This window comes from Micromonospora sp. WMMD712, from assembly GCF_029581295.1.
In the GTDB taxonomy this organism is placed as follows: Bacteria; Actinomycetota; Actinomycetes; order Mycobacteriales; family Micromonosporaceae; genus Micromonospora; species Micromonospora carbonacea.
This window is the reverse complement of sequence record NZ_CP120743.1, coordinates 823,402-880,671: the sequence shown is the minus strand read 5'-3', so window position 1 is coordinate 880,671 and position 57,270 is coordinate 823,402. Positions and strand designations below refer to the sequence as shown.

Annotated in this window: 49 protein-coding genes (1 of these 49 only partly in view); 23 read left to right on the top strand and 26 right to left on the bottom strand. The window is 74.1% G+C overall.

All coding sequences use genetic code 11. The annotated features are described in order from the left end of the window. Both O7633_RS03540 and O7633_RS03535 read left to right on the top strand, forming a co-directional pair. Positions 1-313 carry the final stretch of a HAMP domain-containing sensor histidine kinase gene (locus O7633_RS03540; RefSeq protein ID WP_282325987.1) on the top strand. It extends 1,067 nt beyond the left edge of the window, so 313 of the gene's 1,380 nt are visible here — the last part of the coding sequence; the start codon falls outside the window, past its left edge; its stop codon occupies positions 311-313. Further along, positions 310-888, top strand: a complete 579-nt coding sequence (locus tag O7633_RS03535; RefSeq protein WP_278135449.1) for a GerMN domain-containing protein — start codon at positions 310-312, stop codon at positions 886-888. The genes O7633_RS03540 and O7633_RS03535 overlap by 4 nt, the downstream gene beginning before the upstream one ends. Positions 889-1,199: 311 nt before the next feature. Here the strand turns inward: O7633_RS03535 and O7633_RS03530 are convergent, their stop codons facing one another. The 4 genes from O7633_RS03530 to O7633_RS03515 form a co-directional block, all read right to left on the bottom strand. Beyond that, the gene (locus O7633_RS03530; RefSeq protein WP_282325985.1) at positions 1,200-3,458 is read right to left on the bottom strand and encodes a glycoside hydrolase N-terminal domain-containing protein; all 2,259 of its coding nucleotides are present in this window, start codon (positions 3,456-3,458) and stop codon (positions 1,200-1,202) included. After that, entirely contained in the window at positions 3,455-4,537 is a 1,083-nt protein-coding gene (locus O7633_RS03525) for a LacI family DNA-binding transcriptional regulator (protein ID WP_282325984.1), read from the bottom strand. The genes O7633_RS03530 and O7633_RS03525 overlap by 4 nt, the downstream gene beginning before the upstream one ends. Further along, complete coding sequence (locus O7633_RS03520) at positions 4,518-7,001, bottom strand: glycoside hydrolase family 3 C-terminal domain-containing protein (protein ID WP_282325982.1); 2,484 nt, start codon at positions 6,999-7,001, stop codon at positions 4,518-4,520. The genes O7633_RS03525 and O7633_RS03520 overlap by 20 nt, the downstream gene beginning before the upstream one ends. A gap of 242 nt (positions 7,002-7,243) precedes the next feature. Further along, positions 7,244-8,455: an ROK family transcriptional regulator gene (locus tag O7633_RS03515; protein ID WP_256095729.1), complete on the bottom strand. Its 1,212-nt coding sequence runs from the start codon at positions 8,453-8,455 to the stop codon at positions 7,244-7,246. 238 nt (positions 8,456-8,693) lie between these two features. Here O7633_RS03515 and O7633_RS03510 point away from each other — a divergent pair, with 238 nt between their 5' ends. The 8 genes from O7633_RS03510 (at position 8,694) to O7633_RS03475 (ending at position 19,625) form a co-directional block, all read left to right on the top strand. Continuing rightward, a complete protein-coding gene (locus O7633_RS03510) occupies positions 8,694-10,355 on the top strand; it encodes an extracellular solute-binding protein (protein WP_282325980.1) in 1,662 nt (553 codons plus the stop codon). After that, on the top strand, positions 10,352-11,383 hold the full coding sequence (locus O7633_RS03505) for an ABC transporter permease subunit (protein ID WP_278135437.1): 1,032 nt from the start codon (positions 10,352-10,354) through the stop codon (positions 11,381-11,383). The genes O7633_RS03510 and O7633_RS03505 overlap by 4 nt, the downstream gene beginning before the upstream one ends. Next, positions 11,380-12,354, top strand: a complete 975-nt coding sequence (locus tag O7633_RS03500) for a carbohydrate ABC transporter permease (RefSeq protein WP_282325977.1) — start codon at positions 11,380-11,382, stop codon at positions 12,352-12,354. Before O7633_RS03505 ends, O7633_RS03500 begins: the two co-directional genes overlap by 4 nt. 86 nt (positions 12,355-12,440) lie before the next feature. Then, entirely contained in the window at positions 12,441-14,498 is a 2,058-nt protein-coding gene (locus tag O7633_RS03495) for a beta-galactosidase (protein WP_282325975.1), read from the top strand. A 110-nt stretch (positions 14,499-14,608) separates the two neighbouring features. Next, on the top strand, positions 14,609-15,358 hold the full coding sequence (locus tag O7633_RS03490) for a DUF2993 domain-containing protein (protein ID WP_282325974.1): 750 nt from the start codon (positions 14,609-14,611) through the stop codon (positions 15,356-15,358). Next, entirely contained in the window at positions 15,358-17,541 is a 2,184-nt protein-coding gene (locus O7633_RS03485; RefSeq protein WP_282325973.1) for an MMPL family transporter, read from the top strand. The genes O7633_RS03490 and O7633_RS03485 overlap by 1 nt, the downstream gene beginning before the upstream one ends. A 9-nt stretch (positions 17,542-17,550) precedes the next feature. After that, on the top strand, positions 17,551-18,246 hold the full coding sequence (locus tag O7633_RS03480) for a response regulator transcription factor (protein ID WP_074476296.1): 696 nt from the start codon (positions 17,551-17,553) through the stop codon (positions 18,244-18,246). Continuing rightward, complete coding sequence (locus tag O7633_RS03475; protein WP_282325972.1) at positions 18,243-19,625, top strand: HAMP domain-containing sensor histidine kinase; 1,383 nt, start codon at positions 18,243-18,245, stop codon at positions 19,623-19,625. Before O7633_RS03480 ends, O7633_RS03475 begins: the two co-directional genes overlap by 4 nt. Here the strand turns inward: O7633_RS03475 and kynU are convergent. Next, positions 19,618-20,877 (bottom strand): kynureninase, encoded by a 1,260-nt coding sequence (gene kynU / locus O7633_RS03470; RefSeq protein ID WP_282325971.1) that lies wholly within the window; start codon positions 20,875-20,877, stop codon positions 19,618-19,620. The two genes, O7633_RS03475 and kynU, sit on opposite strands and share 8 nt — an antisense overlap. Positions 20,878-21,084: 207 nt before the next feature. Here kynU and O7633_RS03465 point away from each other — a divergent pair, with 207 nt between their 5' ends. Next, positions 21,085-22,083 carry a helix-turn-helix transcriptional regulator gene (locus tag O7633_RS03465; protein WP_278135421.1) on the top strand — a complete coding sequence of 333 codons (999 nt, stop codon included), beginning with the start codon at positions 21,085-21,087 and terminating at the stop codon, positions 22,081-22,083. A gap of 45 nt (positions 22,084-22,128) precedes the next feature. Here the strand turns inward: O7633_RS03465 and O7633_RS03460 are convergent, their stop codons facing one another. Genes O7633_RS03460 through O7633_RS03435 form a run of 6 tightly spaced genes read right to left on the bottom strand, consistent with a single transcriptional unit; the run spans position 22,129 to position 28,154 of the window. Then, positions 22,129-23,034: an STM4011 family radical SAM protein gene (locus O7633_RS03460; protein WP_282325968.1), complete on the bottom strand. Its 906-nt coding sequence runs from the start codon at positions 23,032-23,034 to the stop codon at positions 22,129-22,131. Further along, positions 23,031-24,356, bottom strand: a complete 1,326-nt coding sequence (locus O7633_RS03455) for an STM4012 family radical SAM protein (RefSeq protein ID WP_282325967.1) — start codon at positions 24,354-24,356, stop codon at positions 23,031-23,033. The genes O7633_RS03460 and O7633_RS03455 overlap by 4 nt, the downstream gene beginning before the upstream one ends. Continuing rightward, on the bottom strand, positions 24,353-25,156 hold the full coding sequence (locus O7633_RS03450) for an STM4013/SEN3800 family hydrolase (protein ID WP_282325965.1): 804 nt from the start codon (positions 25,154-25,156) through the stop codon (positions 24,353-24,355). The genes O7633_RS03455 and O7633_RS03450 overlap by 4 nt, the downstream gene beginning before the upstream one ends. Continuing rightward, the gene (locus O7633_RS03445; protein WP_282325964.1) at positions 25,144-26,265 is read right to left on the bottom strand and encodes an STM4014 family protein; all 1,122 of its coding nucleotides are present in this window, start codon (positions 26,263-26,265) and stop codon (positions 25,144-25,146) included. The genes O7633_RS03450 and O7633_RS03445 overlap by 13 nt, the downstream gene beginning before the upstream one ends. A gap of 1 nt (position 26,266) precedes the next feature. Then, the gene (locus tag O7633_RS03440) at positions 26,267-27,214 is read right to left on the bottom strand and encodes an STM4015 family protein (protein ID WP_282325963.1); all 948 of its coding nucleotides are present in this window, start codon (positions 27,212-27,214) and stop codon (positions 26,267-26,269) included. Positions 27,215-27,221: 7 nt separating this feature from the next. Beyond that, on the bottom strand, positions 27,222-28,154 hold the full coding sequence (locus tag O7633_RS03435) for an STM4015 family protein (protein WP_282325962.1): 933 nt from the start codon (positions 28,152-28,154) through the stop codon (positions 27,222-27,224). 186 nt (positions 28,155-28,340) lie between these two features. Between O7633_RS03435 and O7633_RS03430 the strand changes: the two genes are divergently transcribed. Beyond that, positions 28,341-28,844, top strand: a complete 504-nt coding sequence (locus tag O7633_RS03430) for a hypothetical protein (RefSeq protein WP_178065346.1) — start codon at positions 28,341-28,343, stop codon at positions 28,842-28,844. Between the two features lie 75 nt (positions 28,845-28,919). Here O7633_RS03430 and O7633_RS03425 read toward each other — a convergent pair whose 3' ends face one another. From O7633_RS03425 to O7633_RS03405, 5 genes are all read right to left on the bottom strand, one after another. Next, positions 28,920-30,221: a VCBS repeat-containing protein gene (locus tag O7633_RS03425; protein WP_282325960.1), complete on the bottom strand. Its 1,302-nt coding sequence runs from the start codon at positions 30,219-30,221 to the stop codon at positions 28,920-28,922. A 529-nt stretch (positions 30,222-30,750) separates the two neighbouring features. Next, positions 30,751-32,127 carry a hypothetical protein gene (locus O7633_RS03420; protein ID WP_282325959.1) on the bottom strand — a complete coding sequence of 459 codons (1,377 nt, stop codon included), beginning with the start codon at positions 32,125-32,127 and terminating at the stop codon, positions 30,751-30,753. Positions 32,128-32,629: 502 nt separating this feature from the next. Further along, entirely contained in the window at positions 32,630-33,586 is a 957-nt protein-coding gene (locus O7633_RS03415) for a cyclase family protein (RefSeq protein WP_282325958.1), read from the bottom strand. Positions 33,587-33,744: 158 nt separating this feature from the next. Then, the gene (locus O7633_RS03410; RefSeq protein WP_282325956.1) at positions 33,745-33,939 is read right to left on the bottom strand and encodes a DUF397 domain-containing protein; all 195 of its coding nucleotides are present in this window, start codon (positions 33,937-33,939) and stop codon (positions 33,745-33,747) included. After that, positions 33,932-34,813, bottom strand: a complete 882-nt coding sequence (locus O7633_RS03405) for a helix-turn-helix transcriptional regulator (protein ID WP_282325954.1) — start codon at positions 34,811-34,813, stop codon at positions 33,932-33,934. Before O7633_RS03405 ends, O7633_RS03410 begins: the two co-directional genes overlap by 8 nt. A gap of 325 nt (positions 34,814-35,138) precedes the next feature. On the opposite strand from O7633_RS03405, the gene O7633_RS03400 reads away from it, so the two are divergent. Then, the gene (locus tag O7633_RS03400; RefSeq protein WP_282325952.1) at positions 35,139-36,116 is read left to right on the top strand and encodes a hypothetical protein; all 978 of its coding nucleotides are present in this window, start codon (positions 35,139-35,141) and stop codon (positions 36,114-36,116) included. 65 nt (positions 36,117-36,181) lie between these two features. Here the strand turns inward: O7633_RS03400 and O7633_RS03395 are convergent, their stop codons facing one another. Together O7633_RS03395 and O7633_RS03390 are read right to left on the bottom strand one after the other, a co-directional pair. Next, positions 36,182-36,958 carry a cellulose-binding domain-containing protein gene (locus O7633_RS03395; protein WP_282325951.1) on the bottom strand — a complete coding sequence of 259 codons (777 nt, stop codon included), beginning with the start codon at positions 36,956-36,958 and terminating at the stop codon, positions 36,182-36,184. A 61-nt stretch (positions 36,959-37,019) separates the two neighbouring features. Then, positions 37,020-37,436, bottom strand: a complete 417-nt coding sequence (locus O7633_RS03390) for a DUF1232 domain-containing protein (protein ID WP_348776333.1) — start codon at positions 37,434-37,436, stop codon at positions 37,020-37,022. A gap of 225 nt (positions 37,437-37,661) precedes the next feature. Here O7633_RS03390 and O7633_RS03385 point away from each other — a divergent pair, with 225 nt between their 5' ends. Beyond that, positions 37,662-38,567 carry a bile acid:sodium symporter family protein gene (locus O7633_RS03385; RefSeq protein WP_282325948.1) on the top strand — a complete coding sequence of 302 codons (906 nt, stop codon included), beginning with the start codon at positions 37,662-37,664 and terminating at the stop codon, positions 38,565-38,567. Between the two features lie 90 nt (positions 38,568-38,657). Here the strand turns inward: O7633_RS03385 and O7633_RS03380 are convergent, their stop codons facing one another. Next, positions 38,658-40,379 (bottom strand): aminotransferase class V-fold PLP-dependent enzyme, encoded by a 1,722-nt coding sequence (locus O7633_RS03380; protein ID WP_282325947.1) that lies wholly within the window; start codon positions 40,377-40,379, stop codon positions 38,658-38,660. Positions 40,380-40,575: 196 nt separating this feature from the next. Between O7633_RS03380 and O7633_RS03375 the strand changes: the two genes are divergently transcribed. Next, positions 40,576-41,358 carry an inositol monophosphatase family protein gene (locus O7633_RS03375; protein ID WP_282325945.1) on the top strand — a complete coding sequence of 261 codons (783 nt, stop codon included), beginning with the start codon at positions 40,576-40,578 and terminating at the stop codon, positions 41,356-41,358. Positions 41,359-41,490: 132 nt separating this feature from the next. Here the strand turns inward: O7633_RS03375 and O7633_RS03370 are convergent, their stop codons facing one another. Continuing rightward, on the bottom strand, positions 41,491-42,675 hold the full coding sequence (locus O7633_RS03370; protein WP_178065352.1) for an acyl-CoA dehydrogenase family protein: 1,185 nt from the start codon (positions 42,673-42,675) through the stop codon (positions 41,491-41,493). Between the two features lie 235 nt (positions 42,676-42,910). On the opposite strand from O7633_RS03370, the gene O7633_RS03365 reads away from it, so the two are divergent. After that, a complete protein-coding gene (locus O7633_RS03365; RefSeq protein WP_178065353.1) occupies positions 42,911-43,660 on the top strand; it encodes a DUF899 domain-containing protein in 750 nt (249 codons plus the stop codon). 141 nt (positions 43,661-43,801) lie between these two features. Here O7633_RS03365 and O7633_RS03360 read toward each other — a convergent pair whose 3' ends face one another. After that, on the bottom strand, positions 43,802-44,671 hold the full coding sequence (locus O7633_RS03360; protein ID WP_282325944.1) for a helix-turn-helix transcriptional regulator: 870 nt from the start codon (positions 44,669-44,671) through the stop codon (positions 43,802-43,804). 129 nt (positions 44,672-44,800) lie between these two features. Further along, entirely contained in the window at positions 44,801-45,685 is an 885-nt protein-coding gene (locus tag O7633_RS03355) for an alpha/beta hydrolase (protein ID WP_074476316.1), read from the bottom strand. A gap of 110 nt (positions 45,686-45,795) precedes the next feature. Here O7633_RS03355 and O7633_RS03350 point away from each other — a divergent pair, with 110 nt between their 5' ends. The 4 genes from O7633_RS03350 (at position 45,796) to O7633_RS03335 (ending at position 49,959) form a co-directional block, all read left to right on the top strand. Next, positions 45,796-46,134 carry a YciI family protein gene (locus O7633_RS03350; RefSeq protein ID WP_074476317.1) on the top strand — a complete coding sequence of 113 codons (339 nt, stop codon included), beginning with the start codon at positions 45,796-45,798 and terminating at the stop codon, positions 46,132-46,134. Then, positions 46,131-47,372, top strand: coding sequence for a sigma-70 family RNA polymerase sigma factor (locus O7633_RS03345; RefSeq protein WP_348776316.1), 1,242 nt, complete (start codon positions 46,131-46,133; stop codon positions 47,370-47,372). The genes O7633_RS03350 and O7633_RS03345 overlap by 4 nt, the downstream gene beginning before the upstream one ends. A gap of 112 nt (positions 47,373-47,484) precedes the next feature. Continuing rightward, entirely contained in the window at positions 47,485-48,285 is an 801-nt protein-coding gene (locus O7633_RS03340; protein WP_074476319.1) for an SDR family oxidoreductase, read from the top strand. 204 nt (positions 48,286-48,489) lie between these two features. Further along, entirely contained in the window at positions 48,490-49,959 is a 1,470-nt protein-coding gene (locus tag O7633_RS03335; protein WP_282325943.1) for an MFS transporter, read from the top strand. Between the two features lie 586 nt (positions 49,960-50,545). Here O7633_RS03335 and O7633_RS03330 read toward each other — a convergent pair. Then, positions 50,546-52,084: a GMC family oxidoreductase N-terminal domain-containing protein gene (locus O7633_RS03330; RefSeq protein ID WP_282325942.1), complete on the bottom strand. Its 1,539-nt coding sequence runs from the start codon at positions 52,082-52,084 to the stop codon at positions 50,546-50,548. Positions 52,085-52,295: 211 nt separating this feature from the next. Then, positions 52,296-52,946: a TetR-like C-terminal domain-containing protein gene (locus tag O7633_RS03325; protein ID WP_074476322.1), complete on the bottom strand. Its 651-nt coding sequence runs from the start codon at positions 52,944-52,946 to the stop codon at positions 52,296-52,298. A 96-nt stretch (positions 52,947-53,042) separates the two neighbouring features. On the opposite strand from O7633_RS03325, the gene O7633_RS03320 reads away from it, so the two are divergent. From O7633_RS03320 to O7633_RS03310, 3 genes are all read left to right on the top strand, one after another. Further along, complete coding sequence (locus O7633_RS03320; protein ID WP_282325941.1) at positions 53,043-54,389, top strand: carotenoid oxygenase family protein; 1,347 nt, start codon at positions 53,043-53,045, stop codon at positions 54,387-54,389. A 170-nt stretch (positions 54,390-54,559) separates the two neighbouring features. Continuing rightward, complete coding sequence (locus tag O7633_RS03315; RefSeq protein WP_043969043.1) at positions 54,560-55,153, top strand: hypothetical protein; 594 nt, start codon at positions 54,560-54,562, stop codon at positions 55,151-55,153. After that, a complete protein-coding gene (locus tag O7633_RS03310; protein ID WP_282325939.1) occupies positions 55,143-55,748 on the top strand; it encodes a copper resistance CopC family protein in 606 nt (201 codons plus the stop codon). The genes O7633_RS03315 and O7633_RS03310 overlap by 11 nt, the downstream gene beginning before the upstream one ends. Before the next feature lie 79 nt (positions 55,749-55,827). Here O7633_RS03310 and O7633_RS03305 read toward each other — a convergent pair whose 3' ends face one another. Next, a complete protein-coding gene (locus tag O7633_RS03305; RefSeq protein WP_178065361.1) occupies positions 55,828-56,703 on the bottom strand; it encodes an SDR family NAD(P)-dependent oxidoreductase in 876 nt (291 codons plus the stop codon). A gap of 25 nt (positions 56,704-56,728) precedes the next feature. Further along, positions 56,729-57,202 (bottom strand): carboxymuconolactone decarboxylase family protein, encoded by a 474-nt coding sequence (locus O7633_RS03300; RefSeq protein ID WP_282328459.1) that lies wholly within the window; start codon positions 57,200-57,202, stop codon positions 56,729-56,731. Positions 57,203-57,270 lie beyond the last annotated feature (68 nt).

The window sequence follows — 57,270 nt, the reverse complement described above, 5'->3', positions numbered from 1 at the left end:
GGCCAACCTCCTCGACAACGCGGTGCGCTACGGTGCGGGCCCGGTGGCGGTGCGGCTGTCGCGCGACGGCGACACCGCTGTCATCGAGGTGGACGACGACGGCCCCGGCGTGCCGGTCGAGGACCGGGCCGCCATCTTCGACCGCTTCGTCCGGGGCCGGGCCGCCCACGCCCGGGGCACCGGTGACGGGACCGGCCTCGGCCTGGCGCTGGTCGCCCAGCACGCCGCCGCGCACGGTGGCACGGCCGACGTCGGCGACCGCCCCGGCGGGGGAGCGCGGTTCCGGGTGGCCCTGCCGGGGAGCCTGGCATGAGCCGCCGGTTCGCCGCGCGGGCGCTGCTGGCCGCCCTCGTGGCGGCCTGCACGGTGGCGGGCTGCGGGGTGCCGGCCGAGGACACCCCCCGGGCCGTCGAGGCCCCGCCCGGGCCGTTCCCGTCGTCCGCGACCGTCGACGGCCCCGCGACGGTCGGCCCGGTCACCATGACGCTGTGCTTCGTGCAGGACGACCGGCTGGTCCCGGTGGACCGGCGGGTGAGCCGCTCCCTCGACGCCGAGGCCCAGCTGCGGGACCTGCTCGCCGGCCCGAGCGCCGTCGAGCGGGACAGCGGACTGACCAGCGCGTTGCCGGGGGCGATCGGCGCCGCCGTGGTGGGCGTCGCCGACGGTCAGGCGCGCGTCCGGGTCGACGGGACCGGCGACGACACCGGCCGCAGCGACGAGGTGCTCGCGTTCGGTCAGATCGTCTGCACGCTGGCCGCCCGCGACGACGTCGACGCCGTGGCGTTCCTGCGCGACGGCCGCCCGCTCGGGGTGCCGCGCGCGGACGGCTCGCTGTCCGTCCAGCCGCTGACCCCCGCCGACTACGCCGCGCTGACCGCGACCCGCTGACCGCGACCCGCCGGGGCGGTGCTCAGGTCTGTGCCCGTGCGGTCGATCGCGTTCCGTGACGGTGGCGGGGTTGGTCGGGAGGAACGGTCGATGTTGCTCTGGGTGACGAATTGCCGACCCCAGCGCACCGCTTGTCGACCCTTTGCTCTGCACCCACCCGCGCAACACCGCGCCCGAGCTGCTCCTACCGGTGGTGGAGCGAGGCGCGGGGCGCGGCGTTGGGTTGCGCTGCGTGAAGCGTTGCTTCCGTGGGTGCAGAGCAAAGGAGGGGGTGGGAGTGGTGGGAGTCGGTCCGGCGCAACTGCGTTGCGTCACCCGCCGTCGGTGCGGGGACCGAATACCAGTTCCACCGGCCGGCCGGCGGGCAGGTCGACCGCCGCGTCCCCGTACGGGCTGGCCACCGTGATCCGCTGGTCGACGGGGGAGAGCAGCCGGGCCCGCACCGACGAGGCGTCCCAGGCCAGCTCCTCGACGGTGACCCGGCCCCGGCAGGCGGCCCCGCGCAGCATCCCCCGGCCGAGGCCGGGCAGCGGGGCCGGCAGCAGCCGCACGAGGCCGGGCCGGGAGTGCACCAGCGACTCGATCAGCACGCCGGGCAGGGCGTGCGCGGCGTCGGCGTTGTAGGTCTCCCGGCCGGGGTTGTGCGAGCTCATCAGCGACCGGAAGAACATGTCGTTGCCGAGGATCTTGGCCACGTTCTCCCCGGCCAGCGCGCCGTCGCGCAGGCGTGTCGCGGCGAGGGCCCGGTGCAGGCTGCCGTGGGCGGAGAGGTTCTCGTCGCCGCGCAGCACCAGCGCGCGACGTGCGGCGGCGGCCAGCTCGGGGGTGTCGTCCGGATTGATCTCGTCCAACGGCCACACGGGGTAGAGGTGGCTGACGTGCCGGTGGTCCTCGTCGCTGCGGTAGCCCGGCCAGGCCCACTCCGCCAGCGCGCCGCGCTCGTCGACCCGGTACGCCGGCAGCCGCTCCCGCAGCGCCGCCCACCGGTCGGTGCCGGTGACGGCGTCGGCGGTGGCCAGGGCGTGCCGGGCGGCGGCGATGTCCATCGTGGCGTTGACCGCCAGGTGCACCGGTCGGCCGTCGTCGTCCAGCGGGCCGGTCTCGGCCGAGTACGACGGCACCACGACCACCGTGCCGTCGGCGGCGGAGACGGTGAGCACGTCGGCGAAGAACTCGGCGGCCTCCGTCAGCCAGCCGGCCAGCTCACCGAGCGGCTCCCCGGTCACCAGGTGGTGCTCGTACAACGGAAAGAGCAGCCAGTCCGCGCCGGGCAGCCAGGCGGCGAACGGCCAGTCGTCGTGCATGTGGAACAGGTGCCCGTGCTCCCCGTCGGTGCGGCTGGGCGCGAGCAGGCCCGGTGCGCCGTAGATCGCCTCGGCGTTGCGCCGCCAGTCGTCGACCTGCGACCCGACCAGCCGTGCGTGCGCCGCGCTCACCTCGGGCAGGGCCCCGATGGCGGCCCCCGCCAGTTGCAGGTTCAGGTTGGCGTCGGTGGTGAAGTCCCCCGCCCAGGCCGCGTCCCAGGAGCCCAGCCACAGCCCGGTCAGCCGGGGCGGCAGGACGCCGCTGGCGCTCAGCAGCAGGTACCGTCCCGCGTGGAACAGCCGCTCCACCAGCGCCGGGTAGGGCCGCTGCGGGTCGGCGGCCTGCCGGGCGAGCAGTGCGCCGACGGGCAGCTCCCGCTCGGCGGCCGGCACGGCCAGGTCGAGGCTCGCCCGGTCGTAGGCGGGGGAGTGCCGGGCCGCGTGCCGGGCGCGCAGGCCGGCGTACCCGGCGATGCAGCGGGCGCGCAGCGTCTCCTCCCGCTCGGCGGTGCGCCACGGCGGCGTGCCGGGCCGGTCGAGCACCATGGTGAGCAGGGTCGGCCCGCGCACCGCCACCCGGTCGCCGAGCACCCGCACGTCGCCGGTGAGCAGGGCCAGGCCCTCGAAGCCGTACGCGCCGCCGACCGGCGGGTAGTGGCCGCGTATCCGCAGGAAGACGTCCTCGCCACGCCGGTACGCCGCGGTCTCGTAGCGGACGTCCGCCGGGCGGCCGGGCAGGTCGCCGGTGAACCCGACCACGCAGTCGCCCATGTCCAGCCGCAGCGCCACGAGGCCGTCGGCGCGGGAGACGAAACAGCGCCGCTCGCCGCCGGCCCACTCGACGACGACCTCCCCGGTGCGGAAGTCGGTGCTCCGCCGGTAGCCGGCCGGCAGCGCCGTCGCGCCCGGCCCCACCGCGTCGACCGGCCCCACCGCGTCGATCGTCAGCGCGAAGCCGGGGTGGAACGACTGGGTCCAGCGCAGCTCCCGGCCACCGCCGAGCAGCCGGCTCGCCTCGGCCCGCCGGCCGGCGAGCACCAGCTCGCGCACCCGGGGCAGCAGGTGGGCCAGCCGGGGCGGCCGGGCGTCGTGGGTGCCGTTGGGCAGCACGAACCGGTGGTGGTTGACGACGATCCGCTCGGCGTACGGCGCGCCGGTCACCATGATCCCGTACTCGCCGTTGCCGGACAGGAAGGCGTCCTCCCAGCCGGCGGCGGGGGAGTCGTCCCAGATCCGGTGCGCGGACGCGGGCAGCCCGGCCGTCACCTGCCGTCCCCGGGGGCGGCGGCCGTGCTGTCCCGGATCGTCAACCTGGGTTCGAGCAGCGTCGCGTCGGGCACCGGCTCGTCGTGCACCTTGCGCATGAGCAGCGACACCGCCTGCTGGCCGACCTCCTCGGCCGGCAGGGGCACCGAGGTGAGCCGGGGGCTGGCCTGCTCGGCGAACTGGTCGGGGCAGATGCCGACCACCGACACGTCCTCCGGCACGCGCCGGCCGAGGGTGGGCAGCGTCGCCAGCACGGGCCCGACGGCCGACTCGTTCTGCACGATCAGGCCCGACAGGTCCGGCCACCGGTCCAGCAGCTCCACCAGCTCGCGGCGGACGGCCGCCGTGCCCTCCTCGCACGGCCGGACCACGGTGTCGACGCCGAGCCGCGCGGCGGCGTCGAGGATGCCGTTGCGGGTGCGGTGCGCGAAGCCGGTGCCCCGGTCGTAGACGGCGGCGGGCGCGCCGAGCAGGGCGATCCGCCGGTGGCCGAGCCCGGCCAGGTGCTCGACGCAGACCGCCCCGGCCCGGTGGAAGTCCAGGTCGACGCAGGTCAGTCCGGTGGGGTCGGCGGGAAATCCGATCAGCACGCTGGGCCGCCCCAGCTCCCGCAGCAGCGGCACCCGCGAGTCGTGCATCTCCACGTCCATCAGCAGCAGGCCGTCCACCATGGCGCTGGCCGCGATGCGGCGCAGCCCCGCCGGCCCCTCGTCGGAGGTGACCAGCAGCACGTCGTGCTCGACGGTGCGGGCGGTGGTGACCACCGCCATCGCGAACTGCATCACCACCGGCACCTGCATCCCGGAGCGCAGCGGCAGCACCAGCGCGATCACGTTGGCCCGTCGGCTGGCCAGGGCGCGCGCGCCGGCGTTCGGGTGGTAGCCGAGCATCCGGATGCTGGCCAGCACCCGGTTGCGGGTCACCTCGGAGATCGCCCGCTTGCCGCTGAGCACGTACGACACGGTGCTGACGGCGACCCCGGCGTGCCGGGCGACGTCGGAGATGGTGACCAGGTCGGGTGACTTCGGCCGCGCCGCCGGGGGCAGGCGCGGGCCGTGGTCACCGGGACCGGCCGGCACCCGTGGCCTCCCGCGCCGGGGCGTCGGCGGCGGACGCCGCCCGGACGCCGAGCGTGCCGACGAGCCGGATGTCGGTGGCGGACCGGCCGACCAGCACGGTGTGCGTGGCGTCCTCCACGACCCGGGCGCCCCGGGTCTCGTCCCACCAGCCCAGGTCGGCGGCGCGCAGCCGCAGCCGGACCACCCGGCGCTCGCCGGGGGCGAGGGCGACCCGCGCGTAGCCCCGCAGCTGGCGCAGGGGCTGCTTGACCCGGGACCGCCGCTGCCGGGTGTAGAGCTGCACGACGTCCTCCCCCGGCCGGTCGCCGCCGTTGGTGACCTCGACGCGCACCTCGACCTCCCCGTCGGCGGCCACCGACGGCGCGCTGAGTCGCAGGTCAGCGTAGTCGAAGCGGGTGTAGCCGAGCCCGTGGCCGAGCGGGTACAGGGGATCGCCCCGGTGGTAGAGATAGGTGGCGTCGGCGTCGATGATGTCGTAGTCGAGCAGGTCGGGCAGCTCGGCGGCGTCGGCGTACCAGGTCTGGGTGAGCCGGCCGCCCGGCTCGGCGTCGCCGAACAGCACCGCGGCCAGCGCCGCGCCGTGCTCCTGGCCGCCGTGCGCCGACCACAGCACCGCCGGCAGGTGGGCGTCGGCCCACCCGATCGCGTACGGGTAGCTGCTGGTCAGCGCGAGGACGGTGCGGGGGTTGGCGGCGTGGGCGGCGCGCAGCAGCGCCTCCTGCCCGGCCGGCAGCGCCAGGTCCGACCGGTCCTCGGTCTCCCGCCCGTTGACCATCGGGTGGTTGCCGAGGGCCACCACCACCACGTCGGCGTCGGCGGCCAGGGCGGCCGCCTCGGCAGCGCCGTCGGCGACCAGCTCCACGGCGAACGGGGTGGCCGCGCCCGGCTCGGCGGCGTCGGCGCGCAGCCGCCCGTCGGGCCCGGCGGCGACGTACCGGCCGGTGGCGAGGTGGTGCAGGAGCACCGTGCCGTCGGGGCCGGGCCGCCACCGGAAGGTCTCCCGGACGATCCACCCCCCGGGCCCGGTGCGGTCGTTGACCAGGACGGCGTCGTCGTCGCCCCCGACGTGGCGGCCGTTGGCGACGGCGCGCAGCGCCACGGCGTCGCCGCCCCAGTCGAACACGTCGAGCCAGGTCGCCTCGGTGGCGGCGGTGGCGTCGAGGGTGAGCGGGCCGCCGTCGGCGTCGGCGGCGCAGCGCACGTAGCGGTCCCCGGCGCGCAGCGCGATCCGGTCGGCGCCGCTGTGGCTGGTGACGGTGTCGACCCGCGCCGCCAGGGCGTCGAGGGTGCTGACCGCGTACGGCAAGGTGCCGCTGTACCAGTCGGTGTGCACCGCGTCGGCGAGCGGGCCGAGCACGGCGACCCGCAGCCCCGGGCGCGCGGTCAGGGGCAGCAGCCCGTCGTTGCGCAGCAGCACGACGCACTGCCGGGCCGCCTCGCGGGCCAGCTCCCGGTGCGCGGGGCAGTCGACGACCTCCGGCGGCACCCCGGCCCACGGGTCCTCGTGCGCCGGGTCCAGGTCGCCGAGGCGCAGCCGGACGCCGAGGATCCGGCGGACCGCCCGGTCCACGTGGGCGGTGGTGATCAGGCCGCGCTCCAGCGCCTCGGCGATCCGGCCGGTGGTCAGCGCGCTGTTCGTGTCGTCCTCGGTGAAGTTGTCGATCCCGGCGCGCAGGGCGGCGGCGAAGCCGCTGACGTGGTCGGGCTCGCGGCCCTGCAACCCGGCGATGTTGGTGGCCGCCCCGGCGTCGCCGACGACCATGATCTCGTCGGCGGCCATCGCGCGCAGCTCGCCCTCGATCAGCGGGCTCAGGTGCGCCGGAGTTCCGTTGACCAGGTTGTAGGAGGCCATCACGGCCACCGCCGCCCCGGCCGCCAGGGGCGCGCGGAACGCCGGCAGCTCGTACTCGTGCAGCACCCGCGGGGGCAGGTCGCTGGAGGTGGTGGCGCGGTCGGTCTCGTTGTTGTAGCCCAGGAAGTGCTTGAGCGTCGGCGCGGTCCGCAGCCGGTCGGGGTGGTCGCCGCGCAGCCCCCGCGCGTACGCCGTGGCGAGGTGCCCGGTGAGCCACGGGTCCTCGGACCAGCCCTCCTCGTTGCGCCCCCAGCGGGGGTCGCGCAGCGGGTTGACCACCGGCGCCCAGACGTTCAGCCCGACCCGCTCGGGGTCGGCGTGGTGCTTGGCGCGCACCTCGGCGCCGACGGCGGCGCCCACCGACCGCACCAGCTCGGCGTTCCAGCTGCTGGCCAGCCCGATCACCTGCGGGAAGACCGTGGCCGTGCCGAGCCAGGCCACCCCGTGCAGCGCCTCGGTGCCGGTGCGGAACGGCGGCAGCCCGAGCCGGTCGACCGGGGCCTGCCACTGGTGCAGCAGCCCGATCTTCTCGGTCAGGGTGAGGCGGGCCAGCAGGTCGTCGACGCGGGCGGCGGGGGACGGGCCGGGCGTCCGGCCGGTGCTGTCGGTCATGGTGGATCGGTTACCTTCCATGGGCGAGCGATGCCCGGACGGCAGGTCGAAGCGCTTCGACGACCGTCGTGACAGGTGGCATCGCGGGGTGGTGGTGTGCGGCTGCCGACCCGGACGCGGTGAAGCGCTTCGACAACCGACGAGGAACCAGGCCGCCCCCGTCTGCCCGGACGGGACGGCTGCTCCGAGGTTGGCACCACCGGGCCGTGGTGGTCAAGGGCTGACGGCCACGGGTTCCGGCGTCAGCGGGCGGGCAGCCGGCCACTTTCGACGGTGGCCAGGGCGGCCGTGGCCCCGCCGAGCGCGGCGGCGGTGCCCCCCAGGGTGGACGCCTCCAGCCGGCAGCCGCCGGCCTCCGGGGCGAGGGCCCGGGCGGCCAGCTCGGCCCGGGCCGCCGGCAGCAGCCACGGCCCCAGCGTCGCCAGGTGGCCCCCGACCAGCACCGCCTCGGGGTTGAGCAGGCCGGCCAGCAGGGCGACCGCGTGGCCGAGGTGGCGGCCGGTCTCGGCCAGCCCGGCGCGCACGGTCGGGTCGTCCTGCCCGGCCAGGGCCCTGAGCCGGTCGAGCTCGGGAAGGAAGTCGGTGACGGGGCCGTCCCCGGCGGTGTCGGGCAGCAGCCGGCCCACCACGGCCGGTAGGCCGACCAGCGCCTCCAGGCAGCCGGAGCGCCCGCAGGGGCAGGCCGGACCGGTCGGGTCGAGGCCCAGGTGCCCGATCTCGCCGGCGAAGCCCCGGTTGCCGCGCAGCAGCCGGCCGTCGACGATCACCCCGGCGCCGATCCCCGCGCCGCCGGTGAGGTGGACCAGGTCGGTGGCCCCGGCCCGGGCGCCGTGCCGCTGCTCGGCCAGGACGGCGAGGTTGGCCTCGTTGTCCACGGCGACGGTGAAGTCCGGGTCGCGCAGGGCGGCGCGCAACTGGTCGGCGAGGGGCACGTCGCGCCAGCCGAGCGCGGGGGACAGGGGCACGCAGCCGGCCGCGTCGACCAGGCCCGGCACCCCGACGGTCAGGCCGAGCACGGCCCGCCCCTCGCCGGCGATCCGGGCGGTGGCCCGGCGGGCCAGCGCGACGAGGGCCCGGACCGTCTCGTCCGGCGTGGCGGCCGGCGCGGCGAAGGCGCGCCGCCAGGTGAGCAGCCGGTTGCCGCCGAGGTCGACGGCCACCGCCGCCAGCTCGTCGACGCCGACCTGGAGGCCGAGGGCGGCGTACGGCTCGCCGTCGAGGACGAGCATGGTGGCCGGGCGGCCGATCCGGTTCTCGGTCAGCCCGGTCTCGCGCACCAGCCGGCGCTCGATCAGCTCGCCGACGAGGCTGGAGACGGTGGCCTTGTTGAGCCCGGTGCGGGCCGCGATGTCGGCCCGGGAGCAGGGGGCGTGCACCCGGACGTGCCGCAGCACCACGGCCCGGTTGGCGACCCGCACGTCGCCGAGGTCCGTCGGCTGCGGGTCGTTCTGCATGCTGATCAAGATGTGCCCGCTCCCTGCGCTGCCGGTGCGCGATCCCCGGTCGGTCCGCGCGTCCATCATCGCGCACCGCGGCGCCCCACCGGACCACCGCGCGCGGCACGTCGCCCCGCGGTCGCCGCTCCCTTGTGGGCCGGATCACCGTCGATTAGTTTATTCGGTTAGTAACCCAACTAATCCTAGCCGGGCGCGCGTGCTCCGCAAGCCCCGCGTGTCAGATGAAGGGAACGCCGTGAAGCCGTCCCTGCCAGGCGTATCCACCGATCGCCGGACCCTGCTGCGCCTCGCCGGTCTCGGCGCCGCCGCGACCATGGGTGGCGCCACCCTCGCCGGTTGCAGCAAGGAGGCCGGAAGCAAGGGCAGCGCCACCCAGGCCGACGCGGTCCGGGCCGTCCTGCCCAACCACAAGCCGGCCGAGGTCCTCAAGCCGGACATCCCGGGGGAGGGGCCGATCCCGGACGGCTACCTCAGCTACCCCAAGGACCTCGTCGACGCGGTCACCGAACAGCCCGGCAAGGGCGGCGCGGCGATCCGCACGATGAGCCCCTGGTGGGGCCCGACCCCGCCGACGCTGGGCAGCAACTCCTACCTCGCCGCGATCAACACCAAGCTGGGCGTCGAGATCAACCCCAGCCTCCAGGACGGCACCACGTTCGCCGACAAGCTCAACGCCATGCTCGGCGCCCGCGACGTGCCCGACCTGCTCATGGCGCCCAACTGGGAGGTCGACAAGGTCGCCCGGTTCTCCGACGCGGTCAAGGCGCTCTTCGAGGACCTCACCGACCACCTCAAGGGCGACGCCGTCGCGAAGTACCCGTACCTGGCCGCGTTGCCCACCGGGTCCTGGGAGTACTCGGTCTGGGGCGGGCGGCTGGCCGCCGTGCCGTACCCCACCGACGGCCCCTTCGCGTGGGCCCTGTTCCACCGCAAGGACCTGTTCGACAAGGCCGGCCTGGCCGCGCCGACCTCGCCCGAGGAGCTCTACGAGCTGGCCAAGAAGGCGACCGACCCGGCCAAGGGCGTGTGGGCCTTCGGCACCGTCTTCGACATGGTCCAGCAGTTCTACGGCTGCCAGCAGACCTGGCGCAAGAAGCCCGGCGGCGGCCTGGAGCACAAGTTCGAGAACCCCGCCTACAAGGCGGCCCTGGAGTTCACGGCGAAGCTGTTCAAGGAGGGGCTGGTCCACCCCGACACGGTGGCCAGCAAGGGCGCCGACGAGAAGCAGCTGTTCAAGGCGGGCAAGATCCTGATGTTCCAGGACGGGCTCGGCGCGTGGCAGGGCCTGCAGGGCGAGCAGTCCAAGGTGCTGCCGAGCTTCAACATGCAGCCGCTGCCCGTGTTCGGCGCGGCCGGCGCGCAGCCGGTCATCTGGGGCAGCGAGAAGCCGATCTTCTTCACCTTCGTCAAGAAGGGCCTCGGCGCCGACCGGGTCGACGAGATCCTGCGGGTGCTCAACTGGTGCGCCGCGCCGTTCGGCAGCCGCGAGTTCGAGCTGCGCGAGTACGGCGTGGAGGGCAAGCACTTCACCCGCGCGGCCGACGGCAGCCCGGTCCCGACCGAGCTGGGCCGCAAGGAGCTGGGCGGCCAGTACAACTTCTGCCGGGTCGCGGTGAAGGTGAAGAGCGGCGACACCCCGGACTACGTCCAGCAGTACCTGGACTACCTGAAGAAGAACGTCGCCCTGCTGGAGAAGGACCTGTTCGCCGGGATCAAGCTGGAGCTGCCCGCCAACTGGTCGAAGATCATCCAGCCGACCGACGACAAGATCCGCGACATCCTGCGCGGCCGCCGCCCCGTCAGCGACCTCGACCAGGTGACGAAGGAGTTCATGGCCTCCGGCGGCGAAGAGGGGCGCGCCTTCCACGAGAAGGCGCTCGCCGACAACGGCCGATGAGCGGCCCGGGCACCGCCGGCGCGGTGGACGCGCCGGCGGCGGCCGGGCAGGCCCCGCCGCCGACCCGAAAGCCCCGCCGCGCCGGCCGCCGCCGGCACCGGGCCAGCCTGGGCGCGCGGCTGCGCCGCGACTGGCCGCTGCTGGCGATGACCGCGCCGGCCGCCGCGCTGCTGCTGGTCTTCCACTACCTGCCGACCCTCGGCAACGTCATCGCCTTCCAGGACTACAACCCCTTCGTCGGCGACGACCCCGTGGAGGCGTTCCTCTACAGCGAGTGGATCGGCTTCGGCAACTTCGAGGCGCTCTTCGCCGACCCCCTGTTCTGGGACGCGGTGCGCAACACCCTCACCATCACCGCGTTCCAGCTGGTGTTCTTCTTCCCGCTGCCGATCCTGCTGGCGATCCTGCTCAACAGCCTGGTCTCCGGGCGGGTGCGCGGCTTCGTGCAGAGCGTCGTCTACCTGCCGCACTTCTTCAGCTGGGTGCTGGTGGTCACGTTCTTCGTGCAGATGCTCGGCGGGGCCGGGCTGCTCGCCCAGGAGATGCGCGAGGCCGGGATGCAGCCGTGGAACATCATGACCAACCCGGACACGTTCATCGTGCTGGTCACCGCCGAGGCGGTGTGGAAGGACATCGGCTGGGGCGCGATCGTCTTCCTGGCCGCGCTGGCCGCGATCGACCCCAACCTGTACGAGGCGGCGGCGGCCGACGGCGCCGGGCGGTGGCGGCGCATGTGGCACATCACGCTGCCCGGGCTGCGGCCCGTGATCGTGCTGCTGCTCATCATGCGGCTGGGCGACGCGCTGTCGGTCGGCTTCGAGCAGTTCATCCTGCAACGGGAGGCGGTCGGCCGCGACGCCGCCGAGGTGCTCGACACCTTCGTCTACTACCAGGCCATCGCCACCCAGCAGTGGGGCCTGGGCGCGGCTGCCGGGCTGTTCAAGGCGGTGGTGGGCCTGATCCTCATCCTCGCGGCCAACAAGCTCGCGCACCGGCTCGGCGAGCAGGGGGTGTATTCCAAGTCATGACCGCACAGCTCAGTGGCATCGGACCGGTGCCGGCCGCCCCCGAGCCGGCCGGCAGGCCGAGGCGGCGGCGCGGCAGCCCGCGGCCCCCGTGGGAGGAGCCGCCCTCGCCGGTCGGCCTGTTCGGCAAGGGCGTCGTGCTCGTCGTGCTCGTCGCGGCGGTGCTCGTTCCCCTGTGGGCGGTGCTGGTGACCAGCCTCGCCTCCCGGGAGACCATCGACGCGGCCGGCGGCATGGTGATGGTGCCCCGGGAGTTCGACCCGTCGGCGTACATCACGATCTTCAACGGCGGGCAGATCACCCGGGCCGTCTGGATCAGCACCCTGATCACCGTCGTCGGCACGACGGTGAGCCTGGTGCTCACCGTGCTGGCCGCGTACGGGCTGTCCCGGCCGGGCTCGGTGGGGCACCGGGGACTGCTGTTCTTCTTCCTGCTGACGTTCCTGATCTTCCCCGGCCTGGTGCCCAGCTACCTGGTGGTCACCGGGCTCGGGCTCAAGGACAGCATCTGGTCGCTGATCCTGCCCAGCGCGATCAGCGTGTTCAACCTCGTGGTCATCCGGGCGTTCTTCATGGGCGTGCCCGGTGAGCTGCTCGACAGCGCCCGCATCGACGGGGCGGGCGAGTTCCGCATCCTCACCCGGATCATGCTGCCGCTGTCGAAGGCCGTGATCGCGGTGGTCGGCCTGTTCTACGCCGTCGGCTACTGGAACGCCTACTTCAACTCGGTGCTCTACATCGACGACAACGACAAGTTCCCGATCCAGCGGGTGCTACAGAGCTACATCCTGGCCGGCCAGTCGCCGAACGTCTCCGGCGCCGCGGTCAGCCTGCCCGGGATCACCGCGTACCCGCCGACGCTGGCGGTGAAGATGGCCGTGGTCGTGGTGACCGTCGTCCCGGCGATCATCGTCTACCCGTTCGTGCAGCGGCACTTCACCAAGGGCGTCATCACCGGCGCAGTGAAGGGCTGACACCACGGCGGCCCGCGCGGAGCCGGCTCCGCGCGGGCCGCCGTCCGGCACACCCGGACACCACCTCGACGAACGGACGGTGCGGCATGTGGGACGAGGCCCGGCTCCGCTTCGGCGGCGACTGGAACCCCGAGCAGTGGCCCGAGCGGGTCTGGGCCGAGGACGTGGCCCTGATGCGCCGGGCCCGCGTCGACCTCGTCACCGTCGGCGTGTTCGCCTGGTCCCGCCTCGAACCCGCGCCCGGCCGCTACGACTTCGGCTGGCTCGACCGGGTGCTGGGCCTGCTCGCCGACAACGGCATCGGCGCGGCGCTGGCCACCCCGACCGCGTCGCCGCCGCCCTGGTTCTCCCTGGCCCACCCGGGCGCGCTGCCGGTGACCGCCGACGGGGTGCGGCTGCACCACGGCAGCCGGGACACCTACTGCGCCGCCGCGCCGGCCTACCGGGCCGCCGCCCGGCGGATCGCCGGGGTCCTCGCCGAGCGCTACGCCCACCACCCGGCGCTGACCCTGTGGCACGTGCACAACGAGTACGGCACCGTCTGCCACTGCGAGCACGCGGCGGCGGCGTTCCGGGCGTGGCTGGTCGGGCGGCACGGCGACCTGGGGGCCCTCAACGACGCCTGGACCACCAGCTTCTGGAGCCAGCACTACTCCGACTGGGCGCAGATCAGCACCCCCCGGGCGACGCAGTACCTGGCCAACCCCGGCCAACTGCTCGACTTCCGCCGGTTCTGGTCCGACACCCTGCTCGCCGCGTACACCGAACAGCGGGACCTGCTGCGGGCGGCGAACCCGGCGGTGCCCGTCACCACCAACTACGTCCTCGGCGACTGGGTGCCCGTCGACCACGCCCGCTGGGCCGCCGAGGTCGACCTGGTGGCCGTCGACCACTACCCGACGGCCGTCGACGGCGGGGCCGAGGAGCAGACGGCCCTCGCTGCGGACCTGGCCCGGGGCTGGGCCCGGCACGGCGCGCGCGCCCGGGCCGCCCGCGCCGCCGGCGACGGCCGGCGGCCGGTGCCCGGCGACGCCGCCGGGGGCGGCGCCTGGCTGCTCATGGAGACCGCCCCGAACCTGATCTACACCGCCGGGCGGATGCACACCAAGGAGCCCGGCCGGATGGCCCGGCACAGCCTCGCGCACGTCGCCCGGGGCTCGCGCGGCGCGCTGTACTTCCAGTGGCGCGCCCCCGTCGGCGGGGCGGAACGCTTCCACTCCGCGCTCGTGCCGCACGCCGGCCCCGACAGCCGGGTGTTCCGCGAGACGGTGGAGCTGGGCGCGGTCCTGGACCGGATCGCCGAGACCGACGGCGCGGCCGTGGAGGCGTCCGTGGCGATCGGCTGGGACGCCGGCTGCGGCTGGGCCCTGCAACACCCGGGCCTGCCCTCGCAGCTCGTCAACCACCACGAGGAGGTCGCGGCGGCGCACCGGGCGCTGTGGCGGGCCGGCTTCGGCTGCGACGTGGTGCTGCCCGGCGACCCCGTCGACGGGTACGCGCTGCTGGTGCTCCCGGCCCTCTACCTCGCCTCCGACGCCGCCGCCCGGTGGGCCCGGGACTACGTCGCCGGCGGCGGGCACCTCGTGGTGACCTGGCTCAGCGGCGTCGCCGACGAGCACGCCCGGGTACGCACCGGCGGCTATCCCGGCGCGTTCCGCGACGTGCTCGGCGTCCGGGTGGAGGAGTTCCACCCGCTCGCCGACGGCGACGAGGTCGCCCTGGCCGGTGGCGGCGTCGGGCGGATCTGGTCCGAGGGCGTCGGACTCGCCGGGGCCGAGGTCGTCCGCGCGTACGCCGCCGGGGTGCTCGCCGGGCAGCCGGCGGTGACCCGGCACCGCCACGGCGCGGGCACCGCCTGGTACGTCTCCACCCGGCCCGACGACGAGACGTACCGGCGGCTGCTGACCGACGCGGCCCTCGCCGCCGGGGCGACGCCGACCTGCCCCGCCGCGCCGGCCGGGGTGGAGGCGGTGCGCCGCCGGGGCGCGGCGGCGAGCTGGCTGTTCCTGCTCAACCACACCGACCGGGCGCACCGGGTGCCGGCCGTCGGCGTGGAGCTGCTCACCGGCGTGGCGGTCGACACCGCCGTGGAGGTGCCCGCCGGCGGCGTCGCCGTGGTGCGGGAGGTTCCCGCCGCCGGCTGACCGTCCGGCGTCCGTGCGCGGGCGATCCCGCAGGTGGGCCACCCCGAACTCCCACGTTTCTCTCATCTTCCTCGGGTGGTGGGTCCAGACCGGCCTGTTCTGCTCTACCGGTGCGATTGCGAATCAACCGGCGGCGACGAGCCGTCCTGCTTGCCGCCGCCTGCCTGGCGGTCCTGGTGACGGCCGCGGTGGTGGCGGACCGGTGGGTGGCCCGGACGGCGGCGCAGCGGCTGGCCGACCGGCTGGCCTGCGCCGCCGACCTCGACCGGTCGCCCGAGGTCGACCTCGGCGGCTTCCCCGTGCTGCCCGGCGTGCTCACCGGGGAGCTCGGCCGGGTGAGCGTGCGCGCCTCCGACGTCACGCGCGGCGACGTGCGGGCCGCCGAGGTGGACGCCGAGCTGTCCCGGGTGCGGCTGCCCGGCGAGCAGCCGGCCCGCGTCGGCACGCTGGACCTGCGCATCCGGGTCGGCTTCGACGCGCTGCCCGGCACGGTCGGCGAGCGCCCCGTGCACTACCGGGGCGTCGGCGGGCTGCTCGCCGTCGAGACCACCGCGCCGATGGCCGGGCAGCAGCTCCCGGTCACCGTGCTCGCCCGGCCCGCGATCGACGCCGGCCGGCTGACCGTCACCCCCACCGAGATCGAGGTGCTGGGTATGCGGCGGCCCGCCGGTGCAAAGCTGGTGGAGCGGCTCACCGGCGGCCGCGACCTGTCCCGGCCGCTGCCCACCCTGCCCGCCGGCCTGAGCTGGCAGGGCGTCGACGTGGCCGACGACGGCCTGCGGCTGCGCCTGACCGGCCACGACCTGACCCTGCCCGGAGGCGGCGACGGCCGCCGCTCCGGCACCTGCGGAGGAAACTGATGCACGCCCGTACCGACGGTTGGACCCACCGGACGCTGGAGCGGCTGGGCGGCTGGTGCGTACGCCGGCCCTGGCGGGTGCTCGCCGCCTGGCTGCTCGTCGCGGTCGCCCTGGTCGGCGGTGTCGCCGCCTTCGGGCGGCCGGTCGACAACGACGTGGCCCTGCCCGGCAGCGACGCCCAGCTCGCCCGCGACCTGAGCGAACGCGGCGGCGGCGGCCCCGCCAGCAGCGGGCAGGTCGTGGTCCGCGTGGACGCCGGCCGCCTCGACGAGCCGGACCGCCGGGCGGCGCTGGAGCGCACCGCCGCCGCGCTCGCCGAGGTGGAGCACGTGACCCGGGTCGACGGCGTCGACGCCCGCGCCGGCACGCTCAGCCCCGACGGCCGCACCGGCTACCTCACCGTCCGCCTCGACGTGCCCGCACGCGAGGTGGACAAGGCGCTCAGCCGGTCGGTGCTGGACGCGGCGCAGCCGGCCCGCGACGCGGGCGTCGAGACGGTGCCGGGCGGGACGCTCGCCACGGCGGCGGAGCGGGGCGGCTCGCACACCGCCGAGGTCGTCGGGCTGCTCGTCGCCGCCGTGGTGCTGCTGTTCGCCTTCGGTGGCCTGGTCGCCGCGGCGGTCCCGCTGGTGACCGCCCTGTTCACCCTGGGCTGCGCGCTGGCCACGGTCGGGCTCGCCGGTCACCTGGTGGCCGTGCCGTCGGTGGCCGGGAACCTGGCCACGATGATCGGCCTGGGCGTCGGCATCGACTACGCCCTGTTCCTGATCACCCGCTACCGGGCGTTGCGGGCCGCCGGCACGCCGGCCGACGAGGCGCTGGTCGCCGCCATGGGCACCGCGGGCGCGGCGGTCGTGTTCGCCGGCGGCACGGTGGTCATCGCCCTCGGCGGTCTCGCCGTGGCCGGCGTGCCCATCCTCGGCACGCTGGGCTGGACCGCAGGTCTGGTGGTCGTGGTGGCCGTGCTCGGCGCGGTGACCCTCCTGCCGGCCCTGCTGGCCGTGCTCGGCCCCCGCCTCGACGCGTTGCCGCTGCGCCTGCGCCGCCGCGCCGGCGACGGCGGCACCGGCTGGGCCCGGCAGGCCGAGCGGGTGACCCGCCGGCCCTGGCGGTGGGCCCTGCTCGCCGGCGCGCTGCTCGCCGTGCTCGCCGCCCCCGCCGCCACGCTCACCCTCGGCCAGCTCGACGCCGGCGACGACCCGCCGGGCAGCGCCACCCGCACCGGCTTCGACCTGCTCGCCGAGGGGTTCGGGCCCGGCGTCAACGGCCCGCTCAGCGTGGTCGCCGCCGTCGACCCCCCGGCCGCCGGGACCGCCGACCCCCGGCTCGCCGAGCTGACCCGCGAGCTGGCCGCCACGCCCGGCGTCGCGTCCGTCGCCCCGGTGCGCCTCGCCGACGGCGGCCGGGTGGCCACGGCCAGCGTGCAGCCGGACACCGGCCCCAGCGACCCCGCCACCGCCGCCCTGGTCGCCGACCTGCGCGACGTGCGGGTCGACGGGGTGCAGGTGCACGTGGGCGGGTCCACCGCGACCCGCGCCGACCTGGCCGACCGCGTCCGGGACCGGATGCCGTGGGTGATCGCCGTGGTCGTCGGCCTGTCCACCGTGCTGCTGTACGTGGCGTTCCGGGCCCCCGTGGTGGCGGTCAAGGCCGCCGTGATGAACCTGGTCTCGATCGGCGCCGCCTACGGGGTGCTGACGGCCGTCTTCTCCTGGGGCTGGGGGGTGGAGCTGACCGGCCTGTCCGGGCCGGTGCCCGTGGAGAGCTACGTGCCGATGATGCTGTTCGCCCTGCTGTTCGGCCTGTCCATGGACTACGAGGTGTTCCTGCTCAGCGCGGTGCAGGAGGCGTGGCGGGCGACCGGCGACAACCGGGTCGCCGTCCGCGTCGGGCTCGCCGGCACGGGTCGCGTGATCACCAGCGCCGCGCTGATCATGGTGACCGTCTTCGCCGGCTTCGTCCTGCACACCGACCCCGTGATCAAGATGTTCGGCCTCGGCATGGCCGTGGCCGTGGCGGTGGACGCCACCGTGGTGCGCGGGCTGCTGGTGCCGGCGACGATGGCGCTGCTCGGCCGGGCCAACTGGTGGCACCCGGGCCGTCGGCGTCGACCCGCCCCCGAGCCGGACAGGACCGAGGCTCTCGCCGGACTCTCATCGAATTCCCAGCCGCCCGTGGTCTGATCCGTCGAGATGAACGCCGCCGCCGTCCGGGTCCTGGTCGTCGACGACCAGCCCAACATCGTCGACATGCTCGCCACCGTGCTGCGGTTCCACGGCTTCGACGTGGTGACCGCGACCACCGCGGCCGAGGCGCTGCGCCGCGCCGGCGAGAGCCACCCCCGGCTCGTCGTCCTCGACGTGCTGCTGCCCGACGGCGACGGATTCGAGGTGTGCCGGTCGCTGCGGGCCGCCGGCCACGAGATCGGCATCGTGTTCCTCACCGCCCGCGACGCCCCGCGCGACCGGATCGCCGGCCTCACCTACGGCGGCGACGACTACGTCACCAAGCCGTTCTCGGTCGAGGAACTGGTCGCGCGGGTGCGGGCGGTGCTGCGCCGGATCGGCTCCGCCCCCGTGCCCGCCACCGGCGTGCTCCGCTACGCCGACCTCGAACTCGACGAGGAGACCTGCGAGGTCCGCCGGGGCGGCCGGCTGCTGTCGCTGTCGCCGACGGAGTTCAAACTGCTGCGCCACCTCATGCTCAACCCCGGCCGGGTGCTCTCCCGCGCCCAGATCCTCGACGCCGTGTGGCGCTACGACTTCGACGGCGCGTCGAACGTCGTCGACACCTACATCGGCTACCTGCGGCGCAAGCTGGACCCGCTCGGGCCGCCCCTGATCGAGACCCGGCGCGGCTTCGGCTACGCCCTGCGTGCGCCCGGGTGAACCGGCTGCCGCTGCGCCGCAGCCTGCTGCTCGGCCTGGTCGGGCTCACCGCGACCGCGCTGGTGTCCGCCGGGCTGGTCAGCGCGCTGGCGCTGCAGGCGTACCTGATGCAGCGCACCGACGACCAGCTCCGGTCCGCCGCCGCCGTCGTCGCCACCCGGGTGAAGCAGCTCGCGGGCCAGCCCCCCGGCACGGTCCGGGCCGCCGTCGCGCCGTCGGACTACCTGGTGGAGATCCGCCACCGCGGCACGCTCACCCGGTTCTCGGCCGCCACCCCGCCGGCCACCCCGCTGCTCGACCTGTCGCCGGCGCCGCCCGCCGAGGGCCCGTCGACGCCGGTCACCCTGGCGGGCCGGTGGCGGGTGGTCACCGTACGCGCCGGCGAGGCCCTCGTGCTCATCGCGCTGCCGCTGGCCCCGGTGACGCAGACCGTGCGCCGGCTGGTGCTGGTGGAGCTGGCCGGCGGCGCGGCGGTGCTGCTCCTGCTGGCCGGCTCCGCGCGGCTGCTGCTGGTGCGGGGGCTGCGCCCGCTGGACCGGATCACCGCCACCGCCACCGCCATCTCCGACGGCGACCTCGACCGGCGGGTCCCCCTGGACGGCGTGCGGGTCGCCGACCCGCGCACGGAGGTCGACCGGCTCACCCTCGCCGTCAACGGCATGCTCACCCGGCTCCAGGCGGCGATCGCCGCCCGCACCCGCTCGGAGCAGCGGCTGCGGGACTTCGCCGCCGACGCCTCCCACGAGCTGCGCACCCCGCTCACCTCGATCCGCGGCTACCTGCAGATCCTGCGGCACGACATGGTCGAGCCCGGCCGCCGGGCGGAGGTGCTGGCCCGCAGCGAGGACGAGGCCGTCCGGATGGGGCGCATCCTCGACGACCTGTTCTACCTGGCCCGCCTCGACGCCGAGCCGCAGCTGCGGCACGACCGGGTGGACCTGGCCGTGCTGGCCCGCGACTCCGTCGCCGACCTGCTCGCCGCCCAGCCCGGCCGGCCCGCCCGGCTGCTCGCGCCCACGCCCGCGCCGGTCAGCGGCGACGAGCACGCCCTGCGGCAGGTGCTGGCCAACCTGCTGGCCAACGTGCGCGCGCACACCCCCGCCGACGCCCCCGTCGCCGTCGCCGTCGAGCCCGACGCCGACGGTGTCACGGTCCGGGTCACCGACGGCGGGCCGGGCGTCGACGCCGCGCTCGCCGAGCGGGCGTTCGACCGGTTCACCCAGGCCGAGCCGGGGCGCGGCGGCGGCAGCGGGCTGGGCCTGGCCATCGTCGCCGGGATCGTCGCCGCCCACGGCGGCCGGGTCGGCCTGCGGTCCCCGCCGGGCGGCGGGGCCGAGGTCTGGTTCGCCCTGCCCCGCGCCGACGACGCGCTCAGGTGACCCGCGACGGCCCGCCCGGCACCCGTTCCCAGCCGCGCCGCTCCGCCAGGCCCCGCAGCCGGTCCAGGGCGTCCCACACGTCGACGTAGCGGGTGTAGAGCGGCGCGGGCCCCAGCCGCAGCCGGTCCGGGGCCCGGTAGTCGCCCACCACGCCCGCCTCGGCCAGGGCCCGGGAGATCCGCAGCGCCTCCGGATGGTGCAGGCAGACGTGGCTGCCGCGCCGGTCGGCCTCGCGCGGGGAGGCCACCCGGAAGCCGTGCGGGGTCAGCCACGCGTCGGCCAGCGTCACGATCAGCTCGCCGAGGCGGCGGCCCTTGGCGCGTACCCGCTCGATGCCGGCCTCGGCGAGCACGTCCAGCGCCGGGTCGAGCGGCGCGAGGGCGAGGATCGACGGGGTGCCGACCAGGAACCGGTCCAGGTCGGGGGCCGGATCGTAGCCGGGACCCATGCCGAACTGGTCGCGCCGGCCGAACCAGCCCTGGATCGGCTGGCGCAGCCGGGACTGCAACTCGCGGCGCACGTACAGGAAGGCCGGCGCGCCCGGGCCGCCGTTGAGGTACTTGTACGTGCAGCCCACCGCGAGGTCCGCGCCGGTGGCGGCCAGCTCGATCGGCACCGACCCGACGGCGTGCGACAGGTCCCACAGCACGGTCGCGCCGACCTGTCGGGCGGCGGCGTTGACGGCGGCCATGTCCAGCAGCGCCCCCGACCGGTAGGCCACCGCCGACAGCACCACCAGCGCGACGTCCCCGTCGAGCGCGGCGCGCAGCTCGTCGAGCCGCAGCCCCTCGTCGAGGTCGGAGGGGAGCAGCCGCAGCGTCAGCCCGCGCGCGGCGGCCAGCCCCTCCAGGACGTACCGGTCGGTGGGGAAGTCCTCGGCGTCCACCAGCACGGTGCGGCGGTCGCCGGCGGCGTCCAGCGCGGCGGCGGCGAGCTTGTAGAGGTTCACCGACGTGGAGTCGGAGACCACCACCTCGCCGGGTCGCGCGCCGAGGGCGTGCGCGGCGAGCCGGTCGCCGATGCGCCGGCCCCACTCGATCCAGGTGGGCCAGGACCGGACGAGCCCGTCGCCCCAGCCCTCGCGGACCAGCCGGTCCAGGTGCGCCGGGGTGGCCGCCGGCAGCCGGCCCAGGGAGTTGCCGTCGAGGTAGATCAGGTGGTCGTCGGCGATCACGAACCGGTCGCGCAGGTCGGCGAGGGGGTCCGTGGCGTCCAGCTCCTTGGCCAGGTGGCGCGGGAAGTCGTCTCGCACGTCTCGTACCCCTTCCGACCTGCCGGGCCCCGGCGCCGCCGGCCGGCGTCCGCACCGGCGGCCCAAGCTAGCCGGCCCGCCTGCGGGGCCGGCCGGCGGCGCGTCGCCGTCCCGGCCGGTGGACGGTTTCCGGCGTCACCGGGCGCGCCCGTAACGCGGCCCGGGCCCGGCGCGTTGTGCTTCCGACTGCGGCGACGGGGAGGCCACATGCGCACAGGCGACGGCGCGGGTGCCGCGACCACGGAGCGGGCGTCGGTGATCCGCGACGAGGTCGCGACCCGGGATCCCGACCTCGCCCACCACACCATCGCCGAGCGGTACTCCGCCCACCGACCCCGGTTCACCGGCAGCGCCCTCGGCTTCCGGTTCCGGCTCGCCGTCACCCAGGCGGGGGAGCTCGGCGTCGACGAGATCGTGCACTCGATGGACGCCCGGTCGTGGACGGAGCCCTACGTGGGCTTCATGGCGGTGCACGTGCGGCGCGGGTGGTACCACTGGCAGGTCGGCCGCGACGAGCTGGCCCTGCCGCCGGGCGCGGTGGGCCGGTTCCACAACTCGCCGATGACGGTGCAGTGGAGCGACGTCACCGCCAGCGTGGTGCGGCTGTCGACCGTGCACGTCGCCCGCGTCGCCGCCGCCCGCACCGACGTCGCCGTGGCCGACTTCCGGTTCGAGGGGATGGCCCCCGTCTCCGCCGCCATGGCCCGCGCCTGGGCGGGGCTGTCGGCCTTCCTCGACGCGCAGGCCGCGGCGGCGGACGGGACGCTGGCGCACCCGCTGATCCGGGCCAGCCTCGCCGAGCACGTGGCGACGACCGCGCTGGCCGTGTTCCCCAACACCACCATGACGGCCGGTTACGTGCCGGGGCCGAGCCGGGTGGAGCCGGCCGTGGTCCGGCGGGCCGTGGCCCACATCGAGGCCCACGCCGCCGAGCCGATCACCGTGGCGCAGATCGCGCAGGCCTGCGGGGTCGGCCCGCGCGGGCTCCAGGCCGCGTTCGCGCGGCACCTCGGCGTCAGCCCCACGGCCCACCTGCGCCGGGTCCGGCTGGACCGCGCACACCGGGACCTCGTCGACGCCGACCCGGCCGGGGGCGCGACGGTCGCGGCGATCGCCCGCCGGTGGGGCTGGGGCAACCCGGGCCGCTTCGCCGAGGCGTACCGGCGGGTCTACGGCCGGCCGCCCAGCCACACCCTGCGGGCCTGACCGGCGCGCGACCCCGGGGCGGGTGCCGGGGCGGCCGGTCCCCGGTCAGCCGGGCGGCCAGCTGGCGGGGATGCGTTCCAGCAGCCCACCGGCGAACACGTCGCGCAGGCCGAGCGGCTTGAGGTGGACGTACCCGATGTGGCAGTCGCAGGCCCCGTTCACGCAGGTGCGCGGCCGCAGCGCGGCCCGCCACGAGCCGTCGTACAGGTTGCCGATGGGCTCGTCGACGAAGTGGCAGCGGCGCACCGTCCCGTCGCCGCGCACCGAGATCGCCGTCTCCCCGGCGTGGCAGGGCCGGTCCAGCGACAGGTGCGGGCGCACGCTGTAGCCGAACAGCGGGTCCAGCGCCGTCCAGGCCGCCTCCTGCGCGGCGTCGTAGCGGTGGCCGTCGGCGGCGTTGACCCACAGGTACACGTGCGGCGGCAACGCCGCGCGCAGCGCCCGCGCCTCGTCGAGGTGCTCCGGCAGCCCCACCACGCCCACGGAGAACCGCACCCCCAGCTCGACCAGGCGGGCGCAGCGGGCCAGGAACCGCTCCCGGGTGACCTGCCCCGGGTGGTACGTCGTCCACAGCGCCGCCCGGGCCGGGTCGGCGTCGGCCAGCCAGTCCACCCGGGCGGCCAGGTTGGTCTGGATGACCACCCGGTCGACGTGCGGCAGGTGCGACAGCCCCACCATCGCCTCCCGGTACCAGCGGCGGGTCAGCCCCTCGCCCCACGGGGTGAACAGCACCGACAGCCGCACGTCCGTGGTCGCGGCCACCCAGCCGGTGAACCGCTCCAGGGCCGCCCGGTCGGCGGCCAGCACGTCCGGCGGGTCGTGCCGCTTCGCGAACGGGCAGTACGGACAGTCGTAGTTGCAGCTGGCCAGCGGGCCCCGGTAGAGGATCGCCAGGCCGCTGCCGCTGCCCCCGCTGCCGCTGCCCCCGCCGCACCGGTCGGCCGCGCTCACCGGGGCACGTACCCGGTCATCGCGCGGCGCACCCGCGCGGAGGTCAGCCACGGGCCGACGGCGTCGGAGCGGGCCAGCCCGGCCGGGGTGAGCCGCAGCCCGCCGTCGGTGGCCCAGCCCCGCTCGACCAGCAGCCCCAGCTCGGGGAAGTCGTCGCCCGGCGCGACGCCGAACCGGGCCGCGTAGGCGGCCGCGTCGACGCCCTCGGCACGCAGCAACGACTTCAGCAGCCACCGGCGGCGCTGCTCCGTGCCGTCGAGGGCGAAGCCGAACTCGGCGTACGCGAAGTCGCCGGCGGGGCGGGCCAGGTAGTCGTCCAGCACCGCCCGCACCTCGGACACGCCGACCGCGTAGTCGAACGAGTAGTGCAGGCCCGTCGTGTACGACCGCGCCCCGCAGCCCAGCCCCACCATCCCGTCGTCCTGGCAGCAGTAGTCCGGCCCGTCCGGCGCGGGCACGTCGGCGCGGCGGAACTGCCGCATCGACTCCTGCCGGTAGCCGGCCGCGCCGAGCACCTCCACCGCCTGCGCGTACAGGGCGAGGCGCTGGGCGTCCCAGTCGGCACGGGCGTGCGCCCGCCGGCCCAGCCCGGTCAGCGGGCGCACGTACAACGGGTAGAGGTAGAGCTCCTCCGGCCGCCAGGCCAGGGCCGCCTCGAGGCTCTGTCGCCACGTGTCGGCGGTCTGCCCGTCGATGCCGTAGATCAGGTCGACGTTGAGCAGCGGGATCGCCGCGTCGCGGATCGCGCCGAGCGCCACCTCCACCTCCGCGCGCCGCTGCGGCCGGCCGGCGGCGCGGGCCTCGGCGTCGAGGAAGCTCTGCACCCCGATGCTCACCCGCGTCGTGCCGTGCGCGGCGAGCACCGCGAGCCGGTCCGGGGTCGCGGTGGCCGGCGACGTCTCCACCGACAGCGGCACGCCGGGCAGCCGCGCGCCCAGCGTCGACGTGGCGATGTCGAACAGCACGGTCAGCTCGCCGGCCGTCAGATAGGTCGGCGTGCCGCCGCCGAACGCGACGCGGGCGTAGCCGGCGTCGTCGCCGAGGGCGTCGGCCACCCGCTCGGCCTGCCGGCGCAGCTGCCGCAGGTACGCCGTGACCTGCTCGGCGGGCGCGCCGGTGCGGGTGAACAGGTTGCAGAAGCCGCAGCGCATCTCGCAGAACGGCACGTGCGCGTAGAGGAACAGCGCGTCGCGGGGCTCGGCCCGCCACACGTCGGCGAGCAGCGGCCGGGGCCGCAGCGCCCGGTACGACGTCTTGTGCGGGTACGCGTACAGGTACTGCTGGTACGGCGAGCCGTCGAGGCCCGCGAGGTTGCTGGTCACCATTCTCCCGGTCGCAGGGTGAAGTGGGCGTACGGGACGGTCCACACGACGTCGTGGCCGACCCGGTGGCCGGTGTGGCCGTCCTCCCCGTACGCCGTGCCGTGGTCGGAGCAGACGATCGTGAACACCGGCCGTCCCCGCCCGGCGAGCAGGGCGAACAGCCGGCCCACGCGGCTGTCGACGTACTCCAGGGCGGCGGCGTGGCTGGCCAGGTCGTCGGCGTCGGCGTCGGGCAGGTAGTGCCGGTTGGGCTGGTGCAGCGCCGCGACGTTGAGGAACGTGAACAGCGGCTGCCGCGCCGGGACCCGGGGCAGCGTCCCGGCGAGCCGGTCGAGCTGCGCGTCGAGGCAGCCGGGCGCGGTGACGCCGAACTCCGGCTCCCAGTGCGCCTCGGCGAACAGCCCCGGCAGCACCGACCCGAGCGCGCCGCGCCGGTTGAAGAAGCCGACCCCGCCCAGGCAGAGCGTGTGGTAGCCCTCCCGGGCGAGGGCGGTCGGCAGGTCCGCCGCGTCGAACACCCAGGTGCGCTCGCCGGAGGTCTCGCTGCCGGGGAACGCCGCCGCGTACAGCCGCTCGTGCCGCCCCGGCGCGGCCGGGGTGGGCAGGAAACCGGCGAAGAACGCGTGGTGCGCGGCGTAGGTGAAGCTGGCGGGGGAGTGCCGCCGCTCCCACCGGCCGCCGGGCAGCACCCGGGCGAGCGTGGGGGTACGCCCGGCGGCGGCCAGGCCGTCGGCCACGTCGAAGCGCAGCGTGTCCAGGGTGACCAGGCAGACGTCGTGGCTTCCGATCAGGTCGCGCACGCGACCACCTCCGCCGCCCGGGTGCCGGCGCCCGGGGCCGCTGCCGTGGCGGTGGCCCGCCAGCGTTCCCACCGGCCGCTGGTCAGCGCGTGCACCTGCTCGGCGTAGGTGTCCCGGCCGTCGACCAGCACCCCGGGCAGCAGGTCCCCGAACGCGTTGACCTCCGCCACGGCGTGCCGCCGCCAGCCGAGCAGGAACATCAGGTCCACCCCGACGTGCAGGCTGCGCGGGAAGCACGCGGCGGCCCGTACGCAGGTCTCCATCGCCGCCGTCCACGCCGCCGGGCCGGCGGCGGCCCGCAGCTCGGCCAGGTCGCCGCGCGCGTTGCCCAGGTGCAGGTTGGTCAGCGGCCCGGTGGCGGCCCGCACGACCGCGTGGGTGGGCCGCCCGGCGACCACCACCACCCGCACGTCGACGACCCGGTCGCGCAGCCCCACCTTGGGCAGCCACCGCTCCACGTGCAGCCCCTCGCCGGCGAGCCGGTCGACCAGCGCGGCGACGGTCGCCTCGTCGTCGTAGGCGCGCACCCGCAGCGAGTTGAACAGCCCGTCGGGGGCGACCTCGATCGGGGTGACCGCCCGCACGCCGCGCGGGCCGACGGCCAGGGCCAGCACCCCGGCAGCCGACGAGCCGTGCGCGGGCTTGACGAACACCCGCGCCCACCCGGCGTCGGCCATCGCGGCCCGCAGGGACACGTAGCCGTCGACCCCGGGCAGCGCCGCCGGGACCGCGACCCCGGCGGCGGACAGCCGCGCGTGGCAGCGACGCTTGTCGCACAGCGCCGCCACGTCGCCGGGGTCGTTGAGCAGATCCGCGCCGCCGACGGCGACCCGGGCCAGGCCGTCGACCAACCCGGCGTACGCGTCGGCGAGGCCGAGCAGCTCGCCGTGCCGCGCCGGGGTGGCCGCCCGCCGCAGCAGCCGGTCCACGTGCGGGTCCTCGCCGGGGGAGTCGACGCGCACCAGCGCCCCGGCCGGCGGCGGCGCGGCCCCGGTGAGCACGTCGGCCCAGGGCAGCACCGCCGGCCGGGGCAGCCCGGCGGCGAGCACGGCGGCGGTGAACAGGCCGACGCGCCGGTTGTCGGGGTTGCCGACCACGGTCAGGCGCATGTCACTCCGACACCGCCGTGTACCGGTACTCCTCGTCGTCGTATTCGTCGGGTTCCTGCGGGTCGGACAGGTCCACCGTCACGCCGGGCAGGGCGGCCCGGACCGCCGCGCCGACCTCGTCGGAGACGAAGTGGTGGCTCAGGTCCAGCTTCGTGAGGTGGGTCAGCGGCTGCCCGCCGGCCAGGGCGAGCGCGCCCCGGTCGGACAGCGTGCCCAGCGACAGGTCCAGCAGCTCCAGCCCCCGCACCACCGGCGCGCCGGCCAGGGCCTCGGCGATCTCGTCGGCGTGCTCGGCGTTGCACAGCCCGAGCCGGCGCAGCGCGGGGAACCGCTGCCCGGCCAGCAGCGGGGCCAGGTCGTCGACGGTCGTGTCGCCGCCGTAGTCCTCGACGCCGAGCCACAGCTCCAGGTCGGTCAGCGCGGGCAGCTCGGAGTCGAGCACCGCGCGGACGAACTCGCCGCTCAGGCCGCCGCTCTCCACCTCCAGCCGGCGCAGCCGCTCGTGGCGCACCGGCGAGAACCGGAAGTCCTCGCCGCCGCGCACCCGCAGCACCTCCAGCCCCGGGTACGCGGCCAGCAGCCGGCTGACGTCGCCGACCTGCATCCAGGAGATCTCGCACTCCTCGCTGAGGATGTCGCCGAGGAACAGCGCCCGGAGGTTCGGCAGGCGCGGCGCGGCGGCGCAGAGCTGGTCGATCGGGGCGACGTTGAACGCCGCGTATCCCCAGGCGCCGACGACGAGGGCCTGCGCGGACTCGCCGGCGGCGTCGACGAACCGGTCGAACGCGTCCCGGAAGCCGGGGCAGGGCTGCTGCTCGGTGCTGCTGTCCCAGTCGGGGTGGTCGATGCGCCAGGCGACGGGCCCGTCGACGGCGGGCAGCGGGCCGTCGGCGGGGACCTGGACGACCCGGAGGCCGGCGAAGGACTCGGCGTGCGACAGGACGCTCACGGCAGCCTCACTCCCCGACCGCGGTGAAGCGGTACTCGCGGCCGTTGTAGACGTCGGCCTTCTGCGGCTCGGACAGGTCGACCTCGACGCCGGGCAGGGCGGCGACGACCCGCGCGGCGGCCTCCTCGGACAGGAAGTGGTGGTGCAGGTCGAGGCGGCGCAGGTGGGTCAGCGGCCGACCGGCGAGCAGCGCCTCGACCCCGGCGTCGGTGAGCACGCCCTTGGACAGGTCGAGCACCTCCAGCCGGTCGAGCACCGGGGCGGCGGCGACGGCCGCGGCGACCCGGTCGGCGTCCTCGGCGTTGCTGACCGCGAGGTGGCGCAGCGCCGGCAGCCGGGTGCCGGCGAGGATCTCGGCGAGGTCGTCGGTGGTGGTGTCGCCACCGTAGTCGGACCGGCCGAGCCACAGCTCCAGGCGCTCCAGCGCGGGCAGGTCGCAGCCGCCGACCGCGCGGACGACCGCCCCGGGCAACCCGCCGGTCTGGAAGGCCAGCTCCCGCAGACCGGTGTGGCGCACCGGGGTCAGGTGCAGCTCGGTGGCCCCGCGCACCCAGAGCACCTCCAGCGACGGGCACGCGGTCAGCAGCCCGGTGATGTCACCGTGCGTGAGCCAGGAGACCTCGCACTGCTCGCTGACGAGGTCGGCGAGGAAGACCGCCCGCAGCGCCGGCCAGTGCCGCGCCGCCTCGACGAGCAGCTCCACGGGCAGCGCCCGCTCGTAGGCCGAACCCCACTCGCCGATCACCAGGGCCCGCACCGCGTCGGCGGGCACCTCGTCGCGCAGGCCCGTGACCAGGGCGGCGAACTCCTCGGGCTCGGCCTCGAAGTCCTCCACCTCCAGTCGCCAGGCGACGGCCGACGGATCGTCGGGGAGTTTCATCCCCGGGGTGAAGGGCAGCACGGGCAGCCCGGCGAACGACGACAAGTGGGAGCTGAACACGCCAACCTCCGGCTCGACTGGTGCAGCGGCGGCGCGACGGTAACAGACCGTGCCGACAAACTGATCACCGACCGGTCCGCCGACCCCCACATCTAGTCATGAGCGTCGATGTCTGGTAGAAATCCTGCAAGGCCGGCCCCCTGAATCGCAAAAATCCAACCCCCCCCACGGCGATACGGGAGAACCATGTCCACGACCCGCCCCACGCTGCGCCGCCGAGCGGTCACCCTGCTCGTCGCCGCGCTCGCGGCCCTCGGCGTCACGCTCGGCTTCGCCAGCCCCGCCCTGGCGATCACCCACTCCAGCGCCGCGTCCCAGTTGTCGGCCGCCGGCATCTCCTGGACCTCCAGCGGCAACTGCAGCGACCGCTACACCGCCACCTGCACGTCGTTCGACGGCATCCGGCAGGCCACCATCGACGGGATCATCACGTTCAAGCGGGTCAGCGGCTGCGCGATCACCATCACCGCCGGCACCGAGGTCGGCCACGCCGACGGCGCCTACAGCCACTGGACCGGCTACAAGCTCGACATCGGCCTGACCACCTGCGTGCAGAACTACATCTCGGCGCACTTCGCCTACGTCGGCTACATCCCCGGCTTCGGCTACCAGTACCGGTCCGCCTCCGGGAACCTCTACACCAAGGAAGGCAACCACTGGGACATCCTGTACTACACCTGCGGCTGCTGACCCACGCCCACCTCAATGGGCACCGCCGGGCCGCCACCTTGAGGTGGCGGCCCGGCGCCGTCGTGTCCCCTGGACTCAGATTCCGTAGATGAACTGGATGTCCACCGGACCACCGCTGTTGGTGTTGCGGAGGTAGACGGTGTTGTTCGAGGGGCGGCGGGCGCCGATGGTGTCGACGCCGTCCTCGTCCCAGTCGCCGACCACCGGCACGTCGCCCGATGCGCCGTGGCCGAAGATGAAGGACGCGTCGGTGGTGGTGCCGTTGGTGAGGTACCAGGTGGAGTTGCTCGGGCGGAACACTCCCACGGTGTCGAAGCCGTCGTTGTCCCAGTCGCCGGCCACGGGTCGGTCGCCGGACGCGCCGTGGCCGAAGATGAAGGACGCGTCGGTGGTGGTGGTGCCGTTGGTGAGGTACCAGGTGGAGTTGCTCGGGCGGAACACTCCCACGGTGTCGAAGCCGTCGTTGTCCCAGTCGCCGGCCACGGGTCGGTCGCCCGATGCGCCGTGGCCGAAGATGAAGGACGCGTCGGTGGTGGTGGTGCCGTTGGTGAGATAGAAGGTCGAGTTGCTCGGGCGGAACACCCCGACCGTGTCGAAGCCGTCGTTGTCCCAGTCGCCGACCACCGGGATGTCGCCCGACGGCCCGTGACCGAACTTGAAGACGCTGGTGGCCGCGCCGCTGTTCGTGTTGCGCAGATACCAGGTCGAGTTGCTCGGGCGGAACACGCCCACCGTGTCGACGCCGTCGTTGTTCCAGTCACCCGAGACCGGCACGTCCTCCGGCTCCGGCGGCACCTGCCCGCCCGACCACCAGGACGTGCGCTTGTCGGCGCCGGCCCAGCTGAAGCTGAAGTGGATGTGGTCGGTGTGCGGGTTGCTGCCGCTGTACGCCTGCCACCCGTCGGACGGGTCGTACGACTTCCAGATCTTGTTGTTCCAGATCATGTACATGACGCCGAGGCGGCGGGCCATCGCGTGCTTGTTGCCGTGCGAATCGGTGGCCAGCAGCCAGTTGAGCACGTCGGTGGCGTCGGCCCGCTGCGCGGTGTCGTAGTAGTTGAAGTGGTAGTCGAGCGCCCGGCCCTCCTTGTGCTCGCTGGTGCCGCCGCTGCCACAGTCGCGGACGATGCCCCAGGTGTGCGAGCCGTAGGTCGAGTTGAGCAGGTCCTTGAAGCCCACCAGGCCCGGCTTCGCGGTCGGATCGCAGATCTCCTGCCCGTCGTAGGCGGCGTAGCCGTCGATGGACGAGCCGAAGACGGGGGTGGCGGGAGCGGCCGTCGCCGGCGCAGGGGCGGTGGCCAACGTGGCGGCGACGGCGAGGGCGACGCCGAGGAGGCCGGCGACGACGCGGCGCGTGGCCAACGTGTTTCGTGACATTCCACTCCTTGGATCAGATGATGTGCAGGCGTGCGTGATGGGGCGACCGTTGTTCGAATAACGTCGCCTGACGATTTCGATGTGTTGTCGGGACGATTCCGTGGAGCCGCTGTCGATGGCACGCAGAATGGCGCGCCAAGGAGACGACTGTGGGTCGGGTGGCCGGTCATGGTCGGCCACCCGCTTCACCTGGTCGTCGAAGCGGGCCTGCGGTGGCTCGTGGCTCCTAGGGTCGCGGTCACCTATGGAGCAGTGGTGGGCACCTCATGCCAATATCCCCCGTCGGCAGTAGCAGTGGCGGAGGCGACGGGGCCGGCGGCGCGTCGACGCGCCGCTCAGCGCTCTCGCCGCTCCTCGTGGCGGCGCGATCCGGTGGAGCGCCCTGTCGTGAGCCGGATCGCTGTCGATTCAGGAATGCCAATAACGTGGCTCGAAACTAGCATGAAGGCCGCCGTGAATGTGCCCCGAGAAGTAGGCCCCGGCACCCGCGGAGCGGGACCGGGGCCACACGCCGGCGCGCTGCCGGGCGCTACGCGCCGGCCGGGACCTCGGGGGCGGGCTGCTGCTCCTCGACCGGCCGCTGCTCCCCGGCCGCGCGCGGCGTCTCGGTCGCGCGCTGCGCCTCGGACCGGCTCTTCACCGTCGGGAACTCGGCGGTCTCGCCGCCCCCCGCCGCGGCGGCCATCACGGCGGCGGCAGCCAGATCGGCCACCCGCTTCGCCTCCCGCTGCACCCGGGCCCGCACGTCCTTGGCGTGCCGCTCGGCCGAGTCGGCGGCGGTGCGGGCCTCCTCCAGCCGGTTCGCCTCCGCGGTGAGTTCCTGACGGACCTCGGCCAGGCGCTGCTGCAACTGGTTGACCTCGGTCTCCAGCGCCGCGCCCTCCCGGTGGATCTGGGCGAGCTGCTGCTGTGCGGTGTCCAGCTCGGCGTGCAGCTGCGTCAACGCCTGCCGCTGGTTGCCGACCTCCTGCTGCACGGCGGTGAGCTGCTCCTGGTGCGCGGTCGCCTGCTCGTCGGCGCGCTTGCGCACCTCCGTCGAGTACTGCTGCGCCTCGGCGATCAGGGTGGCGATCTTCTCCTCGGCGGCGGTGAGCTGCCCGGCGACGTCCCGCTCGGCCGCCGCCCGGTGCTCGGCCAGCTCCTGCTCGGCCGCCGCCCGCCGCTCGTTGATCTCCCGCTCCACATTGACCCGCCACTGCGCCAGCTCCTGCTGGCTCTGCGCGCGGGCGGCCTGGACCTCCTGCTGGATCTGGGTGCGGGCCGCCTTGGTCAGCGCCTCGGCCGCCGCCCGCGCCTGCTCCACCTGCTGGGCGGTCAGCTCGTTGATCCGCTTCGCCTCCTGCTGGGCCTGCTCGTGCGCGGCCTCGCCATCCACCCGGAGCTGCTCCACCAGCTCCTGCACGTCCGCGAGCTGCGCCTCGGCCGCCGAGCGGCGCTCCTCGTACGCCTTCTCCTGCTCGGCGCGCCGCGCCGACAGCTCCGTCTCCAGGTCGTGCAGCGCCTGGGCGGCGTGGTCCCGGGCCTCCACCAGCACCCGCTCCGCCTCGGCCTGCAGGTCGTCGGCCCGCTGCGCGGCGCTCTCCGTGATCGCCGCGGCCTGCTTCTCGGCCAGCGCGAGGATCTGGTCGACCATCGGCCCCAGGTCCCGGAACGACGCCCGGTCCACCTGCGCCGGCCGCTGCCGCAGGTCGGACACCTCCGCCTGGAGCGCCTGGAACTGGAGGGTCAGGTTGCGCAGCTGGTGCTGCGCCCGGTCCCGCTCGACGGTCAACGTCGAGGCCGTGGCCTCGACCTGCTCGACGTACCTGTCGACCTGCCGCTTGTCGTAGCCGCGCAACGCCTGCTCGAAGCTCGGCCGCCCGTTCGGCTCGTTGCGTACCGCGAAGGTTTCCCCGCCGTGGGACATCCGGCATCCTCCGTAGAGTCGGACCTATCCGAGGGCCGGCGGTGCGGCCGCCGGGCGTGATGGGGCGCAACGTTACCGGCGTCGCCTCCCGCCGCACACCCCACCCCGCCCAGGCCCGGTGTCGCGGTCCGGCCGCGACGGCCCGGGCCGGGCCGGGCGACCCGCGCCGGGTCCGCCGTCGGGCTGCGCCGGGCCGCCCCGCCCACGATCGAACCCGCGAGCGGTACGTGACACAGCGCGACCGCCCAGCCCGGCGACACACCCCGCGAACCGTCCCTTTGCTCTGCACCCACGGACGCAGCGCTCCACGCAGCGCGACCGTCCGATCTGGCCCCGGCCATCCGCGATTTCGCACGCGTGCAGGTGGACGGTGGTGTTGCGGATACGGGTGCAGAGCAAAGGGGATGTGGAATGTCCTGCGGGGTCGACGAGCATGACGCAGAGTCACACCGACCGGCACGGGGAAGCGTGGCCACAACCGGTAACGGAACGTCGTTCGCGGTCAGAATGTCGCAATCGGGTTGACCGGGCTGCCGGACGTACGGGCGAAGCGGATCGGCGCGACTGCGAGGTGGAAGTCCCACTGGCCGAGCTCGGCAGCCGTCGCCGCGCACGCCTCCAGGTCGCAGTTGTCGAGCAGCCACAGACCCATCGCGACGAGGCCCACGGCGTGAACCGGCATCAACACGTCGTCGTACCCCGACGGCTGGACGTCCTGCGGGGTGTCGGCGCCGATCAGCGCGACGCCGCGTTCGTGCAGCCACGGCAGGCAGGACGCGTGCCAGCCGGCCTGCGTGAAACCGATGGACTCGCCGGCCTCGTGCCGGGCACGGCCATGGCCGGTCCGTAGGAGCACCGCATCGCCGGATCGCACCCGCACACCCTGGCGGCGCTCGGCCTCCTCGAGATCGTCGGGAAACACACCCTGCCCTGGGGTCAACCACGGCACACCGCGGGCCCCTGCGACGTCCAGCAGGACACCACGCGTGATGATGCCGTTCGCCGCCGCCGTGACGGCCGCCCACGCCGATCCCGTTGCGGGGTCGACCAACGAATGCGACCGCCCGTTGTACATCGTGCCGTCCCAGAAGACGTGGCACGGCGAGTCGACGTGGGTGAGCGTGTTGCCGTGGAAGGTCATGCCGATCCGCTCGGAGGAGAAGCCCCAGCGCCGGTCGGCGTGGAAGCCGGGCACCGGCATGTTCTCGGCACCCGGCATGTCGGCGGCGCACGGGCACGACGTCGTCGCCCGTTCCATCTCTTCCGGTGCGGCAACCTCCCACGCGCACGACACGCTCCTGCCGTGGCGCACGGCCCGCGCCGCCGCCAGCCGGACGTCGTCGGTGATGTGGTTCAGAGTGCCGAGCTGGTCTTCGTCGCCCCACCGTCCCCAGTTGGACAGCAGGTTGAAGTACCCGAGCACGTCGTCCTGCGTCGGCATCGCGCGCCCTGCCGTCATCCCAGCATCGCTCCTCCGGTCATGCGGTGTGAAACACCGCAGGCAGGGTATCCCGCCGTCCGATCGAAGACCGTGATGACCGGCCGATCAAGAGAATCGTCTGCTCCGCCGGCCGCGCACCCGGCGCACGTGGCCGGGTGCGCGGTGAATGATCGTCGTCAGCGAGTGGACCTGTGTGCGCGGACGAAACGGGACCAGGCGGCGGGGGAGAAGGTGAGGGCGGGTCCGGATGGATCCTTACTGTCGCGTACGGCGACGAGGCCGGGCAGATTGTCGGCGACTTCCAAGCACGCTCCGCCGTTGTCGCCGCTGCGGGTGCTCTTTCGCCACTGGGCGCGGGCCAGTTCAGCCATGGTGGACCTCTCCAATGATCTTGTTGATCAGCTCTCTCGATTGTTGCTCATCGAGAGCCAGTCGACCCAAGCTCGCCCACACCTTCTCGTATGCGGCGATCTCGTCCGGCCTGTCCAGGTAGAGAGCGCCGGTCAGTGACTCGCTGTAGATGACGGAGGGATCGGGCTCGGCCCTGCTGCGGAGGGGAAAGTCGAGCATCATGAAGGTTCCGGCGAGTGCGCCGTAGTGTGCTCCGGCAGTCAGGGGCAGAACCCGGATGGAGACGTTCGGCAGCTCGGTGAGGTCGAGCAGGTGGCGAAGTTGGTCAGCCATCACTGCTGAACTGCCGATCTGCTTGAGCAACAGCGCCTCGGCGAGCACCAAACTGACCACAGGGGCCTTCGGTAGCCGTCGCCGCAGGATCCCTTGCCGCTGAAGCCGAACGCTGATGAACTGATCCAACTCCTCTTCGCTCATGTCGGTGCGATGCTGGAAGACGCCTCGGGCGTATGCCTCGGTTTGGAGCAGGCCCGGGATCAGCGACTCGTCGTAGCCGCGCAGCCGGGATGCGGCGGACTCCAGCCCCACGTACATCTCGAACCAGTCGGGGATGGCGTCGCCGTACGAGTGCCACCAGCCCTTGGCCCTGGTCTCGGCCGCCAGGGCGGTCAGGGCCTTGGTCAGCTCGCGCGTCGCCCCGTACACCTGGCACATGCCCTGGACGTCGATGGGCCGGACGGCGCCCAGGCCGCTCTCGATGCGCCAGACCTTCTGCCGGCTGCAGTAGAGCGCCTCGGCCGCGCCGTCGAGGGTCACGCCCGCCTCGGTGCGCAGGTCGCGCAGCGCCCGCCCGAGTTGTCGTCGTGGCACTGTCGATCCCATGTCTTCGGCCATCCGCTCCCGGCTCCTCTCGGTGTTGCATTTTGTTACCTGCATCTTGGCTTCGGTGAAACATCGGAATGGTGCCCTGGGAGTGATTCGGGAGGTGGGCGACCATTCGATTGGTCTGCGCTTTCGACCCTACAAGATGCCTCCGACGAGAGCTATCACCGTGCAATTCCCACGCGGTGTCCAGTGAGGCTGGTGCGGGCGGGATCTTGCCCCTGGCCTGCTCGGCATCGATGTGCAACGATGACGCCTCGAAGTGCCGAATGCTGTTGTCGACCGGTGACGCAATGCGTCGATCCGGCCGGTCATCGTGGGAAGGGGCGCCCGGCTCTTGTCGTCGATACTTCTCTTCGTCGTCGGTGCCGCACTGCTGATCTACAGCGCGGAAAAGCTGATCTCCTATCTCGTCGGTGCCGCGTCCGGCCTGCGCGTCTCCGTCTTTCTGCTCGCGATCGTATTCACCGGAATAGAGTTCGACGACGTCGCCTTCGGGGTGGCGCTCAACATGGAGGACCTCAGCGGCGTCGCGCTCGGCACCGTCTTCGGCACGGCGATCTCGATGATCGGGGTGGTGCTCGCCCTCGCCGCGATCATCTTGCCCACCCGGGTCGCGGTCCCGGGTCGCTACCTTGCCCTGTTCGCCGTCGCGCCCGTGGTGCTGATCCCCTTCCTCGTGTTCGGGCCCCTCACCCCGCTCCACGGTGTGCTGCTCCTGCTGCTGTTCGCGTTCTTCCTCGGCTACGTGGCGATGCGGGAGCTTCGGCGGGGCGGCGCGCCGGCTGCCGGCACGCCGCCCCTCGCTTCGCCGGTGCCGTTCGACCGGGCCCGGCCGCTTTCCGGCTGGGTGGCGATCGGGCTGGCCGTCGTCGCGCTCGTCGGTCTCGTCGTCGGTGCGGCCATGACCAGCATCGGCACCGAGGGCCTGCTGGAGGAGTTCCGGATCCAGGGGGCCCTGTTCGGTGCCACCATCGCCACCCTCGTGCTCACCCTGGAGGACGTGCTCCTGACCGTCGAGCCCACCCGCAGGGGCGCACCCGACATGGGCCTCGCGAACGTCGTCGGCAGCGTCGTCTTCGGCGTGACCGGGAAGCTCGGCATCATCCTGCTCGTCGGGGGCAGCATCGTCGTCGACGACGAGGTGCTCTCCTGGCACCTCCCGGTGCTCGTCGGCATGACCGCCCTCGCCGCCTGCTTCCTCTCCACCGGCCGGCTGCGGCGCTGGCACGGGTACGTGCTGCTCGCCGCCTACGTCGCGTACTGGGTCGTCAGCTTCGCCGTCTTCGGTGAAGCGCCGGTCGAGGCCGACTGACCGGCGGCACCGCCAGCGAGCCGGCACCGTCGATCGGCGCTGTCGTCGACCTCCGCGGTCCCGGGTCAGCGAACCTCGCAGGGTGCGCCGTTGACGGTGAAGGCCCTGGGTGGCGCGTCGCTGTCGTGCCACGTGCCCTGGATGCCGAACGTCGCGGTGCCTGCGGGGGAGATGACGGCGTTCCAGGTCTCGTTGCGGGCCGTGACGGTGGTGCCGGTCTGGGCGATGGCCGCGTTCCAGCCGCCGGTGACGCGCTGGTCGCCGGCGAAGTCGAAGGCGAGCGTCCAGCCGTTGATCGGTGCGCCCGCGATGGCGGCGATGGTGACCTCGGCGACGAAGCCGCCGGCCCACCGGCTGACGTTGCGGTACGTCACCGCGCATCCCGACGGGGGCGGCACCGCGGTGATCTCCAGGCTGGCGGAGCCTGCGTCGAGCAGCGTGCTGCCGAGGGTGAACTGGGCGGTGACCAGGATTCGGGTGGCGGTGCAGCCGGGATACGTGTTGTAGCGGGACGTCGCCGTGAACGTCCCACCGGCCTCGATGGTGATCGGGCGTGCCGGTAGCGGATCCACGATGGGGCACCCGGGCGGGACGCCGGGGCCGGAGCCGAGGAACTGTTGGTAGGAGAAGAACGAGGCCTGCTGTGGCGCGTCGGTGCAGTTCTGCGCGACGACCGTCAGGGTGCTGCCCTGGCCGGGCATGACCTGGGGCGGCGACCAGGTCATCGACGTGATCCGGACGGTGCCGGTGCAGGCCGGATCGGCGGCTTGCGCGGGGGCGGGGGCGGTGAGGGCGGCGCCGGTGGTCAACAGCGCGGCGAGGACGGCGGCGAGCTTGCGCAACGAAACCTCCTGCGGGACGGATGCGAGCCGTTGCACAGCACACCGAACATACTGATGTAAGTCAATCGCTGGCCCCTTGCCGGATCCTGGGCGAAGACGCGCGCGAGGTGGCTGGTGTGCCGAGGAGCCGCTCGATGAGGCGGGCCTCGCCCGGCCAGGCGGCCAGCAGGACGTCCCGGGGCACCTGCCGGCAGGCGTAGCGCAGGGCGAGGGCCACCACGACGATGTCGTCGAGGGGCCCGATGACGGGCAGGAACTCGGGGATCAGGTCGACGGGGCTGGCCACCCAGAGGCCGGCGAGCAGGACGGCGACCTTGGCCCGGCGGGGCACCCTGGGGTCCCGGCGCAGCCGGCGGACCATGGTGACGCAGTCCGGGACGAAGGCGGCGAGGTCCCGCAGCAGGCCGGGCGGGAGCCGGCGGGCCAGCAGGATCAGCAGCGCCCACGAGGCGAGCAGCAGCGCGACCGCGCCGGCCAGGGCGACGGCCCAGTCGCGCCAGACAAGGCCATGATCGGGTACGAGGTGCACGACTCGTCAACGTAGCCGCGCCCCCGGGAGACGCGGGCAGGAGGTGCCGGTGTCAGCAGGAGCCCTTGTGTCAGCCGCCCATCAGGGCTGCGCATAGGGCAATCTTCGAGAACCGGGGTGGTGGCAGCCGGTGTGAAACTCATGGATCTCTTACTCCCGGAAGGCGGAGTCATCATGAGTAACGACACCGTGCTCATACTCTTCCCCATCGCCGTCGGCATCGTCATGCTCGGGCTCGGCCTCACGCTGACCCTCGACGACTTCCGCCGGGTGGTGCGCTATCCCAAGGCGATGGTCGTCTGCCTGGTCTCGCAGATGCTGATCCTGCCGGCGATCTGCCTGGGCCTGGTCGTCGCCTTCGACCTGCGACCCGAGCTGGCGGTCGGCATGATGCTGCTCGCCGCCTCACCGGGCGGCAGCACCGCCAGCCTCTACAGCCACCTGTTCAAGGGTGACCTCGCGCTCAACATCTCGCTGACCGCCGTCAACTCGGTGCTCGCGCTGTTCACCCTGCCGGTCATCGTGAACCTGTCGGTGGCGGGCTTCGTCGGCTCGGACAGCTCGATCGGCCTCCAGTTCGACAAGGTGATCCAGGTGTTCGCCCTGGTGCTGATCCCGATCGCGATCGGCATGGCCATCCGGGCGAGGTTCACCGACGCCGCCCTGCGCCTGGAGCGCGCCGTCAAGGTCCTGTCGGTGGTGGTGCTGATCCTGATGATCTCCAGTGTGATCGCCGGCCTCGGCGCGGAGGTGTTCGACATCCTCGGCGAGATCATCCTCGCGGTGGTGGCGTTCAACCTGATCAGCATGGGCCTCGGCTACTTCGGCCCCCGGCTGCTGCGCGTCGGCGAGCGGGAGTCGATCGCCTCGGCCTTCGAGATCGGCCTGCACAACGCCAGCCTGGCCATCACCATCGGGATGAGCCCGACGCTGCTCGACAACTCGACGATGGCGATGCCGTCGGTGACGTACGGCTTCGTCATGTTCTTCACCGCCGCCGTCTTCGGCGTCGTCGTCTCCCGGCGGGTGCGTGCGGGCACCGCCACCGGCGACTTCCCGGCGGCCCCGAGCCGGGTGTGATCCCCTGCCCGCGCCGGATCCGATCCCGATCCTGGTCGGGTCCGGCGCGGCCGTGGTCGTGGTCCTGCCGCCGTGGTGGCCCCGCCCCGGTCAGGGCGACGACGGCGCGTCCGGGGGCGCCACGCAGGCCGGCGGGAGGTGGAACCAGCGCAGCGCCTCCACGCCCGACGGCAGCCCGGTGGGGCCCTCGTCGAGGCGGTCGTCGCGGCCGGCGAGGATCCGCCGCGCCTCGCGCAGGTATCCGGCCAGGGCCTCCTCGCCGACCCGCTCCCGCCGGCCGACGGCCATCGGGCCGCCCGTCAGCAGAGGGCCCAGGTCGGCCAGGCGCAGCGGCCGCTCCGGGCCGCGGCGGTGTCGCCACAGGCCGGTGCGGGCGTCGAACCGGTAGTCGGTCAGCAGCCGGTGCCCGTGCCGGGCGATCAGGTCGACCGCGTCGACGAGATAGTCGGCGACCACGTCGGAGACGAAGTAGTTGAAGGTGATCCGCGCCCAGCCGGGCTTGATCCCCTCGCAGCCGAGGGCGATCTCCTCCCGGAACGCGCGGGAGCGTTCCTCGTCGATCCCCAGCAGGCGGTGGCCGTAGGGCCCCGCGCAGGAGCAGCCCCCGCGCGCCTGGATGCCGAACAGGTCGTTGAGCAACGCGACGACGAAGTTGTGGTGCAGGTGCCGGTCGCCGTGGCGGATCTGCACCGACACGATGGGCAGCCGCCGGGCCTGGGTGCTGCCGAGGATCTCGATCCCCGGGTTCGTCGACCAGCGGCGCAGCGCCCGCGACCACAGCCGCTCCTCGCGGGCCCGGATGACGTCGGTGCCGACGGCCTGCTTGAGGGCGAACACCAGCCCCGCCCGGATCGACTCGACGATCGCCGGCGTGCCGCCCTCCTCCCGCGCGACCGGGTCGTCGAGGTAGCGGTGGCCGACCGGGTCGACGAACGCCACCGTGCCGCCGCCCGGGGTCGTCGGCACCCGGTTGCGGGCCAGGTCCCGGCGCACCACCAGGATCCCGGGCGTCTGCGGGCCGCCGACGAACTTGTGCGGCGACAGGAAGACCGCGTCCTTGCCGTCGGCGGCCCCCGGGGTCGACTCGCCCATCCGGATCGGCACGTACGGGCCGGCGGCGGCGTAGTCCCAGCAGGACAGGGCGCCGTGGGCGTGCAGCAGCGCGGCGATCGAGTCGGTGTCGGAGAGGATCCCGGTGACGTTGGAGGCGGCGGAGAAGCTGCCGATGCGCAGCGGCCGGTCCGCGTACCGGGCCAGTTGCGCGGCGAGGTCCGCCCGGTCGATGTGCCCGTCCGGGTCCGCGCCGATGACGACCACCTCGGCGTACGTCTCGCGCCACGGCAGCTCGTTGGAGTGGTGCTCGTAGGGGCCCACGAACACCACCGGACGCTGCCGGGGCGGGATGCGGTCGAGCAGGCCGTGGCGGTGGGCCGGCCCGTGCGGCAGCCGCAGTTCGAGCATCCCGACCAGCTTGTCGACCGCCGCCGTGGCCCCCGAGCCGCAGAAGACGACGACGTGCTCGTCGGTGCCGCCGACGGCGTCGTGGACGGTGCGCCGGGCGTCCTCGCGCAGCCGCCCGGTGGCCAGGCCGGTGGCGGAGCTCTCGGTGTGGGTGTTGGCGTAGCGGGGCAGCACCCAGTCCCGGACGGCGTCCTCCACGAAGTCCAGCGCCCGCCCCGAGGCGGTGTAGTCGGCGTACGTGATCCGGCGCGGCCCGTAGGGCCCGTCCAGCACCTCGCCCTCGCCGACGACCCCGTCCCGGATCCGGGCCAGCAGCCGCTCCGCGCTGCCCGAAATGACCGATGTATCCATGACGTGCTGCCTCCCCGTGGCGCGACGGCGCCGGGGCAGGTCGGCGGGCGTCGATGCCCCGGGCGTCGGTCCCCAGTGTGCCCGAAGCGTCCGGGAGGGCTTCGCCGGCGGTGGCCGGCCGCCGCGCGACTGGTGCCGGGGCGGGCGTCGGTGCGACGATCGCGACCGTCCCTGCGGCCGACACGAGGAGAGCGCGATGGTCAGTGGTGCCGAGTTGGACGACTGCCGGCGGGTCGCCGAGGAGGCGGCGCGGCTCGGCGGCCGGGAGCTGCTGCTGCGCTTCGGCGACCACGGCCGGGTCGACCACAAGACGGCGTCCACCGACCTGGTGAGCGAGGCGGACCGGGCCAGCGAGGCACGCATCGTGGCGCTGCTGCGTGCCCGTCGGCCCGACGACGGCATCGTCGCCGAGGAGGGCAGCGGCCACACCGGCAGCTCCGGGCTGCGCTGGGTGCTGGACCCCCTCGACGGGACCGTGAACTACGTGTCCGGCGTGCCGTTCTGGTGCGTCAGCGTGGCCTGCGAGGAGCGGACGGCGCACGGGTGGCGGCCGGTGGTCGGCGTGGTCCTCGACCCGGTGCACGACGAGTTGTTCCACGCCGTGCGGGGCCGGGGCGCGTTCCGCGACGACGTCCCGCTGGCCCGCCGCGCGGGCGTCGCGCTCGACGAGGTGATCCTCGCCGCCGGGTACGCGTACGACGTGGCCCACCGCCGGGTGCAGGCGGCCGTGGTCACCGACCTGGCCGGCGACGTGCGCGGGGTGCGGATGCTCGGCTCCACCGCGCTGGCCCTGGCCTGGATCGCGGCGGGGCGCTGCGACGCGTACGTCGAGGACCGCACCTTCCGGTGGGACTGGGCGGCCGGGCTGGTGATCGCCGTCGAGGCCGGCGCGGCCGTCGAGGTGAGCGGCAGCCGCGTCCTCGCCGCCCCGCCGGAGCTGATCGACGGGCTGCGTCCCCGGGTCGCCGCGCTGGGCTGACGCGGCCCGGCGCGGGCGGCGGCGTGCCCGCAGGGGTGCGGCGGGCCGCCCGGCGAGGGGGTGCGCCGGACGGCCCGCCACGTGCGGGGAGCGCTCGGCAGAGCGCGTGGAGGGGCGGGGGACCGCGTCGCCTCAGATGAACAGGGTGTTCGGGCCCAGGCCGCAGGCGATCCGGCCGTACAGCTCGGTGTTGGTGTCGGGGTTGATCAGCCCGTGCAGGCTCATCGCGTTGACGTCGCGGACGATCCGCTGGATCGGCACGTCCCGGTAGATGGAGGTGCCGCCGCTGGCCGAGGCGAACAGGTCCACCGCCTCCTTGGCCAGCCGCGTGGCCCAGCCGTGGTCGGCGCGCACCCGGGCCCGCTCCTCGAGGGTCCACTCGGCGCCGGTGGCCGCCTTCGTGTCGACCAGGTCGGCGGCGTGGTAGGCGTGGAACTCGGCCTGCTCGATCTTCATGAGCGCGGTGCCGACCTTCAGGTGGGTGACCGGGGCCTCGCTCTGGTTCTCGTACTCCGTGTAGGTGATCTTCCGGCCGGGCAGCCGGTCGAAGAACTCGTCGCGGGCGGCCTTGGCCACGCCGACGGCCGCGCCCACGCCCGACGCCGCCGCGTTCAGCGCCGCCGGGGTGCGCCAGACGGGGGAGTCGGCGTTGCCCTGCGACAGGCCCTGCGGGATCATCGCCGCGCTCATCGGGATGATGTGGCTGTTCGGGACGAACAGGTCCCGGGCCACGGTGGTGACGCTGCCGGTCGCGGTCAGGCCGGTGGTGTACCAGTCGTCGACGATCTCCAGGCTGCCGATCGGCACCAGCGCCATGATCGGCTCCGGCTCGGCGTCGGGGCGCAGCACGACCACCGCGATCTCCTGCCACTGCGCGTGGTGGGCCCCGCTGATGAAGTGCCAGTTGCCGTTGACGACGACGCCCCCGTCGGTGGGCACGGCCGTGCCGCCGACGCTGTTGGTGCCGCACACCCGGGCGTGGGGAACGGCGAACACCTCGTCCTGGGCCTCGTCGGGGAAGAGGCCGGCGAGCCAGGTGGGGATCCACAGCACCGAGGTGACCCACGCGGTGCTGGCGTCGCCCCGGCCCAGCTCCGTGGCGACCGCCACGAGGGTGCGGGTGTCCACCTCGTACCCGCCGTAGCGGCGGGGCGTGCGGAGCCTGAACAGCCCCGCCTCCTCGATCGCGGCGACCGTCTCGTCGTGCAGCCGCCGATTCTCCTCCTGCCACGCCGCGTGCTTGCGGATCAGCGGGACGAGACCCGCCGCCCGCTGGACCAGCTCCTCACGGGTGGGTGCTTCGGTGGTCGTGGACACGTGTCCTCCTCAACGGGGCGACCGGATCGACCGTGGTCGTGTCGGCCAGGCGTCCTCGACGCTGTCACACTCCGCGGGCCGTGGCCTCTTCCGGATTGCCCGGCGTCCACACAGGACAGGTGAGGGCGAGACGGGGAGGGCACGAGGAGAGAAGTCGGCAGGCGGGGCCCGTGCCAGGCTCGCAGGTGTCGCCCGGCCTTCCCCAGGCCCGGCGGCGACCGTCGAGGGAGGAACGATGGCTTTTCCGCAGATCGTCTCGCGTGAGGAATGGACCACGGCCCGGGAGAAGCTCCTGGAGGAGGAGAAGGCGCTGACCCGGGCGCGCGACCAGCTCAGCGCCGCCCGCCGGGCCATGCCCGTGGTGCCGGTGGAGAAGGAGTACGTGTTCGCCTCGCCGTCGGGCCCGGTGACGCTGCTCGACCTGTTCCAGGGCCGCCGCCAGCTCATCGTGCGGCACTTCATGTTCGCCCCGGAGGCGAAGGAGGGCTGCGTCGGCTGCTCGATGCAGGCCGACAACGTCGGCAACCTGTCGCACATGCACGCCCGGGACACCTCGTTCGTGATGATCGCCCGCGCGCCGATCGAGAAGATCGAGCAGTTCAAGGCCCGGATGGGCTGGAGCCACATCCCGTGGGTCTCGTCATTCGGCAGCGACTTCAACTACGACTTCAACGTCTCGATGGAGAAGGGCGAGCTGCCGGCCGTCAGCTCGTTCATCCGCGACGGCGAGAAGATCTACCACGCCAGCTCGGTGTTCGACCGGGGCGGCGAGGTGTTCATCAACACCTACAACTACCTCGACGTCACCCCGCTGGGGCGGCAGGAGGAGGGGCTGGCCCACCCGTGGGACTGGTGGCGTCACCACGACCGCTACGACTCCGACGAGGCCGCCAACCCGGGCGAGAACTGGTGGACCGGGGTCAACAAGTTCCGGGTGCGCCAGGACGGCGCGGCCGCCCAGCCGGCGGAGGCCGGCACGCAGTGACGCCGGTGCGGTGGGGCGGCGACGTCCCACCCGTCGGGGCGGCCGGTTCCCGGCCGGGCGGCGCGGGCCGTCCCCCGGGAGCCGGCCGCCGCCGTGTGCGCGGCGGCGGGCGTCCGTGGCGGCTCCGCCCGGGCGGGCGGCTCAGGTGACGGTGACGCTGTGCCGGGGCGTGGGCGGCGGGGCCACGGCGGACGCGCGGCGGGGGATGCCGCCGAGCATCCGCAGCGCCGCCGACGACGGCGAGCCGGCCTCGACGGTGAAGGTCACCAGCATCAGGTCGGGGGTCTCCTCCAGCCGCAGCGTGTGCTGGTTGACCGTCAGCGCCCCGACCACCGGGTGCGCCATGTCGTAGGTCATCGACTCGCAGGTGCTCACCGGGTGCTCGGCCCACATGGCGGCGAACTCCGGGCTGCGCGACAGCAGCTCCTCGACCAGCCCGACGACCCGGCGGTCGCCCCGGTAGCGCCCCACGGCCATCCGCAGGTAGGCCACCACGGAGCGGGCCTTGCCCGGCCAGTCGGCGTACAGCTCGCGCATGCGGGGGTCGAGGAAGACCGAGCTGCTCATGTTGGGCGGCTCGTCGAGGTGCCAGGCGAGCAGCGCGTGGCCCAGCGGGTTCCAGGCGTGCACGTCGGTCGCGGCGCCGAGCACCATCGCCGGCACGTCGGGCATCATCGCGAGCATCTGCTGCAGGGCCGGCGGCGCCGCGTGGGCTCGGGCGACCCGGTCGCCCGCGGACCGGCCTGGGCGGGCCAGCACGAACAGGTGGGCGCGCTCGTCGCTGTCGAGCTGCAACGCACGGGCGACCGCGTCGAGCACCTCGTCGGACACGTTGTGCGCCTGGCCCTGCTCCAGCCGGGTGTAGTAGGAGACGCTGACCCCGGCGAGCTGGGCCAGCTCCTCGCGGCGCAGCCCGGAGACCCGCCGGCGCTCGCCGTAGCGGGTGAGGCCGGCGTCCTGCGGGCGGATGACGCCGCGACGCGATCGGAGGAACTCGCCCAGCGGATTCATGCGACTCAGTATGGCCGACGAGCATGACACTGTCAGTGGTACCCACCGTAGGAGTACCAACGGTTTCCGGCCGGGCGGGCGGTCTCCGCCGGACCCGGCCGGAGCCGGACGAGTGTCCTGATCGGACGGTCAGGCCGTCTCGGCCAGGAAGCGCAGGATGTGGGCGTTGGTGATCTCCGGCTGCTCGGTGAGCGGGACGTGCCGCGAGTCGGGGACCAGCGCGCCGGCCGACCCCTTCGGCAGGGCCTCGACGATCCGGGCGAGCTTCTCCTCGTTCATCGCGAAGGCGACGTCCTGCACGCCGAAGATGTTCAGCGTCGGCTGCGTCGGCAGGGCGCCCCACAGCGCGCCCTGCTCCGCCGCCCAGTCCGGGGTGCCGAAGGTCGCCGGCGGGAAGTTCGTCCGGTACATGCCCAAGGCGGCGTGCAGGTTCTCCGGCCGGCCCAGGGCGGCCCGGATGTCGGCCAGGTCCTGCGTGACGTCGTAGCCGTCGCGGGAGTACTTGTGCAGCATGAACTCCAGGAAGGCCAGGTCGTTGGCGGCGACCAGCTCGTCGGCGGCGGCCATCTGGAAGAACCAGAAGTGGGCCTGGACGTTGATGCCCCGGGGGTCGAGCAGATACTCGCCGAAGAACTGGAACGGCGGCACGTCGCAGGCGACCAGCCGCGACCAGCGCTCCGGCGCCTGCACGGCCGCGGCCCACGCGACGGCGGCCCCGAAGTCGTGGCCGATCAGCACCGCCCGCTCGTCGCCGCCGAGCACCTCGTGCAGGGCGTTGACGTCGCCCACCATGTCGCGGATGTGCTCGCTGCCGGGCGGCGGGACGGAGCTGGGGGCGAAGCCGCGGGTCCACGGCGTCACCACCCGGTAGCCGGCGTCGACCAGCACCGGCACCAGGTGCCGGAACGAGTTGGGGGTGAACGGGAAGCCGTGCACCAGCAGGGCCAGCGGGCCCTCGCCCAGTTCGCGGTATGCGATGTCGACCCCGTTGACGGTGACCTGAGATTGACGCATGGGATGCCTCCTCGGCGGGCATGGATTGCACCAAGACTGGCCGAGCCGCACACCCCCCGCTTCTTCCTGCGTGCTGCCTCGTTGTAATGCGCGGACCTGGGAGGGCGACGGTGGAGTACGCACTGGTGATCTATCACGACGAGGCCGGCGAGCTCAGCCCTGCGGAGATCGACGGGGACCCCCGGCACCGGGCCTGGCTCGACGAGGTGCGCCGCCGCGGGGCGTTCGCCGGCGGGCAGCGCCTGCGACCCGGCCGCGCCGGCCGCACGGTGCGCTCCCGGGCCGGGGCCACGCTGGTCTGCGACGGGCCGTTCGCCGAGGCCCGGGAGCAGGTGGGCGGGTTCGTCGTGCTGCGCTGCGCCGACCTCGACGAGGCGACGGAACTGGCCGCCCTGCACCCGTTCGCCGCGCTGGGCGTCATCGAGGTGCGGCCGGTCTGGACCCGGTGACCTTCCCGGTCGACGCCGCCGTGGCCACGGCGTTCCGCCGGGAGTACGGCCAGCTCGTCGGCACGCTGGTCGCCCTCACCGGGGACCGGGCCCTGGCCGAGGACTGCGTGCAGGACGCGTTCGCCGCCGCGCTGCAACGCTGGCCCGGCGAGGGCGTGCCCCGCCGGCCCGGGGCCTGGCTGACGACCGTGGCGCGCAACCGGGCCGTCGACCGGCTGCGGCACGAGAACATGGCCGCCGTCCGGCTGCGCGAGGCCGCGGTCACCCTGCCGACGTACGCGGACGCGCCGCCGGTGCCGCCGGTGATCCGGGACGCCCAGCTCCGGCTGATCTTCACCTGCTGCCATCCCGCGCTGTCGCTGACGTCTCAGGTCGCGCTGACCCTGCGTACCGTCGTGGGCCTCGGCCCAGCGGAGATCGCCCGCGCCCTGCTGGTCCCGCCGGGCACCCTCGCGCAGCGGCTGGTGCGGGCCCGGCGCGGCGTCCGCGAGGCCGGCCTGCGCGGCGAGCTGCCGCCGGCCGCCGAGCTGCCCGGCCGGGCCGCGGCGGTGCGCGCGGTGGTGTACCTGCTGTTCACCGAGGGGTACGCGGCCACGGCCGGCGTGGAGCTGCTGCGGCACGGGCTGTGCGCGGAGGCCGTGCGGCTGGCCCACCTGCTGGCCCGGCTGCTGCCCGACGATCCGGAGAGCCTCGGGCTGCTCGCGCTGCTGCTGCTGCACGACGCCCGGCGCGACGCCCGCACCGACGCGCACGGCGACCTGGTGCCGCTGGAACGGCAGGACCGCCGGCGGTGGGACCGGGGCCGCATCGCCGAGGGGACACGGCTGCTGGAGCGGGCCCTGCGCCACGGGCGGCCGGGCCTCTACCAGGTGCAGGCGGCGATCGCGGCCTGCCACGCGTGCGCCCCCGACGCCGCGCGCACCGACTGGGCGCAGATCGCCGGGCTCTACGCCGAGCTGGCCGAGCTGACGCCGTCGGCCGTGGTGCGGCTCAACCAGGCGGTGGCGGTCGCCATGGCGGACGGCCCGCAGCGGGGCCTGGAGCTGCTGGAGCGGGTGGAGCGCTCCGGCGACCTGGCCGGCCACCACCTCGTCCCGGCCGTCCGTGCCGACCTGCTGCGGAGGCTGGACCGGCGGGCCGACGCGGCCGGGGCGTACCGGCGGGCGCTGGAGCTCGCCGGCAACGACGTCGAGCGCCGGTACCTGCGGGACCGCCTGGCGGAGGTCACCGGAAGCTGACCGGATCAAGCACAACAAATCGGCGGCAAATGTATATTTCCCGAAGGGTCGCCCGTCGGTCTGACGAACCGGTCCGGCGTCGCCGGACCCGCCCACGACGAGGGGATCACACATGCTGCTGGAGAACAGGACGGCGATCGTCTACGGCGCCGCCGGCGCGCTGGGCAGCGCCGTGTCGCGTGCCTACGCCCGCGAGGGCGCCACGCTCTACCTGGCCGGCCACCACTTCGACCGGGTCGAGATGCTCGCCAAGGAGATCGCCGCCGACGGCGGCCGGGCGTACGCCCACCAGGTCGACGCCCTCGACCCGGAGGCGGTCGACGCCCACGCGGAGCTGGTCGCCGAGCGGGCCGGGAGCATCGACGTGTCGTTCAACGCCGTCGGCCTGGACCACGTGCAGGGCGTCCCGCTGCGCGAGCTGGACCTGGACGACTTCCTGCTGCCGATGAACACCTTCGTGCGCACCCAGTTCCTCACCACGGCGGCGGCGGCGCGGCGGATGGTGGAGCAGCGCAGCGGCGTCATCGTGGTGCTGTCGACGTCCGCCGCGCGGGCGCCCATGCCCTCCGGCGGCTTCGGCGTGGCGTGCGCCGGCATCGAGTCGCTGGCCCGGGAGCTGGCGGGCGAGGTGGGCCCGTTCGGGGTGCGGGTGGTCTGCCTGCGTCCCGACGCGATCCCGGAGAGCGTGCAGCACGGCTCGTACGTCCGCGAGACGTGGCGGCGCGCGGCCGAGGCGAACGGGGCGACCCTGGAGGACATGCTCGCCGCCAAGCCGGGCATGCCGAACCCGCTGCTGGGCCGGGCGGTGACCCTGGCGGACGTGGCCGGCACCGCCGTGTACCTCGCCTCGGACCTGTCCAGCGGCCTCACCGGCTCGATCACCACCGTCGGGTGCGGAGTGCTCGTCGACTGACGGCCCGTCGGCTGCCCGGGGGTCGCGCCCCCGGGCAGCCCACGCCCCCTCGACGGCGGGCGGGAAATAGAGCAAGCTCGAAGAGCGCGTCGACCGGGTAGCGTGGAACGGGACCGGCACGGCGGGTGCCGAGGGTGCCACTGCCAGTGGTACGCATGGCAGGGAGATGGGTAGCCGGGCCGCGGCTACCTAGGGTTCGTGGGCATGGCGGAGAACCAGAGCACGTCGGAGCAGCTCAGCTCCGCGCAGAAACTTGCCCTATTCGTCCTGCTCGGCGCACAGTTCATGCTGTCGGTCGACTTCTCGATCCTCAACGTGGCACTGCCCCGGATGGGGGAGGGCGTCGGCCTGTCGCTGGCCGACCTGCCGTGGGTGGCCAGCGCGTACGCGCTGCCCGCCGCCGGCTTCACGCTCCTGTTCGGCCGGGTCGCCGACCTGTTCGGCCGCCGGCGGCTGTTCCTGACCGGCATCGCGTTGCTCACCGTGGCCTCACTGCTCGGCGGCTTCGCGAACAACGCGGCGATGCTGCTCAGCGCCCGCGTGCTCCAGGGCTTCGCCAACGCGATCGCCATCCCGGCCGCGATGGCGCTGCTGATCACCACCGTCTCCGACGAGCGGGCCCGCGCCCGGGTGCTCGGCCTCAACGGCGCGCTGCTCTCCGGTGGCTTCACCGTCGGGGCCCTGGTCGGCGGCAGCCTGGTCAGCGCCCTGGACTGGCGCTGGGCGTTCTGGATCAACGTGCCGGTGGCGGTCGCCATCATGGTGCTGACCCCCCTGGTGATCAAGGAGAGCGTCCGTCCCGCCGGCGTCAAGCTCGACGTGCCCGGCGCCGTCACGGTCACCGCCGGCCTGCTCGCCCTGGTCTACGGCGTGAGCATGCAGAGCTGGATCGCCCTCGTCGTCGGCGCGGTGCTCATCGCGGCCTTCTGGTTCGTCGAGCTGAAGGCCAAGGCGCCCCTGGTGTCGCTGACCCTGCTCAACCGGCCGAACATCAAGTGGGGCAACTACGGCGGCATCGTCGCCTTCGTGATGGCCAGCGGCGTCAACTTCGGCCTCACCCTCTACATGCAGGACGTGCTCAAGATGGCCCCGTTCACCACCGGCCTGGTGTTCGGCGGGCCGGGCCTGGTCGCCGTCGTCGCGGGCGTCATCGCCGGCCGCATGATCGGCCGGTACGGCTACCGCAACGTCCTCGCCGTCGGCCTGCTGGCGCAGGGCCTGACCACCGCCCCGCTGCTGCTGACCGGCACGTCGACCACGCCCAGCCTGGCCCTGATCGTGCCGTCGCTGTTCCTGATGTACTTCGGGCACGTCACCGCCGTCGTCGCCTACACGGTGACCGCCACCTCCGGCCTGGACGACTCGCAGCAGGGCCTGGCGACCGGCCTGGCCACCCTGGCCCAGCAGATCGCGGTCACCATCGGCATCCCGATCTTCGGCGCGCTCGTGGCCGCCCGCACGGACGTGCTGGACGGCGTCCACTTCGCCATGCAGGTGCAGATCGTGGTGATCCTGGTGTCGGTGGCGCTGATCTGGATCGGTCTGCGGGACCGGGGCATCCCGGCCGGGCCGTCGTCGTCGGCCGCCGAGCGGCAGGAGCCGGTGGACACCGCCGAGGCGCAGCAGCCCGCGCCGGTGCCGGTGCCGCGCAAGGTCAGCGAGAACACGGTCTAGGCGCCCCCCCCAGCGCGCCTACCGACCGCGGTGCACGGAGCGTCGGTCCGCACCCCCCTGGGCGCTCCGTGCACCGCATGGTCGGCCCGCGGGCCGTCTGCCACCTGGCGGGCGGCCCGTGCGGCGTCGGGCAGCGTGTCCCGGCCCAGCCGGCTGACAGTGCCGCCCTGAGGGCGGTCCCGGCCGGCTTGGCGGTGCCGACCCGACGGCGCGCAGGGAACCCCGCCTGCGGCGGGTGGTCCTGTCGGCGCCTACGCAGCTGAGTCAGCTACGACATCACGCCGCCAGGCCCAGTGCCTGTCGGCGCGCCGAGCAGCGCCGGCCCTGCTGCGGGCGACCGAGCCGAACAGCACCGGACCGACCCCGGGCGACCGAGCCGGCCGGCGTGATGTCGTAGCTGACTCAGCTCCCTAGTCGACGACGCGAGGTCCCGGGAAGGCGGCACCCGCCCCGCCGCCGGCCACCCGCGTCCGCTCCTGGAACGCCTCAGGCCGCGAGACCTCAGCCCCGAGACCCCGGGGGCACGCAGCGAGACGGGCGTCCCGCGGGGTTTCGCACCGCGGGACGCCCGTGCCGGTGGGACCGGTCAGGACTGCCGGAGCCAGTCGGCGAGCCGCTCGCCGATCATGATGGAGGTGAGGTTGGTGTTGCAGTTGACGATCGACGGCATGACGGAGGCGTCGCAGACGTACAGGGCCTCGGTGCCGTGCACGCGCAGCCGCTCGTCGACCACCGCCCCCTCGTCGCCGGCCGCGCCCATCCGGGCGGTGCCGACGGGGTGGTAGCCGCTGTCGAGGCTGAGCCTGACGTAGTGACGCATCAGCTCGTCGTCGGCGACCATGTCCTCGCCGAGCACCACGAACCGCTGCCCCTGGTCGTTGATGCCCGCCGTCTGCATGAACTGCCAGCACTGGCGCACGGCGGCGACGAGGGTCTGGATGTCGCGCTCGGTGTCGAGGAAGTTGAGCACGACGTCCGGCGGGGCGGTGGGGTCGGCCGAGGTGAGGGTGAGCCGTCCCCGGGACTCGGGCCGCTGGTGCACGACCATCACCCCGAAGATCGTCTTCGCGGCGGCCAGCATCTGCAGCTCCGGGAAGAGCGTCAGGTCGAAGTGGTTGATCATGTAGTACTGGAGGTCGTTGAACTCCGCCGAACCCGGCGCGGTGGTCCGCAGGATCGTCTGCAGGAACGGGTCCTCGGGGCTGAAGCTCCCCTCCTGCGGCACCATGAACGCGCCGGTACGCGGGTGGTCGATCAGGTCGGCGCCCACCCCGGGCCGGTCCAGCAGCACGTCGATGCCCAGCCGCCGCAGGTCCCCGGCCGGGCCGATGCCCGAGCGCATGAGGATGGCGGGCGAGTTGACCGCGCCGGCGGCCAGCACGACGGCGCCGGCCTCGATCACCTCGGTGCCGCCGCCGGGCTTGGCGACCTCGACGCCGCGCGCCCGGTTGCCGGTGAACAGCACCCGGTTGACCTGGACCCCGGAGCGGATCTCCAGGTTCTCCCGGCCCCGGGCCTCGGCCAGGTATCCCATCGCGGTGGAAAACCGGTGGCTGCCCTGGCGGTTGGACGGGATGGGGCCGACGCCGGTGGCCTCCGGGTGGTTGTGGTCCTCGACCTCCGGGAAGCCGGCCTTGACGCAGGCGTCGCGGAACACGTGCTGCACCGGGGTCATCTCGTCGGGCGTGAACCGGTGGATCGGGATGGGGCCGCCCTTGCCGTGGTACTCGTTGTCGAAGTCCTGGTCGTCCTCGAGCCGCTTGTAGAACGGCAGCACCTCGTCCCAGGCCCAGGCCGGGTTGCCCAGCTCGGCCCACTCGTCGAAGTTGTTCGGCGTGCCGCGCAGCGCGATGGTCGCCCCGACGGCGGAGGAGCCGCCGGTGACCTTCCCGCGCGGGAAGATGATCCGCCGGCGGTCGGTGATCTCGGCCTTGAAGTGCCAGTCGTGGCGGTCCATCGACATGGCGCTGCCGTCGAGCAGGTCGGTCGGGGTCTCGGCCACCGTCGCGAAGTCGGGGCCCGCCTCCAGCAGCAGCACCCGGCGGGCGGGGTCCTCACTGAGCCGGGCGGCCAGCGCGGCTCCGGCGGAGCCGGATCCGACCACCAGATAATCGATTCCGTGCATCATCGGCGTCCTTCGGTGCGTGGGGGGATGGGCGATCCTGTCGCGTGGGCGGACAGGTGTGGATGCGCTTCCATTGCGGACGTGCTCGGGACCCGTCCTGAGCATCACACCGGGGGATGCGCGTCGCTTCTCCGCCGTTGCCGTGCGCGATCGTGGTGCGCAGGATCGCCGTGCGCCGTCGCCGCGTGCTCTCCGCCGCGCCGGGCCGCCGTCAGGCGCGGGGGGAACGCCGGCGGCGGGCCCGGGCCAGGGAGGCGGCGGTCGCCTCGTAGTCGTCGCCCGCGCCGGCCATCAGCGAGCGCAGCTGCGCCTCGAAGCAGACGTCGGCGTCGTACGGGTCGATCAGGTAGCCGCCGAGCTCGAGGCTCACCAGCCCGTGCAGGGCGATCCACATGTTCTGTGCGACCAGCAGCGGATCCCCGGCGCGGAACCGGCCCTGCTCGGTGGCCCGGGCCACCGCGTCGACCAGCGGCTGGAGCGTGTACTTGCCGTGCTGCCGGTCGCCGTCGGCCAGGGCGAACCCGCCGAGCGCGGCGCTGCCGAACATGACCTGGTAGAGCTGCGGGTGGTCGAGGGAGTTGGCCCGGTAGGCGTAGCCGAGCGCCATCACGTCGGCGACCGCGTCGGAGGTGGCCCGCACGGTCGACATGCGCCGGTGCAGGCGGGCGAAGCCCTCGTGCACCATCGCCCGGACCAGGTTGTCCATGCCGCCGAAGTGCGTGTAGACGGCCGTGGTCGAGGTGCCCACGGCGGCGGCGAGGCGGCGCGTGGTGAGGCCGGCGGCGCCCTCCTCGGCGAGCAGTCGGGCCGCCGCCTCCAGCAGGGCGGTCGCCAGGGTCGGGTCGATTCGGCGCGGGCTCACGTTGACATGATCTCACGCCCGGCGTACCTTCAATGAAGTAACGCTGTTACGTAACCGCGATACGCAAAAAGATCGCCCCAGCTCGTGGAGGCCGCAATGAGCGTCGTCGCCCTCGCCCCCAGAACCCTCTCCCGAAACGACAACCGGCGCCCCGTCGCCACCGAGGCGACGGAGCTCGACCTGACGGTCACCGGGCGGCTGCCCGCCGAGCTGGACGGCTGCTTCGTGCGCATCGGGCCGAACCCGATGGGCGGCGACCGGCCCGGCCACGCCCTCGTCGGCGACGGCATGGTGCACGGCGTGCGCCTGCGCTCCGGCCGCGCGCTGTGGTACCGCAACCGGTGGATCCGCACCGACCGCACCACCCGCGCCCTGGGCGAGCTCGCCCTGCCCGGCCCGCGGCACGGGCTGTCCGACAACGCCAACGCCAACGTCATCCGGCACGGCGGGCGCACCCTGGCCCTCGGCGAGGCCGGCGTGCTGCCGGTCGAGCTGGACGACGAACTGGGCTCGGTGGCCCGCATCGACTTCGACGCCACCCTGCCGCACGGCTTCGCCGCCCACGCCGAGTGCGACCCGGTCACCGGCGAGCTGTTCGCCGTGGCCTACTACCACGAGCTGCCGTACGTCGAGCATCTCGTGCTGACCCCCGAGGGGCGGGTGCGCCGCAGCGAGCGCGTCGAGGTCGCCGGGCCGCCGCTGATGCACTCCCTGGCGCTGACCGACCGGCACTCGGTGCTGTTCGACCTGCCGGTCACCTTCTCGCCGACGCTGGCCCGCGCGGGCTCCCGCTTCCCGTACGCGTGGCAGCGCGGGCGCGCGGCGCGGCTCGGGCTGCTGCCCCGGGAGGGGCGCGGGGCCGACGTGCGCTGGTTCGACGTCGACCCCTGCTACGTCTTCCACCCCGTCAACGCCTACGAGGTCGACGACACGTGCGTGGTCGACGTGGTGCGCCACGACCGGGTCTTCGACCGCGACCTGCACGCCCCGGGGGAGTCCGCGCCGACGCTGTGGCGCTGGACGCTGGACCTGACCCGGGGCACGGTCGCCGCCGAGCAGCTCGACGACATCCCCCAGGAGTTCCCCCGCATCGACGAGCGCCGCAAGACGATGCGGCACCGGTACGCCTACACGGTGGCCATGCAGTCCGGCGCGGGGGTGCTGGGCGGCTCCGCCCTGCTGCGCCACGACCTGCTGCGCCGCGAGGTGGCGGTGCACGACTTCGGGCCGCACCGGGAGGCGGGGGAGGCGGTCTTCGTCCCGCGCGGGCCGCTCTCGGCCGAGGACGACGGCTGGCTGCTGACGTACGTCCACGACGGGCGCACCGGCCGCAGCGATCTGGTGGTGCTCGACGCCGGCGACTTCACCGGGGAGCCGGTGGCCGTCGTGCACCTGCCCGGCCGGGTGCCCAGCGGCTTCCACGCCAACTGGATCGGCTCCTGACCCCGGGCCCGCGGAACGGACGGGTTTCCGACAGCACCTGGGCAATCTGGAGGAACTGCGGCGCGGGTCGGCCGGTTAGCTTCGCGGCAGCCGCTGTCTCGCCCGCCACGGGCCGTACGGCGATTCTCCCGCGTTTCCACTCTCCCGCGTCCTTACGGAAGGTGCAAAAGATGTCCCAACCCCTCTCCACCGCCGCTCCGTCCTCGGGGCTGCTCGGCCGGCTCAACGGGGCCCACCACCGGGCCGCCCTCAACGTCTTCCTCTTCGTCGTGCTGGCGCACTGGGCCGAGCACCTGGTGCAGGCGTACCAGATCTGGGTGCTCGGCATGCCCCGGCCCAAGGCCCGGGGGGTGCTCGGGCAGTTCTACCCGTGGCTGGTCTCCTCGGAGTGGCTGCACTACGGCTACGCCATCGTGATGCTGGTCTTCCTCTTCGCGCTGCGCCGAGGCTTCGTCGGCCGCGCCCGCACCTGGTGGACCGTGGCGCTGGCCATCCAGTTCTGGCACCACATCGAGCACTTCCTGCTGCTGTGGCAGGTGCAGTCCGGCACCATGTTCTTCGGCCAGAAGGTGCCGACCAGCATCCTCCAGCTCGTGCTGCCGCGGGTGGAGCTGCACCTGTTCTACAACTCCGTGGTCTTCATCCCCATGGTGATCGCGATGTACCTGCACCTGCGGCCGAACCGGCAGGAGCAGGAGCTGATGACGTGCAGCTGCGTCGGGCACCGCGTCGCCGGCCGGTCCCTCGCGCCTCATGCCGCGTGAGCTGAGCCGCCCGCCCGGCGGCCGTCGCCGGGCGGCGGCCACCGCCGTGGTGGCGGCGGTCGTCGGGCTGCTCGCGCTCACCCCCGGCGCGGCCCGGGCCGCCGACGGCCCGGTCACCTCCGAACCGTCGGCCGGCGCGGTGCTCACCACCGCGCCGGCCGAGGTGACCCTGGGCTTCGCCGCCGAGGTCGACGAGGGACAGTCGCACGTCGCGGTGCTCGACGCGGACGGCGGGCGGCTCACCGACGCCGAGCCGACCCGCGTCGGCTCCACCCGGCTGCGGCTGCCGCTGGGCGTCGACGCCGCCGGCGACTACACGGTCGCCTACCACGTCACCTTCGCCGACGGCACGACCAGCACCGGGGCGTACCGGTTCAGCGTGGGCACCGGCGTCGCGCCGGCCCCGCTCGACGACGCCGCGCGTCAGGCCAGCACCAACGTGGTGGTCGACGCGCACGGGCACGGCATCGACGGCTTCAGCGCCTTCCTGCTGTTCGTCGACGGCGCGGTCCTGGCCGTGGTCGTCGCCCTGCTGTGGCTGCGCCCGCGCGGCGGGCGGGCGGGGTCCCTGCGCATCGACGAATCCCGGGCCTGACGGGCGAGGGCACGTGACGGCACCCCGGGCAACGCGCAGCGGCGCCGACGAGATCCGTCGGCGCCGCTCGTGCGGGCGGTCAGGGGATGGGGAAGAACGCGCGGACGAACTTCTCCCACCCGCGCTCACCGATCATCGCCCGCATCTTCGGCAGCAGGCGCGGCGGCATGCCGAGCCGGTAGCGGATGCGCGGGTTCGGGGTGGAGACCGCCGTCTCCAGGACCTTGGCGACGTTCTCGGCGCGGACGGCGATCTTGCCGCGCAGCGGCGGGTTGTCGCTGAGCCGGTACGCCTGGTGCCAGTCGACGAAGTGCTCCCAGAAGTCCCGGTACAACGCGGGGTTGTCGTGCGAGTCCATGCCCAGGTCGGCGACGCTGTCGGGGACGAAGCCGCCCAGGATGGGCGCCGGCTGGAGCACGACCACCTTGATGCCGAACGGGGCGACCTCCAGGCGCAGGGAGTCGCTGATGGCCTCCAGCGCGTGCTTGGTGGCCTGGTAGTAGCCCCGGCCCGGGGTGGCGAACATGCCGAAGATCGACGACATCATGATGATCCGGCCGCCGCCCTGCTCCCGCATGCCGGGCAGGACCAGCTGGGTGAGCCGGCACAGCCCGAAGACGTTCGTCTCGAACTGGGCGCGGACCTCGTCCATCGGGGTCTCGCCGATGGTGCCGTTGAGGCTGTACGCGGCGTTGTTGATCAGCGTGCCGACCGCGCCGTGCTCGTCGGTGATCCGCTTGACCGCTGCGGCCATCGACTCCTCGTCGTTGACGTCGAGGTAGAGCACCGTGATGCCCTCGTCGGCCAGGTCGGCCAGGGCCTCCACGTTGCGTCCGGTGGCGTAGACGGGCCAGCCGGCCCGGTGCAGCCGCAGCGCGGTGGCCTTGCCGCTGCCCGAGGACATTCCGGTGCCCGACGAGGCGCCGGTCAGCAGGATGGCGCGTGACTGGGTCATGATGGCGTCCCTTCCCGGCCGCGGGTCACTCGTCGCCGAGCCGCGCGATGCGGCTGCGGTCGACCGACGAGCCCAGCCCCGTGGCGTCGACCAGCCGGTTGATGAACGCGAACAGGCAGGCGCAGAAGACCGCCTCCAGCATCTCGGCGTCGCTCCAGCCGGCGGCGGCGGCCTGCTCCCAGTCCGCGTCGGTGATCTTGTACGAGCCGGTGCTCACCTTGGTCACCAGCCGCATGAGCGGCAGGGTGCGCTCGTCGACGGGCAGGTCCTCGACGCTGTCGGCGTCCGACACCGCCTCCAGCAGCTCGTCGCTGCCGCCGAACTGGCTGAGGAACCAGCTGTGCGTCCCGACGCAGTACGGGCAGCCGTTCAGCTTGGACGTCCAGGCCGAGATCAGCTCCTTGAGCTGCCGGGGCAGGGTGTCCCCGCCGAAGATGCCGCCGTAGCCGGCGACCACCACCGCGAGCAGCCGCGGATTGGTGGAGGTGAGCCGGAACATGTCGGGCACGAATGGGAGCCCGGTGACCGCCTTGATTTCCTCGTAGAGTTCGGCGGTACGACCCTGGG

Bases quoted from the DNA above. Each gene is read 5' to 3' on its own strand.
- O7633_RS03465 (WP_278135421.1), top strand. From the start codon at position 21,085: ATGCGCACAGGCGACGGCGCGGGTGCCGCGACCACGGAGCGGGCGTCG.
- O7633_RS03515 (WP_256095729.1), bottom strand. From the start codon at position 8,455: ATGCAGAACGACCCGCAGCCGACGGACCTCGGCGACGTGCGGGTCGCC.
- O7633_RS03430 (WP_178065346.1), top strand. From the start codon at position 28,341: ATGTCCACGACCCGCCCCACGCTGCGCCGCCGAGCGGTCACCCTGCTC.
- O7633_RS03420 (WP_282325959.1), bottom strand. From the start codon at position 32,127: ATGTCCCACGGCGGGGAAACCTTCGCGGTACGCAACGAGCCGAACGGG.
- O7633_RS03300 (WP_282328459.1), bottom strand. From the start codon at position 57,202: ATGTTCCGGCTCACCTCCACCAATCCGCGGCTGCTCGCGGTGGTGGTC.
- O7633_RS03385 (WP_282325948.1), top strand. From the start codon at position 37,662: ATGAGTAACGACACCGTGCTCATACTCTTCCCCATCGCCGTCGGCATC.
- O7633_RS03405 (WP_282325954.1), bottom strand. From the start codon at position 34,813: ATGGCCGAAGACATGGGATCGACAGTGCCACGACGACAACTCGGGCGG.
- O7633_RS03330 (WP_282325942.1), bottom strand. From the start codon at position 52,084: ATGCACGGAATCGATTATCTGGTGGTCGGATCCGGCTCCGCCGGAGCC.
- O7633_RS03315 (WP_043969043.1), top strand. From the start codon at position 54,560: ATGTCCCAACCCCTCTCCACCGCCGCTCCGTCCTCGGGGCTGCTCGGC.
- O7633_RS03380 (WP_282325947.1), bottom strand. From the start codon at position 40,379: ATGGATACATCGGTCATTTCGGGCAGCGCGGAGCGGCTGCTGGCCCGG.
- O7633_RS03485 (WP_282325973.1), top strand. From the start codon at position 15,358: ATGCACGCCCGTACCGACGGTTGGACCCACCGGACGCTGGAGCGGCTG.
- O7633_RS03415 (WP_282325958.1), bottom strand. From the start codon at position 33,586: ATGACGGCAGGGCGCGCGATGCCGACGCAGGACGACGTGCTCGGGTAC.
- O7633_RS03500 (WP_282325977.1), top strand. From the start codon at position 11,380: ATGACCGCACAGCTCAGTGGCATCGGACCGGTGCCGGCCGCCCCCGAG.
- O7633_RS03310 (WP_282325939.1), top strand. From the start codon at position 55,143: ATGCCGCGTGAGCTGAGCCGCCCGCCCGGCGGCCGTCGCCGGGCGGCG.
- O7633_RS03305 (WP_178065361.1), bottom strand. From the start codon at position 56,703: ATGACCCAGTCACGCGCCATCCTGCTGACCGGCGCCTCGTCGGGCACC.
- O7633_RS03375 (WP_282325945.1), top strand. From the start codon at position 40,576: ATGGTCAGTGGTGCCGAGTTGGACGACTGCCGGCGGGTCGCCGAGGAG.
- O7633_RS03425 (WP_282325960.1), bottom strand. From the start codon at position 30,221: ATGTCACGAAACACGTTGGCCACGCGCCGCGTCGTCGCCGGCCTCCTC.
- O7633_RS03495 (WP_282325975.1), top strand. From the start codon at position 12,441: ATGTGGGACGAGGCCCGGCTCCGCTTCGGCGGCGACTGGAACCCCGAG.
- O7633_RS03320 (WP_282325941.1), top strand. From the start codon at position 53,043: ATGAGCGTCGTCGCCCTCGCCCCCAGAACCCTCTCCCGAAACGACAAC.
- O7633_RS03480 (WP_074476296.1), top strand. From the start codon at position 17,551: ATGAACGCCGCCGCCGTCCGGGTCCTGGTCGTCGACGACCAGCCCAAC.
- O7633_RS03335 (WP_282325943.1), top strand. From the start codon at position 48,490: ATGGCGGAGAACCAGAGCACGTCGGAGCAGCTCAGCTCCGCGCAGAAA.
- O7633_RS03365 (WP_178065353.1), top strand. From the start codon at position 42,911: ATGGCTTTTCCGCAGATCGTCTCGCGTGAGGAATGGACCACGGCCCGG.
- O7633_RS03360 (WP_282325944.1), bottom strand. From the start codon at position 44,671: ATGAATCCGCTGGGCGAGTTCCTCCGATCGCGTCGCGGCGTCATCCGC.
- O7633_RS03445 (WP_282325964.1), bottom strand. From the start codon at position 26,265: ATGCGCCTGACCGTGGTCGGCAACCCCGACAACCGGCGCGTCGGCCTG.
- O7633_RS03520 (WP_282325982.1), bottom strand. From the start codon at position 7,001: ATGACCGACAGCACCGGCCGGACGCCCGGCCCGTCCCCCGCCGCCCGC.
- O7633_RS03355 (WP_074476316.1), bottom strand. From the start codon at position 45,685: ATGCGTCAATCTCAGGTCACCGTCAACGGGGTCGACATCGCATACCGC.
- O7633_RS03340 (WP_074476319.1), top strand. From the start codon at position 47,485: ATGCTGCTGGAGAACAGGACGGCGATCGTCTACGGCGCCGCCGGCGCG.
- O7633_RS03505 (WP_278135437.1), top strand. From the start codon at position 10,352: ATGAGCGGCCCGGGCACCGCCGGCGCGGTGGACGCGCCGGCGGCGGCC.
- O7633_RS03535 (WP_278135449.1), top strand. From the start codon at position 310: ATGAGCCGCCGGTTCGCCGCGCGGGCGCTGCTGGCCGCCCTCGTGGCG.
- O7633_RS03410 (WP_282325956.1), bottom strand. From the start codon at position 33,939: ATGGCTGAACTGGCCCGCGCCCAGTGGCGAAAGAGCACCCGCAGCGGC.